The following is a 57,671-nucleotide window of genomic DNA, read 5'->3' on the forward strand; positions in this document are numbered from 1 at the left end:
CTGATCGGCTTTCTGCTCGGCGTGCTGATGCAGGGGACGTTTTCCGGCGTGGCCGCGACCATCGCCGAGACCTATCCGAACTCCATCCGCGCGACCGGCTATGGCGTCGCGTACAACGTGGGACGCGTGATCGGCTCGGTGTTCCCGTTCGCGGCGGGCTGGCTCGCGAACGGCCATTTCACGCTGACGCTCGCGATTCCGCTCGTGGCTGGCGTCGGCTATTGCTTCGTGGTGCTCGCCGCGCTGATGTTGCCGGAGACCAATGGCATCGCGCTCGACGCCGTCGAAGCCGATGCAGCCGCGACCGACGCGCCCGCGCATTCCGCCGCTGCTGGTCAAGCAATCACCCCGACGGGCACTTCGCGTTGATCCAATATCAACGAAGCGGAGCAATAAACCTCGAAATTTTTATTGTCCATTTGTTTTCGTCATTGCAGTATACAGAATACAAAAATGAACGGTGCGATAGGAGAGGGTCATGAGAGCACCGTCCCCGGAGCGGCAGGTCTTTCAATGAAAAAATCAAGGAACCCCTGGATGAACAAGACTTTCTGGAGCGCGGCAGGCCTTGCATGCCTTTCGGTCACGGCGCACGCGCAAAGCAGTGTCACGCTGTACGGCCTGATCGACGCAGCGGTGATCTACACGAGCAATCAGGACGGTGGCCGCTCGTATGCGATGGCGAGCGGCTCGACGCGCGGCAGCCGGGTCGGCTTTCTGGGCTCGGAAGATTTGGGCGGCGGCTCGCGCGCGATTTTCCGGCTTGAAAACGGCTTCGACGTGACGGACGGCTCGCTCGGTCAGGGTGGCCTGATGTTCGGCCGCCAAGCCTACGTGGGCCTCGAAAACGACCGCTGGGGCCGCATCACGCTCGGCCGCCAGTACGAGTCGATGGTCGATTACGTCGCGCCACTCACCGCGGCGGACTGGTCGGTCTACATGGAGCACCCCGGCGACATGGACTTGACCAACCGCGGCGTGCGCGTGAACAACGCGGTGCGCTATGCCAACAGCTTCGGCGGCTTCACCGGCAGCGCGATGTACAGCTTCGGCGGCCAGGCGGGCAGCTTCGGCAGCCGGAGCATGTGGAGCCTGGGCGGCAGCTACGAGAACGGACCGCTCTATGCCGGCTTCGGCATGACCTACGCGCGCCAGCCGGGCGAACTGTCGCCGGGTACGTTCTGGAAGGACACCAATTCGGCGGTAGGCGAATATGCGCTCGCCGCGCATTCGTTCCTCACGGTGGGCGGCGGCGCGTCGTACAAGATCGGCAAGGCCAAGATCAGCGCCGACGTCACGCATGTCGAGTACAAGCAGGGCTTCGAAGGGCAAGACGTCAATTTCATGAACTATGAAATCAACGGCATGTTTTACTTCACGCCGGCACTGTCGGCGGGTCTGGGCGTCACGTACACGGAAGGTTCCGTCGACGCGAACGACGCCGACCCGCGCTACATCCAGTACAACGCGGTGTTGAATTACTCGCTGTCCAAGCGCACGCAGCTTTACGCGTTCGCGACGCTGCAACGCGCGCTCGGCGATGCGCAGGTTGCGCAGGTCTCGCAGTTCATCTCGGCGTCGAGCAGCAACATGCAGTCGGCGGCGGGCATCGGTTTGCGTCATTCGTTCTAGCCGCACACCAGGATCTTTGCGGAGTTGGCTTTTCCGTTATTAATGTATACAGTGTACTGAATTGACCTCCGTCACGGTTGGCGGGCAATTCACCCCAAGAAGGAGTCGGACATGGCAGAACTGATGGACCGCGAAACTTTCCGCGCGGCACTTGAAGAAGCGATCAAGGGAAAGAGCGCGAACAAGGCGCCGTTCAGCATCGCGTGGGCGAGCGGCAAGCTGACGCGCGCGCATCTCGCGCGCTGGGCCGAGAACCACTACCACTACGTCGGGCCGTTCGCCGACTACCTCGGCTATCTGTACGCGCGCACGCCGGATCACATGACCGAGGCGAAAGACTTCCTGCTCGCGAACATGTACGAAGAGGAAATCGGCGGCGACCGTCACACGGACCTGCTGATCCGCTTCGCCGAAGCGTGCGGCACGACGCGTGAACGCGTGGTCGATCCCGACAACATGTCGCCGACCACGCGCGGTCTGCAAGGCTGGTGCTATTCGGTGGCGATGCGCGAAGACCCGGTAGTGGCGGTCGCGGCGCTGGTGGTCGGGCTGGAGTCGCAGGTGCCGTCCATTTACCGCAAGCAGACGCCGACGCTGCGCGATCTCTATAAGTTCACGGATGAGGAAGTCGAGTTCTTCGACCTGCACATCGTGTCCGACGAGATCCACGGCGAGCGCGGCTATCAGATCGTGCTCGAACACGCGAACACGCCGGAGCTGCAACAGCGTTGCCTGAAGATCTGCGAAGTGGGCGCGCAGATGCGTCTGCTGTACACCACGGCGCTCTATTACGACTACGTCGAAAAAGAGATCCCGCTGCCCGAACTGGGCCTCGCGGCCTAAAGCAAGCCGCGCCTTTCCAGGGCCGATGCGCGGCCGGCGCGCGTTCTTTTTATTCCGTCGCGCGTCGGCCCGTCACGGGCAAACCAGATCACTTTTGCAGGGCCGTTGCAGACATGACAAACGTACCGACGTTTCAGAACTACATCGACGGCGAATGGTGTGCGAGCCTCACCGGCGCCACCTTCGACAACCTCAACCCGGCCGATACGCGCGACGTGGTCGGCCGCTTTCAGGCTTCGTCGCAAGACGATGCGCACGCGGCTGTGCGCGCCGCAGCCGTAGCGTTCGGTGCGTGGAAGCGCCAGACGCCAGGCACGCGCGCGAAGATCCTGCTCGACGCCGCGGCGTATCTGGAGCAGAACGCCGCGCGTTTCGGCGAAGAACTGACGCGCGAGGAGGGCAAGCAGAAAGCGCTCGCGAAGGACGAGTTCATGCGCGCGGCGCAGACGCTGCGCTACTACGCGATCGAAGCGCAGTCGTATGGTGGCGAAACATTCCCGAGCGACGACGCCGCGTCGACGGTCTACACCGTGCGCGAGCCGCTCGGTGTGGTGACCGTGATTTCGCCGTGGAACTTCCCGGTGTCGATCCCCGCGCGCAAGATCGCGCCCGCGCTGATCTGTGGCAACACGGTGGTGTTCAAGCCCGCATCGGATGCGCCGTTGAGCGGCTTGCGCCTTGCCGAAGCGTTCGTCGAAGCGGGCATTCCAAAGGGCGTGCTCAATTTCGTCACGGGCAGCGCGAGCGCGGTCGGGCCCGTGCTGGTCGGCGCGCGTGAAGTGCGGGCCGTTTCGTTCACCGGTTCCACCTCGGCGGGCGAACAGATTCACCGCGCCGCGTCGCTCTCGACGCGCACACAGATGGAGTTGGGCGGCAAGAACCCGCTGATCGTGCTCGATGCGGGCGACATCGATCTCGCCGTCGATCTCACGATCAAAGGCGGCTTCTCGCTAACAGGCCAGGCATGCACCGGCACGAGCCGCGTGCTGGTGGCACGTGAGATTCGCGCAGCGTTCGTCGAGCGGCTGGCTGCAAAGACCGCCGCGTTGAAGGTCGGCAGCGGCATGCAGCCGGACATCGACATCGGCCCGCTTGCGACTGCGGGGCAATTGCGCACGGTGCTCGACTACATCGAAACCGGCAAGCGTGAAGGGACGCTCGTGTGCGGGGGCGAGCAACTGAGCGACGGCGATTTCGCGCACGGCTATTTCGTGACGCCGACGATCTTCACCGACGTGCCGCGCGATGCGCGCATCGCACGTGAAGAAATCTTCGGGCCGGTGATCGCGGTGATCGACGTAGACGATTACGACGACGCCATCGCGGTTGCGAACGACAGCGAATACGGCCTCGCCGCCGCGCTCGTCACACGCGACGCGAAGCTGATGCACCGCTTCGCCAACGACATCGAAGCGGGCACCGTAAAGATCAACCGCACGACGACGGGCAATCTCGTCAACGCGCCGTTCGGCGGACTCAAGCGTTCCAGCACCGCCACCTTCCGCGAATCGGGCCGCGACGGGCTCGAATTTTATCTGCAGACCAAGACCGTTTATCGCGGCATCTAACCGGCAAATTATTTGACCATGAAATCATTCTTCAAACTCGAACTGGCGGAAGCGCGCCTGATGGTCGCGGCGGCGGTCGCGCGTTCGCAGGCGATCGGCGTGTGCGAATCCATCTGCGTGTGCGACGAAGGTGGCTTTCCGCTCGCGCTCGATCGCATGGACGGCGGCCGCGTGACGGGTCCGCAGATCGCGTGGAACAAGGCCTTCACCGCGGCGGGCCACAAGCGCTCGACGCATCTGTTCACGACGCCGCCCAACGGTCCCGCGCTGCCGGGCAACGAAGCATTCGGCATTCAATGGAGCTTCGAGGGACGCTTCGCGGCGTTCGTCGGGGGCTTTCCGATCGTGGTCGATCAGCAAGTTGTCGGCGGCATCGGATTATCAGGCGGCAACGGCGAGCAGGACACCCAGGCGGGTCTCGCGGGTCTCGCCGCACTGCGCGACGCGTTGCGCGAGAGCGGGCACGAAGTGCTCGTGCAAGCCGACATCAAGCTGTGAGTGCGAGGGCCATCGTGAGCTATCGGATCACCTGGATCGAGGCGCAGCGCAGTTTCGACGCGACGAGCGACGAAACCGTGCTCGAAGCGGCGCAGCGCGCGGGCGTGACGCTGCCGTCCGAATGCGCGTTCGGCGGTTGCGGCACGTGTCGCGTGAAGCTGGTGGCGGGCAGCGTGAATTACGTGGAGCCGCCGCTCGCGCTGTCGCCCGAAGAAGCCGCCGAGGGCTATGCGCTGATGTGCCAGGCGCATGCGCTCGCGGACCTCGAAATCAGCACCGAACGCGTGCTTGCCGCGCCGGTGCCGCCGCAGCGGCATCGGACGACGGTGCGCAAGGTGGAGGCGCTGAGCGGCGACGTCACGCGTCTCGTGCTCGCGCTCGATCACGCGTCGCCGCTCACGTTCAGGCCCGGTCAGTATCTGAACGTGCTGCTCGGCGAAGCGGGGGCACGTAGCTTCTCGATGGCCTCGCGTCCGGATGATGGGCATATCGAATTGCACATCCGGCGTATCGACGGCGGCTACTTCACGCAGGACCTGCTGGCCGCAATGCGTGCCGGCGACACGCTTGACATCGATGCGCCGCTCGGCGGCTTCGGCTATCACGAGGAGGATTACCGGCCGATCGTGATGGTCGCGACGGGCACCGGCATCGCGCCGTTGCGCAGCATGCTCGCGACGCTGCTCGACAGCGGAGAGTCGCCGCCGATCGACCTCTACTGGGGCGCGCGCACGCAGCACGATCTGTATCTGCACGACGAACTCGCGCACTTGGCCGCAACGCACGAAGACTTCCGCTACGTGCCGGTGCTTTCACGCGCGCACGGCGACTGGTCCGGCGCACGTGGCTACGTGCAGCACGTGGTGCTCGCGGATCACCCCGATCTGTCCGGGCACTCGCTGTATCTGTGCGGATCGCCCGCAATGATCGCGGATGCGCGCAGCGCGTTCGTCGCTCATGGCGCGAGCGTGCGCTACCTGTATGCAGACAGCTTCACGTTCCAGCACCCGCAATGCGTTGACGCAACGGACTGAAACCGCAAAAAGGGCGCGCGAGCAAGGGTCGGATGCGGACTGCGCCCGATTCCGATGCATCACCGACAAAAACTCGCACGGTTTTTTTTGCCGCGAGTCGCAGCAAATAGTATTAACACAACACAACGCTCTATCGTCCCCGACCTCCTATCGAGCTGAGGCTTCCCATGCACTCAATCGCTGTTCTAACGCCAGCACACTTCTGTTATCTGGCTGGCGTTGTCGCGATCATCGCGACGATGATCTTCCGTGCAAATGTGGTCGTGCCCGCGATTCTCGCGACTTTCGCGGTGGCATTCGCGTGGTCCGGCAAGCTGCTGGTCGGCTTCCAGGCCATCTTCATGGGCAGCCTGACGGCCGCGCATGAGCTGTTCAATATCTTCCTCGTGATCGCGCTGATGACGGCGCTGCTCAACGGCCTGCGCGAACTCGGCGCGGACGTGCGCATGGTGCGGCCGTTCAAACGCATCATGTTCAACGGGCACGCGGCGTTTTTCATTCTCGCGCTGATTACGTATCTGATTTCGCTGTTTTTCTGGCCGACGCCTGCGGTGCCGCTCGTCGGTGCGATCCTGATTCCGGCTGCTGTCTATGCGGGCTTGCCGCCGCTCGGCGCCGCGGCCGCAATCGCAATCGCGGGGCAGGGGATGGCGCTGTCGTCGGACTATGTGATCAAGGTCGCGCCGGGCATCAGCGCGCGGGCCGCTGGCGCGGACATGCTCACGGTCGCGAATACCGCGTTCGGGTTGTCGTTGATCGTCGGCTTCGTTGCGCTCGGGATGACGTGGTTCTCCGTCGTGCGTGGTCGTGTGAAGGCGCCGTCGGCGGCGAATCTCAGCGTGTGGGAAACGCAGGGCCTGGTCACCGCCGACGGCGAACCGGAGCATCAAGGCAGCTTCGCGAAGGTCGAACTTGCGCGCGGCACGAGCGGCAATCTCGCGGCTGAACATGAAGGAGCTTCTTCGTCGCACATGGAAGGCGAGGGCGCGCTCGCGGCGATGTCGATTGCGCCGATGCCGCAAGGCGGCGCGGCATTGCAGATGACGCAGATGTCGCCGATCGCCGCCGACGTGCTGCTCGATCGCCGCGAACTGTGGTCGAAGGTATTCGCGCTCGCCACGCCGCTCGCGTTCCTCGCGGTGGTGGTCGTGATGATGCGGCCGGACATGATCGGCTCGGGCGCGATTCGCGGCGGCGACGCGGCCGCGCTGATCGGCGGGATGGCGGCCGTGCTGATGATGCTCGCGACGCTTTCGCACGGACGCAAAGGCTTTCTGGACCGCACGGCCGAGCACATCATCGACGGCTTCGTGTTCGCGTTCAAGGCGATGGGCGCGGTGCTGCCGATCGCGGGCTTCTTCTTCGTCGGCGATGCGAGCACGGCAGGACCGATCCTCGGCGCGGCGGCGGGCGCACATGTGCCGTCGTTCCTGTTCGAACTCGTGCAGGCGTGCAGCCAGGTTATTCCGCAGAACCCGCTGTTCGTGTCGTTCGGCGTTCTGCTGATGGGGATGATTACCGGCATCGACGGTTCGGGCTTCGCGGGTTTGCCGCTGACGGGTTCGCTCTCCGGTGCGCTTGCGCCGATGGTCCACCTGCCCGCTGCAACGCTCGCCGCGGTCGGCCAGATGGGCGCAGTGTGGACGGGCGGCGGCACGCTGGTCGCGTGGTCGTCGCTGATCGCGGTCACGGGCTTCGCGCGCGTGCCGGTGCTCGACGCGGTGCGGGCGCTGTTTCTGCCCGTCGTGTGCGGTCTCGTGATCGCCACGCTCGCGGCCGTGATGTTCGCTTGAGGAAGGCTGCCAATGTCATTCCTCGGGTTTTCGCAGGACTTCGCGGCGGGCTTCGCGCACTACGCGCCCGCCGTGTTGCAGATCGTTTTCATCAACCTTCTTCTTGGCGGCGACAACGCGATTGCGATCGCGCTCGCGTGCCGGTCGCTGCCGCCGCAGCAACGGCGCGCGGGTGTCTGGATCGGCACGAGCCTCGGCATCGTGCTGCGCTTCGCGATGGTCTACGCGATCGGCTATCTGCTCGCGATTCCATACATGCATGTGGTCGCGGGTCTGTTGCTCGCGTGGATCGGCATGCAGTTGCTGCGTGACGATGGCGCGTCCCACGCCGAATCCGACGAAGCGCCTGCTGCGAAGGCGCTCTGGCGCGTTGTCGCGCTGATCCTGTTCGCCGACTTCGCGATGAGCCTCGATAACGGGCTTGCGACAGCAGCGGTGGCTGAGACGTTGCCGGCCGAATCGCGTGTCGCGGTCGTGCTGGCGGGGCTTGCGGTGGGCGCGCCGGCTATCGCGTTGGGCAGTGCCGTGATGCTTCGCATGATCGAACGGTTTCCGCTGGTGATCTGGCTGGGTTCGGCGCTGCTTGGATGGATCGCCGCCGATATGCTGCTCGCCGATCCGCATGTGGCTCAAGTGTTGCGCGACGTCGCGGACGCAATTGGCGACGGTGCGGGCAACGAGTGGCTTGTCCGCGTGCTGGTGTGCGTTGCGATGGCCGCGCTCGTGCTGTTCGTGCCGTTCATGCAGCGGGTCGGATTGAGGCGCTGGCGAGCGGGGTGATGTTGCAGGAGACGCTGAAGATGCAACGAAGCTGATCAACATGGCACATGGCCCGGCTCACAAGCCGAGCCATTTCACGCAGACCTTAGCAGTTGCGCTCGACAAACCGCCGATACGCAAGCGCCGCGAGCGCAACATCCTGCAACCCGATCCCCACCGCCTTGTACACGATGATCTCGTCGTCACGCTGACGGGCGAGCGTATCGTCTTCGAGCACCTCACCCAACTCAACCACCTTCGACCAGTCCACCACGCCGGGCGCGGCCAGCACGAGATCGCCCGCTTCGTCGCGCGACTGATCGCGCAATTCCACGACGATTCGGCTCGCGCGGGACAAAGCAGTGTCGTTCACCTCGCGCGCGTGCGGCAGGCTGGAGCCGATCGCCGCGACGAGCGCGCCCGGCATCACTGCGTTGCCGTCGAAGAGCGGTGTGGTCGCGCGCGTTGCCGTGACGACCACGTCGGCGCCGTCGACGGCCCGCGCGGTGTCCATTGCGCTCGCCGTCACGCCGCGCGCGCGGTGTGCTTCGTTGAGCGCGTGCGCAAGCTCGGCGTCGCCTTCCACGCCGACGATCCGAAGCGTCTTCAACTCCGTGAACATCGCCAGCGCGTGCGCATGCGCGCGGCCTTGCACGCCCGTGCCGAAGATCGCGGCGGTGTGCGCGCCGCTGCGCGCGAGACGCCGCACCGCGAGCACGGTGGTCGCGGCGGTGCGCAGGCGGGTGATCGCGTTCGCGTCGAGCGTGGCGAGGCATTGGCCGTCGGATGCGCGGAACAGGATGATCGCGAAATTGAACTGGCCGCGAATTGTCGTGTAGACCTTTGCGCCGGCGACATCGGCGTCGGGCAGCACCGCGCCGAGTGTGGAGAGCTTGGTCCCGCCCGCTTCGGTTCGCACGCGCCGCTGGACGGCGGCGGCCCCGCGCGCGTGTTGGCGAAATGCGCTTTCCAGTGCGGGGATTGCGTGTCCGAAGTCGATCAGTTCGTCTATTTGCGCGTCGGTCAAGTGAATCATGGGTTGGTGTCCTTGGTTGAGTGGTCGTAACGTCGTATACGGTATACCTAAATTGAAATGACGACCAGCGAGGAGATTCGCTAGTGCCATGAACCAGAGCGTCTTGGCCCCGCCGTCTTTTCCACAAGGCTAATGTGTTTGATAACGGTATACAATGTTCCAAAACGCGGTACACTGATTCCATCGCTTTCGCACTCAAGCGAAGGGCCCCGTAATTCTCGTCGCAGGAGGATGCATGCCAGTCGTCGTGTTCCGCAGGAACGCAGAGGCGTATGAGGCAGAGGTGAAGGAAAACACCAATCTCGTCGTTCGCGCGGGCATCAAGCAGTTTCCGTTTCCGCATTTGCGCTACGAGTGCGGGATGGGCAAATGCGCGCGCTGCGCGTGCCGCGTGCTGGCGGGCGGCGAGTATTTGCCGCCGCCTAACTGGAAGGAGAAAAAGCAACTGGGCGCACGGCTCGACGAGGGCTACCGGCTCGCATGCCAGTTGTGGATCGAGCACGACATCGAACTCGAGCAGGACGACCTGCCCGTCGAGCCGTGAACGCCAACATGAATGCGGAGCGCGCGGGCGGGCGTCCGCAACGGGGACATCGCATGTACATCGTACTCACGAGCCGGCCGGGCCAATACCGCAGCGAGCCGACGCCGGGCATCACGCCTGTCGAAACGCATGACTACTTTTACGGCGCGCGGCATGTCGCCGAATTCGTCGTCGCGCAACTTGAGGGCGACTCGCGCGTGCGCATCGTCGAAGAAACGGGGCCGCAGACGGTCAACCTCGTGCCGACGAAATTCTTCGAGAAGTTCGCGACGCTGCGTGACGCTCTGCAATCAATCGAAGACCTGACCGGCCACGGCCACGAAGAGGCGCGCGTGAGCCGGCGCAATAACTGAGACTGAGGATTCTGGAATCGCAATGGTGCAGATCACTTTCCTGAGCAATGGCGGCAAGACCGTCGAAGCGCCCGCCAATAGCAACCTGTTGCGCGTGTCGCTGCGCGAGCAGGGCGGCATTCCGTTCAAATGCGGCGGCGGGCTGTGCGGCACCTGCAAGTGCAAGGTCGAAGCAGGCCGCGAACATACCGACGACGTCAAGCAGAAGGAGCGTCGTCACCTGAGCCCCGAGGAACTGGCGAGCGGCTACCGGATGGCTTGCCAGACTTTCGTCAATGGCAATGTGAGCGTGTCATGGTGAGCCGCGCGGACGACTCCGCGTTCGCGCCGTTCGGCCCGCTCGCTCCGGAGCAGCGTGAGCACATGCTCGCGCTGGGGCCGCGCTGGAATGACGATATCATCGCGAACCGCAAGGCGGTGATCGACTGCTACACGCCGCTCGTGATGGCCGCGCCGATGGACAAAAGGCGCGTCGAACGTGAGCTTGCGTATGGCGCGCATCCGCGTCAGGTGCTCGACGTGTTCGAGCCGCTCGACACACGTGCCGATACCCCGCGCGAAGCCGTGCTGTTCGTGCACGGCGGCGCATTCGTGCGCGGCAGCAAAAGCGTGAACGGCGCGATCTACGACAACGTGTGTCACTGGTTTGCGCGTCAGGGCTTCGTCGCGGTGAACGTCGAATACCGTCTCGCGGACGAAGCGCCGTGGCCGGGCGGCGCGCAGGACGTCGCCAGCGCGCTCGGCTGGCTGCGCGAACATGCTGCGCGCTGGCGCGTCGACCCCGCGCGCATCTTCGTGATCGGGCATTCGGCGGGCGGCGCGCACGCGGCGAGCTGCCTGTTCGATCCGACGCTCGCGGACGCTGTGAGACCGCGCGATGTGGCCGGTCTCGTGCTGATCAGCGCGCGTCTTTTTGCCGACGTCGATCCGCGCAATCCGAACGCGGGCCCGGTGCGCGCCTATTTCGGCGCGGACGAATCGCGCTACGCCGAGCGCTCGCCGCTCACACACGCGGCTCGCTGCGATGTACCGGTGATGATCGCGGTGGCCGAACACGAAAACCGCTTTCTCGACGACTACGGCGCCGCCTTCTTTATCGACCTGCTGCGCCATCGCGGCGTGCCGCCGCGTTTCGTGCAGATGCGCGGCCACAATCACACGTCGATCGTCGCGCATTTCAATTCCGGCGAGGAGTATCTGGGACGCGAAATTCTCGCGGTCATCGCGTCGGCGCCGCGTTGACCGCGCACGTTGCATGACGGCGCGCAGCACATTCGCGTTTCGTATCATGTCTACAGTCTACGAAAACCCTGGCGCTGCTAGAATTGCGCCAACAGTTGGAGCAACGGTCAGACGTGGAGAGTCAACATGGTGCGGGGAGCCATCAGCGCAAACGGGCGTGAGCCGATCATGCACAAGCAGCTTTCGGAGCTGGTGATCGCCCGCTTGCGCGAGTCGATCACAACGGGTGAGTACGCGCCCGGCGACAGGCTGGTCGAAGGCCGGATCGCGGAGGAGCTGGAAGTGTCGCGCGTGCCGGTGCGCGAAGCGCTGCGCGCGCTCGCGGCGGAGGGGCTCGTCGAGGTGCGCCCGCGGCATGGCGCGGTGGTCGCGTCGCTTGATCCTTCGGCGGCGCGCGAGATGGTGCAGATCCGCGCGACCCTCGAAGGACTCAACGCGCGCCTCGCCGCCGAGCATTGCACGCCGGAACTCGTCGCGCAGATCGAGGCGGTGCTGCAGGAGGGCAACGCGAAGGTGGCGGCCGGCGAGGCCGCGGGCCTGCTCGAACTGAACGCGCGCTTTCACGACCTGCTGTACGCGGCCGGCGCCAATTCGATGCTGTCGGACCTGATGCGCTCGCTGCGCGACCGTACGCGCATACTGTTCCTGAACGCGAACGACGAAGAGGTGCGCGTTACCTGGCACGAACACGCGGCGATCCTGCGCGCGGTGCAATCTGGCGATGCGGCGCTCGCGGCCTTGCTCGCCGAGCGCCATGTGACGCGCGCGGCGCAGCATTATCTCGAGCGTTTTGCGCGCTGACGGATTGCAGAATCCCGTGTATCCAATGGCATCATTTCTGTTGCTCGACCCGTCTGGCCGCGGCGTGTTGCTGCGCGCATCTGACATCGCAACTGCCGATCTGTCAAAGACAGAGATAGCGTTCCTGGGCGCACGTCAGACGGGACCGGTGAAGTCGACGCTGGCAACGAGGTGATGGGGTTCACACGAGGACCGTTTGCTGCAGGAGCGAAGTGCCTGATCGTGACCTCGTGGCTGGTCGACGACAGGAAACCATGCAGTTTTCGAATGCGTTCTTTCAACGCCTGGCGAGAACCAACGATATTGGAGACGTCTATTCAGTCGCCGCAGCCGAACTGCGAAGTCACTACCGCCATCCTTATTACTGGGGGCAGGATACGTGCTGATGTCGCGTAGCTAGTGCACTGAGAACCGTCGCCACCGGCCGGCGTCTCCGCGCAGTCTATCGCTAGGGCTGCTTGTCGGCGTGCCCGCTCAATTATCGTTTCGAGTGATCTTCGGTGACACGTTCTGGCCCTGCCGCCTTTCGACTTCGGACCGTAATTGATCAAGGCAGGGGCGGCCCGCCGGTCGCACCGGCCAATGACTTGTTCCCGACTGACAGTATCGAATGACCGTTACCATCCAGAAGCCAGCCCTTCTGGCTTCGACGGCCCCACCGGCAGCAATGAGTCGGGAGTGTGAGTTCGCTGATGCAGGAAGCTGCCGTCCGGCTGCTCGATGCCGCCACCGTCAGCAGTCCGCCACACTGCTGACGTAGAACCCAGGCCACCCCAATGTCCGCAAAGGCCGATTGGACTAAACCGCTCGCGCGGTAGGGGGCTGCGGCCCGACTCTGGCGGCGAATGGGAGGCCAGTGGCGCCGGTGGTTATGTTGGTGGTTGAGGCAATCCGCCTCGCCCTCCAGCAGGAGCCCCATCATGACCTCCTCCGATCCGCGCGTCAGCCCGATGCGCCGCCATATGCTTGAGGACTTGCGCATGCGCAAGTTCGCACCCAGGACCCAGGCCGCCTATCTGCGTGCCGTACGTCAGTTCGCCCGATACCTCGGGCGTTCACCCGATACCGCCACCGTCGAGAACCTCCGGGACTACCAGCTGCATCTGGTCGATCACGGCGTGTCTCCGATATCGCTGAACGCCGCGATCAGCGGGCTGAAGTTCTTCTTCGAAGTCACGCTCGGCAAGCCTGAGCTCATGGCGCGCATGCAGCCGGTACGCGTGCCCCGCACGCTCCCGGTTGTGCTCAGCCCCGAGGAGGTGCGGCGGCTCATCGCGGCAGCTGGAAACCTCAAGCATCAGACCGCGCTGTCGGTCGCCTATGGTGCCGGGCTGCGTGCGAGCGAAGTGGTGGCGCTGAAGGTCGGCGACATCGACAGCCAGCGCATGACCCTGCGCATCGAGCAGGGCAAGGGCCGCCGCGACCGCTACGCGATGCTTTCGCCGGTCCTGCTCGAACGTCTGCGCGTCTGGTGGCGCGTGGCCCGTGCCCAGGGCTGCATGCTCGATGGCGGGTGGCTCTTTCCGGGCCTTGATCCGATCGACCCGCTCAGCACGCGGCAACTGACCCGCGCCATCCATGCGGCCGCCGAGGCCGCAAACATCAACAAGCGCGTCTCCATGCATACGCTGAGGCATTCGTTTGCCACGCACCTGCTGGAACAGAAGGAAGATATCCGCGTGATCCAGGTGCTCCTTGGACACAGGCAGATCGAGACCACCACGCTCTATACCCAGGTCGCCACTGATCTCCTGCGCAAGGTGATCAGTCCACTGGACCGCCTGCCCGCCGGCTAGCCCGGCCGCACGCGGAGCCCTCCGTGCTGGAGGTCGCGGATATCTTCCGCGCCTGCGGGCCAGCGTGGCGCCGTACAGTAGCGCTGAGCCTGGGGCAGCTGAAGGTCATGTCGGCCATCGAACAGTGCCGCAGCGCGGCGCTGGGGGGACATGTGCTGCGCTGTTCCGGCTGCGCAAAGGTTGAGATCGCCTATAACTCGTGTCGTAATAGACATTGCACAAAGTGCCAGGCGAGCGCCGCACACCGGTGGCTCGAGGCACGTCAGGCCGACCTGCTGCCTGTGGAGTATTACCACGTCGTCTTCACGCTACCTGCCGCGATCAGTGCGATCGCCTGGTACAACAAGGCGGTGCTCTATGGGCTGCTGTTCGATATCGCCGCCGAGACGCTGCGTACCATCGCGGCAGACCCCAGGCACCTCGGCGCGCAGATCGGCACCACGCTCGTGCTGCACACGTGGGGCTCGGCGCTTACGCATCACCCGCACGTGCATGGCATCGTCCCCGGCGGCGGCCTGTCGCCCGACGGGCAGCGGTGGATCGCCTGCCAGCCCGGCTTCTTCCTGCCGGTGCGCGTCCTGTCACGCCTGTTCCGGCGCCGCTTCCTGGAGGCACTCGAAGCGGCGCACCGGCAGGGCCAACTGCAGTTCTTCGGCGAATATGCCAGCCTCACCGATCCGGCCGTCTTCACCGCATGGCTCGCGCCGCTGCGTGCCTGCGAATGGGTCGTCTATGCCAAGCGTCCCTTTGCGGGACCCGAAGCGGTACTCGCGTATCTCTCACGCTATACGCACCGGGTGGCGATTTCCAACCAGCGTCTGCTCGCCTTCGACGAGCGCGGCGTCACGTTCCGCTGGAAAGACTATCGCGCGAAGGGGCGCACCCGCTACAAGACCATGACCCTCGAGGCCGGCGAGTTCATGCGCCGCTTCATGCTGCATGTCCTGCCTGGCGGCTTCCATCGCATCCGTCACTACGGACTGCTTGCCAACCCGGTGCGCCGCGCCAGACTCGCGAAGGTGCGCGAACTGCTGCACGTTGCCACCGGCGTCGCCACGTCTCCGCGCGAAGCCGTCAGGGAAACACGGCCCGCCTTCATCTGCCGCCACTGCGGCGCGCCGATGATGGTCATCGATATCCTCGCGCGCACCGCACCGATCCGCGCGCCCCCCACGCGCCGGGGCCCGACATGAATACAACGGTTTCCGGACGTGCTACCCGACCGTCGGCTTCGCGGCAACGCGGCCCACGAGCGGACGTTTGCGCCTGTCGCTTCACGCAGTCGCTCCCACGTCCACTTCGCCCTTCCGACTGCGCCACTGCGCCGCTTCGTCAACGCGTCAGTCCCGATCCGCCACCCCGCCTGACTGCGCATCCCGCAACACTGCCTGGCATCCCAGCTCATCAATCGCCATAGCCTCAAAGCTTCCCACCGCATCGCGGCATCCCGCGGTTTCCTCCCTTCAGGTTTATTCAACGCCTGCCCACACGTCCCGTCGTGCACCTCCAGGCCTGTGGACACGGGCAGGCATCGAACAAACCTTAAGATCAATTGTCCTTGATCGGCGTTACCGAGCGTCTGCTCGACTTTGATACCCGCCTGCGCCTCAGCAGGAACCGGCAGGGTGGACCGCACCGCCGAGGCAGCGTACTTGACCGAACTAATCGCTATCGCCCGGGCACTGGCTGCAGGTTGCGTCCTCGCAGAACGCAGCGAGATCAACGCGAACGCCCTGCACACGAAAGATTCTCCGCACGGAGGTTCGTCGCTACCGCGTACCTACGCGGGCGGCGACGCCGACCGGTCACGCTGCGCTGCAATCCGCGAGTCGGATCGCATGACCTTGCGGCTCGTCAGGTCTCGACGTGTTTCAACGTCTCCGGTATCGGGCGTTGGTCGGGCAATTTCGGTCAATCATGTTTGAGCGCCGAAGCCCTGCGCAACTATCGGCTCTGTCGCGATAAGGATGGCAGGATGAGAAAGTACCGATATGATAAGGATGACTTAGATGACCAGCGAATAGAATTGCTCTGCAGCAGTCAACTGGATCCCAGCGGGTTTCATCTGCCCCTTCCTGATCATATGCATCACTTCGGTGCCCGACAGGATGATCCGGGCGCAACGAAAATCCTTGAAGCCCATCATCGGTTTGACAATCCGTTTGATGGAGCGATGGTCCTGTTCGACAACGTTGTTCAGGTATTTGACCTGGCGGATCTTGATGGGCATTTTTCCCGTTCGGCGTTGATGGCTTGCAGGCCGGCCAGACTGGCGCCGCTTTTATCCATTGTGATGGTCTCCGGCTCGCCGTTGTGCTCGATGGCTTTCTCGAAATAGCGACGGGCGGCAGCCTTGTCACGATTGGCTCGAAGCAGGAAATCCACCGTCTTTCCGACCCTGTCGACAGCGCGATAAAGGTATTTCCACTGGCCACGCACCTTGAGTGGAGTAAGAAACAGGGCGTAGTCGAACTATTTCCCTGTTTCTCCTCCCCGAACCGGACTTGCACCTCTCAGCGCATCCGGCTCTCCATTGAGGTGTCGCTCATAGCAAAGGCAACATCAGCGTAGCGCGACTCGATGGTGCGGCGTGTCTCATCGCGCAATATGTACGGATTTTCAATGGGGGTTCGCCAAGTGAATCGCCCCTTGCGGCTGGTGACGAGGCGCCGAAGCGCCACTTCACCGTACCGACCCCGACTATCCAGGCCTTGCAGCACCCATGTCGTGGCCCTCCCCGGTTCAGGGGCCCGGATATGATCGCGCATTAGCGACCGGAAGCCACGCCGGTACTTGTGCGCAAGCCAATATCCTAGCTTCCAGAAGACGGTTCGGTCCAACCTGCTAAACAGGGTCGCCGTGTAGTCGGTGTACTGGTAGAAGGTTGCCCATCCCATCAGTTGCCGATTCAGGCTTTCCACCATATCCATCCGGTTCATGCTGTAATTGCTTGACAGCTGTTTGACCAGCCGCTCGGCAAAGCCCCGATACTTCTCCCACGGAATTGTCGTCACCGGTCGCATGCTGCCGCGTGGTCCGCGCTTGCGAATGATTCGATGGCCGAGGAAGACGAAACCGTCATTCACATGCGTGATATGGGTCTTCTCCATATTCAGCGTGAGCTTCAGCTTGCCTTCCAGGAACTCCCGACACGCTTCGCGTATTGCTTCGGCGTGCGCGCGGGTTCCTTTTACGACCACCACAAAGTCATCCGCATAACGACAGTAGGATACTGCTGGTTTCCACTGTCGATTTTCCCGCACAGCAATGGGCCGCTGTTTGAGAACAGCGAAGTTCCACGCCCACCGGTCCTTGCGTACCTTCTTGTTCAGGAAGTTCGTTTCCATCCACGCATCAAACTCATGCAACATGATGTTGGACAGCAGAGGCGAGATAACTCCGCCTTGAGGAACACCTTCACTAGCAGCACGGAATAGACCATGATCAACGCAGCCCGCCTTGATGAACTTCCAGAGCAGGGCAAGAAAGCGCTGATCGGCGATGCGCTTGCGGATCCCCTTCAGTAGCAGGCGGTGATGAACGGTGTCGAAGTAGCTGGCGAGGTCGCCCTCGATGACCCAACGTCCCGCAGCACTCTGCTCATCTCCAGCCGTTAACTGAAGTCTCACCATGCGCACAGCGTGGTGTACGCTGCGGGCCGGTCTGAAGCCATGTGAAGCCGGGTGGAAATCACTCTCCCAGATCGGCTCCATCGCCATCAGCATGGCCCGTTGAACAATTCGATCCCGCAGACTCGGGATGCCGAGTGGCCTGAGCTTGCCGTTCGCTTTCGGGATGTACACGCGGCGCGCCGGTAGCGGACTATACGAGCCCGCCAACAGTTCGTCGCGTATCGTCGCCAGTTCATGCTGGAGATTCTCCTCCATCATGCGCTTGCTGACACCGTCCACACCCGGCGTGCGAGCTCCGCTGGAGGCCAGCGTAATGCGAGCCGCTTCGCTCAGCCAAATCCTGTCGGCAATCAGTCTCAGAAGTCGATCGAACTTGCGTTCTTTGTCCTCCGTCGACCATGTCGCCAGTTTGCTTTGCATTTCACTGATTATCAAAGGTCTTCACCTCACTATGGTCAGTTAATCAACCCAGCAAACCACTTCAACTGCCTCCCTTCGCCATGTAACCGGCTTTCCCGGCCTCGGACTACTACAGAGGCTCCGCCAGCCTGCATATCATCGGGGGCACACTCCCTTGTCATTTATGCAAGCCTTCCCCAGTTCACATGCTGGACTCAACGCATGGGCGAGGTTGCCTATCGCAGTCTTTATCCTTGCTTGCCGCAAGTCGTCGCAGACACCACGGTCTAGCTGCGCGCTCTCCGTGGTTCCAGTTGGCCGGCATACATCTCCAGCCAGCGTTCGCGGCATCAGTCCATACGTGTGACCGGCGCCGATCCGCGTCCTGCCTCTTAAGCGGTGTAGGCAGGGGTGACGATTCAACCCTCAGATGCGTTTCAATAGGTTCGTGTCCCTCAACCGTCCCATGCTCAGCCTAGAAGCTCATCTTGGCGTAACCGCTTCGCCGCAAGCTCCGTTTCCCACGGACTTCGTCACCTTGCTAGTGTCAGCAAGTCACCGCCGCTTCGGCTCACTTTCTCTCGCAGCAGAGAAAGGGCATGTCCCGGTACTGCGACTTCAACTCCACCGGGTCCTGCATTCCAAACATGCTCAAGCAACTTCACCCCCATGTGGGCGGGCTACGTTGGCTGGGCGTACCGTACGTCTCGTCCATGCGCCAGCTCTTGCCAACCGGGCGCTTTCGACGGCGAAACGCAGGCTCAGCGGATAAGCCACGTACCAACGCACGCACGTCAGCATCACATCAAGCGGGTAATGGAGGCGTTTGAGCACTCGGGCCACCGCCAGATTCAACGTCGTCATCAAGCTTTCCGTCATCTATATAGTTCCGCACATAGCGGACCGGCCTATTGCGACAAAACCTTATATCCGCCACCTGAGGCTACGCCGTGCGGCCAATGAGTTGATTCGGTATCCACACTTGGCGGTCACAGCGATTGCCTATGGACTCGGCTTCAAAAGCGCGTCTGATTTCACGCGCGCCTTCGGACGGGCCTACGGCATGGCGCCGCAGGATTTTCGGGCTTTGGCCGGCAAGGTGGTTCAGACACGGCGATAGGTGTCCGTGCGTGCCCGTCGGTTCAAGTTTCGAAGCGCTGCTCCTTGAACAGTATCAGCGCACAAAAGCTCACCGAACATGCTGGCATCACATACCAAGCTGCAGACATCGGATCGCCGGTCCATCTGATCAATCCCGTAACGATGAACTGAGCGGTACCGCCGAATAAGGCGACGTGCAAGGCATGCGAGACGGCCATGCCGCTGGCGCGCACCCGCGCAGGAAGCGCTTCAAGCACAAGCAGGGCGACGGCGCCGGCGCCGAGCGCCACCATTGTGCTAATGAGCGCGACGCCAAACAAGACAGGCAGCGCGCTGGTCGCACGGGTAATCATCAGAAAGACCGGATAGACCAGAGACGCCGTGCATCCGGAGGCAATAAGGGCCAGTGGCTTGCGGCGAGGCAGACGGTCGATGAGACGGCCGGACAGCGGCGGAATGACGACAAGCAGCAGCGCAGACAACGCGGAGGACAAATATCCGATGACGGCGGGCAGGTGCATCACGCGAGTCGCATAGCTCGGCATGTAGTAGACGATCGCGTAGACCGGTATGGTTTGCCCCATCATCATCAGCATCGCCAGCAGGATCGTCGTCCCATGTTCGCGACGCAGTTCTGCGAGCGGTGTGCGGGCATGTCTGGCGGTGTTGGTGGGAATCGCATCATCGCGAAGGCGGTAGCGGACGTAGAGAACAACTGGCGCAATCAGCAGACCGATCAGGAACGGGATCCGCCAGCCCCACGAAGCAAGAGCAGCCCGTGACATGGTGCTGGTGAGTAGCACGCCCAAGCTCGCGCCCAACAACGCGGCCGCCCCCTGGCTAACGAGTTGCCAGCTGACCAGATAGCCGCGACGCGACGCAGGCCCTGCCTCCATCACAAAGGTCGCGGCAACACCGATGTCGCCGCCGACGGCAAAACCCTGCAACGACCGACCGGCGATGACAGCGAGCGGCGCAATCACGCCTATGCTGGCAAACGACGGACAGAAGGCAAGCGCCGCCGTACCTAGAGCCATCATCCAGCTGGTCCTTGTCATCGCTGCGCGGCGGCCCACGCGGTCCGCGTAAGCGCCGATGATCATCGCGCCAACAGGTCGCATGAAAAAGCCGACGCCGAATGTGCCGACTGCCCACAGTAACGAAGTCATCGGATCTTTCGCTGGGAAGACATGGTCTCCGATCGTCACCGCGAAGAATCCGAAAACGGTGAAATCGAACATTTCGAGGCCAGTCACAAGCGATGCTGCGACAACAGCTCTGAAAAGCTCTGCGGGATTTTCTTGATTGCCGGGCGGTTGATCGCCTGTGGCGACGCGAAGCGTGAACATTCTGTTGTAGGGTCGTCTATAACGGCGTGCGTTTATCGTTGAAAACGCATTCGGACTGCGCGACGCGTTGCACGATACCACGTGCGCTCGTTCGCTGATCGATTGCGCACAAATCGATGAGCAAAAAACTGCTCCCGCGGTATGTGGCTCCGTCCTTCGTCTGGCAGGGAATGACAGGTCAGTGGCGCCGGCGGTCACGGCTACAACGTTCAGAATGCCATTGATGCCACGTCGCATCTAATCGGGCACACGAGGTCACGAATCTTGGCAATGATTGTAACCAGTTGACGAACATGACCGGGCAGGCGCGAGCCGCTATCGTGGGATACGATGGGGCAGGTATTGATCAAACACCGGCCGACCCCGCCGTACTTCCGGGCTCCGGCGCGGACAAACACGCCGACATTAAATCATAACGACCGCTGTCCCCCAGAGCGACGGAGATCCCGCCACGCCGATCACTTCGCTGATGAGCGTCATCTAGGTGCGCAAGCCGACGTCGTTGATGTGACGCGACTGACCTGTGTGCGAGCCGCCGTACAGCGCGACACCCGGGCGCACCCAGTCACGAGAGCCTGGGATGCCATAGGACGGCCGCTGAATTCGCGAGACTTCGTTGACCCGGTATCCCGTCAGTCACAGAAACGGAGCGATTCATCTGCCATGCCACGTCGCCATCGCCAGCATTCGCGATGTGGCTCGTCAAGGCGACTGACTGCGGCGGCATCAATCTCTGAACGATCGGACGTGGCAGGAGAGGCGTTGAGGACTTGTTCGAAAAAGGAAAGAATGCCCGCTGTTAAAGACCAATATTGTGGCCAATAGGCAGCGGTTTCACTATCATATCTATCTGCGCCCGTTTTTTTTGAATGTATTCTTGTTGATTTTCTAGGTTGAATTCTTGGCCGTTTGTCTGCCTCGCCAGCAGGCGAACACGCGAATTACGTGAGTGGCCCGAGTAGCCTGATTGAGCGCCGGCGCGCGGTCGCGGCGGATTACGAGGTCATGTTTACCCGAATGTTTTAACCGGTTCTGGGGATGAATCCAATCCTTCTTATGTCGTGTTCGGTCAAGAATGTGATCGCATCCGCCGGGCGGGTCCGCCGCCTGCTTTGAGCGACTAAACTGGCTTCGGTCTTTCGAGGGGCGCTTCTCTCGAGCGAACCCCACCCCTCGATCTTTCAGCCCGCCGCCCCCACGGGCGGCAGGTTCTTTTTCGTGGACTTCTTCACTGCGAGGCGGTATGGATGACGTTGAGAACAACTCGCGCGGAAAATCGCATGACACTCTCGGGGAAAACATACAACTGCCGAAAATAGATAATTTCATCAAAGACCGGCAGCACGGCGTCACCTACAACATCTGCGCCTATCGCAGACTTTCAGGTCAGGAGATGACGCGCGCGATGCAAGTCTTCATTCAGCAACAGGGTGAGCGTCAACCGAAGCCAGGATCAGTCGTCAAGATCTTTTCGCTGGTCGGGCTGGATGACCGATAGTGGTGGTGATGCATCAGACGCCAATTGACGGACGTCGGGCACGGCTGCGTTAACGCGCCGGACAGCACGCTGCGCCGTGACTTCGAAGCAGGTTTGGGCGGGAAGATACGCCGCGTCGTCGACGCAGTCTAATCCAACATATACAGCAGATCGGCGATGTTCGTGTTAGGCAATCGCTTCGCAACCATGTTCCAGAAGATCACGTCGTGCATCGCGCTGGCGTCTTCTGCCGTCTTCCACGCCCGCGCGCCGACGATCGAATCGGCCGTTTCGTGAGCTGCGGAAACAATTTTTTGAATGTCTTGTTTGTGCATGGACCCCGTTAACGGTCGTGCGCAAAGCTTTTTTAGCCCCTTGCCCAACCGTTTGCTAAATATTTTTATCCACCTCGCCTCCGCCTGCAACAATGCCTGTGCGGTGACCGAGTTGAACGGAGCGCGTTACATGATACCAGGGCTCTTCGTGCGCAAGGGAGGCAGGAAACCTTGGGCGGCCTCAAATCTGAAGTGCACACCGTCTCGTATAAGGTGTTGCGATCCACGAAAGAACTCAGTACCAGCAACCTCAACCGGAAGAGCGCCTCATCATTGCGAGCCTGCATCTGCAGGGTTCGGGTATCCGGGCCATGGCCCGGATACTCGGGCGCTCGCCGGCCACCGTTAGCCGTGAACTGACGCGAAACAGCTCTCCCGCAGGTTACGCATCGGTGCCGGCTGAAGCGCTTGGCGCCGCACGCCGCAGCGCGGGTCGCCGCCCCACAAAGCTTTGCCTCAGAGCGTCTGCTGGCGTATCGTTCTTACCCTGCTCGAGTGGAAATGGTCACCCCAGCAGATATCGGGCACACTCAGGCGTGTGGTGCGATGTGATGTCGCGTAAGGGATTGTTTCGTCTGGCGTTGTTGGCCAGAGAGGAAACCGGCTGTTCCGTCAGCCGTAACCTACCGGTGCATGCGGGATTGGTAACGATCCGGTGTGAAGCCACTGGGACAACGTAACCCGCTCATTGAGCGACGGCAATCTCGCGAGAGAATGTTGTTGTCTGCCAGCGCCGCGGCGGATGGGGTGCAAGGTTGGGCAGTATGGTTAGCGAATGCGAACTGCTGATAAACGTCGTGATGAGTAACAAGCCAAAGGCGCTGTCAGGCTTGAGCCAAAAGGCATACAGTCGGCTGTCCCTCTCATACGTCGGGACACACGGACTAACGACTGTCGGCGAAAAGGTGGAACCTAACCTGCTCTTGTCCTTTATGCGGAACACAGTAAGCCCGATTGTCCGCCAGCGTCGCAGTCCATCGCGGTGTTCGGCAGGCAACCCGTAAGGGAAGCTGTTGGTCGAGCGGGTAAGAGAACGCGGAGAAAGCGAACGGCGGCCTGTAATGGGTCGCATAGGGGTTCGAGCTTTGCCCCGACCTGAAAGGGTGCAGACTTCCGCGTGGTGCAGTTGTCGCAGACCAGCGTTTTAGATTCAACGAGGGGCAGCTTGTGAGTGACCGGTGGGGCTACGGTTCAGCGCCTCTCGCCGCACCAATGGGGCGAATCAACGACGTGACGTTTGCGAAGGTCGTATGAAGGCTGGTATGACCGGCGTCAGTATGACGTTTAATGCTGTGCTCGAGCTGTATGCTGGGAAACTCGCACGTACAGTTCCTCGGGGGCCGCGTTTCCGAGAGGAGACGTGGCTACCCAATTATCCGACTGACCCGACCCAGCAGATTTCGCACGAAACCATCTACACGGCCATTTACGCCCAGCCGCGCGGCGAACTGCGCCGACAACTCATGGCCTGCCTGCGCCATGGTCACGGCACGCGCAAGCCGCGTACGCGGGGCAAAGACGGGCGCCGAAATTACGGGCGACATTGACGGTTCACAAGGATTCGATCACGGTTGCCTATGCGCTGGGCACAGGCGAGGTCGAACTGCTCGGCAAGATTGGCACGACGAAGACGGATACTGATCGGCTGTGTACGCGCCTGCAACCGAAGGCGCGGCACATCCGCATCGTCTACGAGGCGGGCCCGTGCGGCTATGGACTTTACCGTCAGCTAGTGCAGAAGGGATTCGACTGCTTGGTGTGCGCGCCGTCGCTGATTCCGAAAAAGCCGGGCGAGCGCGTCAAGACTGACCGGCGTGAGGCGATCAAGCTGGTGCGGTCGCTGCGCGCCGGCGACCTGTCAGCGGTGTACCTGCCAAGCGTGGAAGACGAAGCATTCCGTGATCTGGCTCGCGCGTGGGTAAGCGGCAAGGACGATCTTAAGTGTGCGCGGCAACAGCTGAAGGCCTTTCTGCTCCTGCATGGCGTGCGCTATGCCGGCCGCGCCGACTGGGGACCTGCGGATCGTCGCTGGCTCAGCGCCTACGCTTTCGACAGCGTCTGGCAGCAACTTGCGTTCGAGGAGTATCGGCGCACGATCGAGGATCGCCTGGCGCAATGCGACCGGCTGGAGGCCGCGTTGCGCAAGGCCGTCCTCCACTGGTGATTTTATCCTGCCGTGCTGGGCCTGCAGACGATGCGCGGCGTGCGGTTCACCACGGCAGTGGGCATGCTCGCCGAGCTCGGGGATCTGTCACGCTTAGCCCACCCGCGCCAGGTGATGGCCTGGCTGGGGGTGACGCCATCCGAACACTCGTCAGCGACAAGCGCCGTCAGGGCAGCATCTCACCGAGAATGGCAACAGCTATGCAAGAAAGTTGCTGTTGGAAGCGGCCTGGCGCTACCAGCATCCGGCCCGCGTGAGTCCCGAAATCCAGCGCCGCCACGAAGGCATCCCCAAGCGCATCGTTGACCGCGCCTGGGACGCGCAGATGCGCCTGTGCCGGCGCTACCGGAAGCTCCTCGCGCGCGGCAAGCAGAAGAATATTGCGGTGGTCGCGGTCCCTCGCGAACTCGCCGGTTTCATCTGGGACATCAGCCAGCTCGCCATGTCGCTCTCCGTACGGCCCGGGGTGTGCATGGCGTGACCCAACCCTTAAGCAACACGTAGATGAACCTCACCACCCGAGCAAGAGTTTCCTGAAAGCGGCGTAGCCCGGCGCCCGAGCAACCCGCGAGACGGTTAGGCAACGGATTTGATTCGACTTGCGGCACTAGATAGCGGCAGGCTCGCTGGGCGGACTTCTGTAATGCGGTACCCAACCCGCGGATATCAGATGATCCACCGTCGAGATTTACTGCTACGTCGCCCTCAGGAAATTCAGATGCAGCTCAAAACCGAAAACCGATCCCCTCTTGACAAGCGGAGTCATATCAACCGTTGGAACGGCACAATACGATCGTGCCACCCTCATCCATCGCAGCGGTCGTCAGCACGGCGTCGAAATCGGGCCGACTCTGTCCAGGCCCGCTCGCGAGCGGGCCTGGACAGCGCATCACTGCGCCAGCGTTGCAGCGTCCCCACTTCCCCGCCAACCTCACGTGCAAAGTTTCTAGCGCCGCGCGCTCCGGTGGCGGCGATCGCGCAACCGCTCTGTCCTTGAATCCTTGTCCGTACTTTGCCAATTCGTTCTCTCATCATCGCCCCCGGTTCATCGATTTCTATGGGCGCGACAAGTATTCTGACGCGGGGAAGGGCAACACCTCGCTTAGAAGCTCTTTGACCCTTAAGTTTCGAGCACTGAAGCGTGTATGGGCCAGCCCTCGCATATAAATGAATAATTATTCCCCGCTATACATTCCATCTCATTTTGGTCGCGATTCTCATTTCCAAATATTATGGGATTCGCGGGCGCTATAATCAGAAGTCCAGCACCGCTATTCGCCGGCCCCCACTCAGTGCCCTAACGGCCAATGTGATGGCTAATTCGGCCATGTAATACTGACAAAAGAGTCAGACCTATAGCATGGACGAATAAGAAAAAATCAGAGTCTTGGGAACAAGACTTTGCAGACCACACATTTCTGGGGAAAAGTAAATGGACTTGGTAGATACTCTACCGCGTGGCTCGCGGCAGAGTGCCGTGCCGATGCAAACGACCGCGCTGACTCGCGTCGACATCGCACTGTTCAATGGGTTTGCACTGCCTACGGTCGCAGCAATCATCGAGATCTTCCAGAAGGCAAATTCGCTCACCGCCGCGCAGCGATCGGGTCGCGCCCGCTACGGCGTCTCGCTGCTTTCCGCCGCGGGCGGGCGCATCGCCAGTTCGTCATCGGTATTTGTCTGGACCGACGACGTCCAGTCGCACCGAGGCACGAACGAGACGCACCTGTTGTTCATTGCCGGCGGCGAGGGCGTACAGCAAGCATGCCGCGACGAGCGATTGAGCAACTGGCTGCGCCGCCGGCATCCGGTCAGCGAGATCGTGCATCCAATCGCGGAGGGCCAACTGCTGCTGCAAGCTGCCGGGTTGCCCAGTCGCTACTGCCCGCTTTTCTATGGCGGTAGCGAAGTGCAAGGCCTGCCTCCGGCGAGGTCGCTGGCAGAATCGCCTGGTGCCGTATCCACGGCGTTACGCATTGTCGAAGAGGATCTCGGCGCCGATCTGGCACAGCAGGTCGCCGAATCGATCGCCCCGCAACCCACGATACCTTTCCGCTCGGCAGCCACGTTTGGCCTGGCGTCACAGGCCAGTGGCAAGATCTTGGCGTCGGCACGCTGGTTGGACGCGAACGTCGATCGTCCGATCTCAATCGACGATGCGGCGCAAGTCGCGGCGATGAGCGAGCGCAACTTCCTGCGCCGGTTCAAAAGCGAGATCGGCATGACGCCATCCGATTATCTGCTTCGCGCACGTTTGAACATGAGTTGCCGGATGCTCGTCGAATCGAGCCTGCCAGTCGACAAGGTCGCGCGCCGCTGCGGTATAGGAAGCGGCGGGCAGTTGTCGAAGCTGTTCAGAAAATATCTGGCGACGACGCCGACGGACTATCGGACGCGCAACCAGGTGGCACCGTAGAAGGCTTTCGGCAAAGGTGCCTGATCAGCGGCAGAAGCTGGATCCGGGGAGCACGGCCGCCATACCTGGCAGCGACATCGAACAGGCGGCGCCGGACGTGCTCAACATCGATGCGGGTGGCGGCGAAGCCGCGCCAATTCCCGGCACCATAAGGCAGGAGCGCAGCGCTGCGCGCTTTATCCATTCCAGGCTGACTCATCAACGCACGAGCCTGCATCGACGTCGCGCTGCCGAGCGCACCTACGCCGCCCGCAACGGCCAGCTGACTGGACAGCATCATCCGTGAAGGCGTGATCTGCGCTGTCGGCGACAGTGGGTCGACGGTCGACATGAGCTCACGCAAACGCCGGTCCGGATCGCTCGGCGCAATGAGCGCCATGTACGGATCGTTCGATTCCCGCCGACAATGCTTTCGTTGCGTCGTTTGCAGAAGCGACGACGTCAATGCCGATCGCCGTGGAACGAAGGCAAACTGTCTCCGTCCTACCAGGAAATGCGTCAACGGATCGTTGAAGTCCATCGGATCGCAAAAATGTCTATATTTTCCAATCGTTAGCACCGAAGGGAATGTGTCACTAACGACAGGCTTTGCGATGCCTCCGTGGGCCGAGTGGTGTCCGTGTGCCCGCACATATGGCGATCGATCAACCGAGACGGGAGACGCAAAGCCTGCGGGCGTCACGCTCACTCAAGGCAACACTCAACATAGCGGCGTGTGAAAGCGCTGCGATGCGTTGGTTTCATTGGTACAGCGTTGCTCGGGGTCCATGTCCCACCATGACTCGCGCGGCAATATCCACAAAGAAAACGCGCCTCCGGCAGTTGAGCCTTCACGAGATAAGCTGCCTCGCGACCGCAGCGCCGACATGCTGATGCCAGCGTGAAATGATAGGCGGGACACAGACGCAAGCTCTCCAGTTGATGCACACCGCTGTGATAGCCATGTGCGAGATAGCAGTGACAGTAGCGAAACGTATCGCTATAACGTCGCCGGTTTTGTTGCAATAGGCCGGTCCCCTATGATGTACGGAATAATATAGACGACGGAAAAGCCATCAACGCCGAACGGGAAATGCCCATCAAGATCCGCCAGGTCAAATACCTGAACAACGTTGTCGAACAGGACCATCGCTCCATCAAACGGATTGTCAAAGCGATGATGGGCTTCAAGGATTTTCGTTGCGCCCGGATCATCCTGTCGGGCACCGAAGTGATGCATACGATCAGGACGGGGCAGATGAAACCCGCTGGGATCCAGTTGACTGCTGCAGAGCAATTCTATTCGCTGGTCATCTAAGTCATCCTTATCATATCGGTACTTTCTCATCCTGCCATCCTTATCGCGACAAAGCCCGTTTTACCGAGCGTCTGCTCGACTGATACCCGCCTGCGCCTCAGCAGGAACCGGCAGGGTGGAACGCACCACCTAGGCAGCGTATTTGACCGAAGTATTCGTTATCGCGCAGGCACGGACTGCCGGTTGCGTCCTCGCAGAGCGCAGCGAGACCAACGCGAACGCCCTGGACACGAAAGATTCTCCGCACGGAGGTTCGTCGCTAACGCTTACCTACGCGGGCGGCGATGCCGACCGGTCACGCTACGCTGCAATCTGCGAGTCGGATCGCAGACCTTGCGGTTCGTCAAGTCTCGACGTGTTTTAACGTCCCCGGTATCGGGCGGGTCGGGCAATTGCGGTCAATCATGTTTGAGTGCCGAAACCCTGCGCAACTATCGATTGGCCTCTTCAGTGCGCGTCGATGAACGTTATGACGTCGGCCAGAACCGGCGAGACCGTATTCTGCGCCGCCGAAAACGACTCGACGATCGTATCGTGACCGTAACCCTGATATTTTTTCAGTTCGACGACGTCGTGATGCGCGCGCAGCGCGCCTGCGAAGCGATCACTGTTATGGGGATCGACATCGGTATCCGCCGTGCCGGTGGCGAGCAGCATCGGCGGCTCGTTTCCGGTGACGAATGCGATCGGCAGCGCGCGCTGGCGTAAGGCTGCCGGAAAGATCTCGTCCATGTGAGGGTCGCTCGTCGGGATCGCGGCGTACGGACCCGCGAGTCCGATCATCCCGGACAGCGATGAATTCGACATGCCCTGCGCGGCCAGATAGCGCGGATCGGTCGCAAGCATCGCGGCGATATGCGCGCCGGAGGAATGTCCCATCACGAAAATGCGTCCGGAATCGCCCCCAAACTCGCGCACGTGGTCGTGCGTCCAGCGCACGGCGGCAGCAGGATCGTCGAGAAAGTGGGGGAAGACGGTCTCCGGATAGCTGCGGTAGTCCGCTGCGATCGTAACGATGCCTCGCGCGGCAAGCGCTTGCGCCACTCCGCGTGAATCCGAGCGGTCGCCACTCTGCCAGGCTCCGCCGTAGAAATAGACGACCACGGGGTGGTGGATGCGGCTGCCGGGCTCGGGCATATATACGTCGAGCCGCTGGCGGGGTGCATTGCCATAGGCGATACCGCCCGGCTCGTCATGTTTGCGCGCCCGACACGCGATCACGCCGGCCGCGCATGCGGTCAGTGACAGTGAAATGAAGCTTCGTCGCGCCATTACATGCATGTTGCAATCTGCGGTCGTTATCGAAAATCAAGGCTGCGGCGCGCTCGTCGCAGCGACAGTCCTGCGGTTGCGGATCAACGCGGCATAGGTCTTCGCGCGTGCCCGTGAGTGACGCATCGTCGAGCGGATGGAGCACGGCGTACGATCTGACCTCAGGACCCGCGCCTGAGCGACGCCAATCGGCAAACGACGCGCCCTGTTCATTATTATCGCGCCAGGCACGTAAGACACGCGATTCGACAGGTGAGGGCAAGCCGTGGGCCGACCCGATCAGGACGCGGTCGATCTGCTTACCCGTTATTGAACAACACCTGCAACTTGCAGTACGTGCGGAAGACATCGTTCGCAACAGTGAGGTCCAGTGGACCAATAGGTCAAGGGCGGCCTCTCTTTATCCGGAATCGAACGCGCGCGTCTGTGGAGAAATCCACGGGCCTGACAACCGATTGCCTCCAGAAGGCGCTTGCTCTCCCGTAAAGGCTCACTTTGCGGTCCAACTTGAATGAACGGAATGCAACTAGTCAGTATGACTCCGCGAGGTAGAGGCTGGCCCGCCGGGAGGACTCAAACGCGGGTTAGTATTTCTGCCAGAGCCGCACGGTGTGGGCAGGGCCACACCCGGCGATATCCATCACGGAGGCCAGCGTGGAAAACGATAGCACACTGTACGTAGGGCTCGACGTTCACAAGGATTCGATCACGGTTGCCTATGCGCTGGGCACAGGCGAGGTCGAACTGCTCGGCAAGATTGGCACGACGAAGACGGATATTGATCGCCTCTGTAAGCGCCTGCAATCGAAGGCGCGGTACATCCGTATCGTCTACGAGGCGGGCCCGTGCGGCTATGGACTTTACCGTCAGCTCCTGGCGAAGGGAATCGACTGCATGGTGTGCGCGCCGTCTCTGATTCCGAAAAAGCCGGGCGATCGGGTCAAGACTGACCGGCGTGATGCGATCAAGCTGGTGCGGTCGCTGCGCGCCGGCGACCTGTCAGCGGTGTACGTGCCAAGCGTGGAAGACGAAGCATTCCGCGATCTGGCTCGTGCGTGGGTCAGCGCCAAGGACGATCTGAAGCGTGCCCGGCAACGGCTGAAGGCCTTTCTGCTCCTGCATGGCGTGCGCTATGCCGGCCGCGCCAACTGGGGAGCTGCGCATCGGCGCTGGCTGAGCGCCTATGCTTTCGACAGCGTCTGGCAGCAACTGGCGTTCGAGGAGTATCGGCGCACGATCGAGGATCGCCTGGCGCAATGCGACCGACTGGAGGCCGCGTTGCGCGAGGCCGTCGTCAACTGGCGATTCTATCCTGCCGTGCTGGGCCTGCAGACGATGCGCGGCGTGCAGTTCACCACGGCAGTGGGCATGCTCGCCGAGCTCGGGGATCTGTCACGCTTTGCCCACCCGCGGCAGCTGATGGCCTGGCTGGGGGTGACGCCGTCCGAACACTCGTCGGGCGACAAGCGCCGTCAGGGCAGCATCACCAAGAACGGCAACAGCTATGCAAGAAAGCTGCTGGTGGAAGCGGCCTGGAGCTACCAGCACCCGGCCCGCGTGAGTCCCGAAATCCAGCGCCGCCACGAAGGCATCCCCAAGTCCATCGTTGACCGCGCCTGGGACGCGCAGATGCGCCTGTGCCGGCGCTACCGGAAGCTCGTCGCGCGCGGCAAGCAGAAGAATATTGCGGTGGTCGCGGTCGCTCGCGAACTCGCCGGTTTCATCTGGGACATCAGCCAGCTCGCCATGTCGCTCTCCGTACGGCCCGAGGTACACATGGCGTGACCTAACCCTTAAGCAACACGTAAATCAACCTCACCACCCGAGCAAGAGTTTTCTGAAGGCGGCGTAGCCCGGCACCCGAGCAACCCGCGAGACGGTTAGGCAACGGATTTGATTCGACTTGCGGCACTAGATAGCGGCAGGCTCGCTGGGCGGACTTCTGTAATGCGGTAACCAACCCGCGGATATCAGATCCTATGAAGCGCGTTCCTCGCCACGCTGAGGTCTAAAATTGGCGTGCCGAGGTTTGCTCAAAGGAGAACGTCATGTGTTCCGATCAGACGTACACGAGTGGTGACGGAATGGTTTTGGCAGTGTCGCTGGAACTGGCTGCGGCCAAGTGGAAAGTTGCGTTGCACGACGGCCGGCGCGAGAAACCCGCCGTGCACACCGTTGCACAGCCGCAGGCTGCGGCGCGTCTGCAGGCGGTGCTGGACCTGATCGAGGCACATAAGGAAAGGGGGTCGTTGCCGACAGATGTACGGATTGCCGTGAGCTATGAGGCTGGACAGGACGCATTCTGGATCTGGCGCGCGTTACGGGCGCGACACCTCGACTGCTACGTTATTGATCCGGCCAGCATTCCGGTCGAACGCCACCAGCGGCGGGCCAAGACTGATCGGCTCGATGTCATCAAGCTCGTCATCAACCTGCGCGCGTGGCTGCGCGGCGAGCGTGATCGCATGCATGTGATTCGCGTACCGTCAGCGGAGGACGAAGCATCGCGCCATCTGATGCGAGAGCGCGGACAACTACAGAAGGAAATCCTGCAGCACCAGGATCGCATGCGCAAGCTGCTGGCCACCCTCGGCTGCTGGGATCCGGTCGATCACCGGGCTTTCGCGGACCGGCTCGAGCGCGACGAAGTGCGATGCCACGACGGTGCACCGTTACCGCGCGAGCTGTATGAGCGGTTACGGCGTGAGTGCGACCGGCTGGCCCTCGTCGAACAGCAACTTGCGGTGCTGGAAAGCACGCGAAAGACGAACGTGCCAGCAGTCGCGCGCCAGCGTTGCGATGCGCTGGCGCGCCTCAAGGGTATCGGCGAAGTGGGCGCCTCGCGTCTTGCGCTCGAGCTCTTCTGGCGGGACTTCAACAATCGCCGCGAAGTCGGCTCGTGCGTCGGGCTGGTGCCTCAGCCCTACGACAGCGGCGAAAGCCAGGTCGATCAAGGGATCAGCAAACAGGCAAACCGGCGGGTGCGCGCGCTGCTGATCGAGATTGCATGGACCTGGCTGCGCTACCAGCCCGGCAGCGCACTAACAAAATGGTTTGACCAACGCACGCTGGGTACAGGGCCGAACCGACGCGCACGACGTATCGCTATCGTCGCGGTGGCGAGACGTCTTGCCATTGCGCTGTGGCGCTATCTCAAAGACGGAGTCATTCCCGAAGGCGCTCACCTTAAGCGTGCTTAATTCCTCGAAGGTTTCGCAGAAAGGAGGTTAAGGATTGGCTAGGCAGTTACGTAGCAAACACGGTTGGAGTGAACATGCCCGTGATCACGCTGGGTTGCTGAAGCAACCGAATATTTTCAGATGGGGCATGCTCCCGGAAAAGGGTTCCGGCGTAACGCGCATGCAGGATAAGGCTGGCGACACGCCAGCGGATAGAAGGTGGTGAGATGCTGGTTCTTCTCACGAGCGCCACGGCGACTTCCGGCCAGATCGATCGGAGACACTTTATGAAAATTTGGGAAAAAGCGATCTTGACAGAACCCTCGCTCATAGAAGCATGATCCACCGTCGAGATTTACTGCTACGTCGCCCTCAGGAAATTCAGATGGCAGATCAAAACCCAAAACCGATCCCCTCTTGACAAGCGGAGTCATATCAACCGTCTGTCGCCGTGGCGTGCCCGCCACACCGCAGACACGGTCTTCCATGAGGCTCGCACTGGGCTACACGGCAGGTCGCCTGTGCGATCACGTGGGAGGCGCTCGAAGCTCAATTCTGGTTCCCGCCGGTGCTGACCAGGTCCCCATGCTCGAGGCTTTTGCTGACGGACGGCGCCGTTTTATCGCGGTCGCCGAAGGAAAAGTCCGTTCGCGTTCGGGCCAAGTGGTCAGACTCACGGCCAACGATTTCCCGATCAAACCTTGCGTTGCCGCCGGGCGGGGGAGGGAATAGTGGCGCCGGTCGACCTCTCGCCGTCACCGTCCGGGTCGCGTCGAGCGTTACCAGTCAATCCGGTGTTTCTCATCGGTCTCGCGATGCTGGAGATGGTCGCGGAGGTGCAGATACTGACTGGTTGTCGTCAGTGACGCATGCCCGAGATTACCGCGCACGAGTCGCAGATCGAGGGGCTGATCCGCCATACGTGACCCGGCACTATGACGTAGCCAGTGTGCCGATGCCTGCTCAAGGTGGTCAGCGCGCTGCGCATGGTCGTCGCCACGCGAACGCAACGAGTCTGCGGCGGCGCTGAAGACGTCCTTCACGATCTGGTGCAACGCGGCGCGCGTGAGTGGTTTGAGTGACTGGCCGACCGGCAGCACGAGCGGGGTGTCTAGTATAAGCCGGAACGACGTTGGCAAACGCTCCTGCAACATCCTCAACGCTTGACGCAAATCGACTCGCGAAATTCAGTCTTGAATCGGGCGATATAGACAGAGTGCTTTTCGCGTAAGGTCGAGATTTGCTGCGCGTTGAATCCCATGAAAGAGAACATTCCGTGGTGGCGCGCGATAAAGGCACATCGATTGAAATTCAGCCGGTCGCGAAGCAGCGCAGCCAGCTCTCTCCGGTTGCCGACGATGCGTTGGCGCATTTGGTCCAGTTCGCTCGACCATGACAACTTCCTCGCAAAGCCCCAGGCTGCAAACGTGCTCCACTAGACGGTATTTCGGCGGCTCATTGCGAGAAATGCCGCATGCGAATCAAACGGCAGGACTGCCCAGCGAATCGCGCTTGGTCGCTGCCCACTTCGTCGCGACTTTGTGGGTGTGATCGGCAAGTCGCGCCGGGTGCGCTGCGGGCCGAGGTCGAAGGCGAAAGCCATTGCGAGTATGGCCGCAAGGCGAGCGCCCGCACTCGCTGTCTCGCACCGAAGTCATCGGGGCGGCTGTTGAACATGTCGCGAGTTATCCAGCTATAATTCGTCCGTTCACCCAACGCTCCTTGTAACCTCGAATCTGTGTCTTCCAGACGAAACAAAACCCGCAGTGCCCGCGGCCATAGACCGTTGACCAAGGCGCTTTTGTTGCCAATGGATCGCGCTTCGGCGAGCGAGCAGTCGCTTGCCATTCATCTTGCTCTCGTTGCGTGTCGGAGCGGTCACGGAAATGGACACCTGATCAATGAATTGATGCGCGCGGTGTATCTGAGCTGGTTCCTGCAGCGTGCTGGATTTGGAAGTCGCCCCGTGGAGCAGTTCAGGATCGCCGAGTACGCCGTTGAAGCGACTTTGGCGCGCGCTCACGAGTGTGGCGAGTGGCGTTTGCCGGGCGACACGATTGATGACTTCGAAGCGCTTGTTGCCCTTTATGATTCGCAACTGGCCGGTGTACCGCTGCACGAGGTACTTGCGGCAGAGCGGAAGCTGAGAGCATTCCTCGCGGGGAACGCCAGTTCGCCAATCTCCATGAAAGCCTGATCTGACATAGACGCCGGGGGTCGTTGGGCATTTTTCAAGGCGGCCTGTGGCTCAATGCGACCGCCGGGCTGCGCTCCCTGACTCCGACTTCAATGGTTAAGCTCCCTGGAATCGCTTTCTGGGAGGAAACTGCGCTTCCCAGTTCACCCTATGCTAGTTCACGATTTCACGATGATGTCTGTCCTTGTCCATATACAGGGTCCCTCTCAATTATGGGAGACTTTCCTGCGGCCCTGACCGGTTTTACCGGTAAGCCGGAATATGGTTACATCAGCCTCCAGCGCCCAGTGCGTTTCGACGACTCAGGTGACATTGCACTGCCTGCCAGGTGGTTGGCGCCTTACATTCCACGCCAAACCGCACGCCGATTGCGCAGGCTGTGAGCCGCACATTACCTGGCCAGACGAAAATGTCGAGCTGCCGCAGCCCGTCGTTTTTTGAACCCACTGCGACCGCATTTTTCATTTGCGCCGCAGCCGGCGAATTGCTGTTCAAAGTGCCGAAATCCTCCAAATGGCGACGCACCCGGCAAATGAGAGGGTCGTGCCTCGCAGTCGACTATCTTTCTTCTGTTTTGAGCAGCGGGTTCGGGCAGAAAAGAGCCCGTGCGTTGCCAGGCTGACTCCATATCAGGAGGGGACACGGAAGAGGTGGAATTCAAGTTTTAAAGCCATGCCCGGCAGCGTAATTAATTGCGGCGAGCTTTATACGCTGTAGCTGTCGTTGTTTGTCGCGCCGATCAATGCAAACTGCCCGAAGCCGTCGTCATCGGTTAGCGAAACGCCTGACGCACGTCTGCGGTCAAACGCGGCGGAGAAAGTATCTTCAGCGCTACGCAACTGTGCGAAGGCGGCGACATCGCCGCACGCACCGGCCAGCAGCCCGCTCAGGATCATCGCTTGGCATAGTCTCGACTGCGTTTAGGTTGCCTTGCCGCGCTGCATGGCATCGAGCGCGACATGAACTGGCACGCAAAGACGGTTCACATCGGTACGCCGCATCTGTAACAGAATGTCTCGCTCTGGCGTGCACGTGCGGACTCGGGGCGGCCTTGTAATCGGGATTATCCTGACCACAGGAAAGGTGAGGGTTTGCGGGAGTGGGAAGGCCTGTGCATAAAGGTGCAGGCGCGAATGTTTCAAGCGCACGTAGCGTTGGCCAAGTTGTACGCATTGGTCCGAACTAACCGAAAAAACGAAAAAACGGCGCAACGGGCTATATGTTTGACAGTATTGCGCAAACGGGATCTGGGGGTCTGCCGAGGAGTGCGGAATTTAACTTCGAGAGTTCAAAATGATGTCGATTGCTATTATCCGCAACGCCAACTTATGCGCGATAGACCATCCGCTGGGAGACAAATGGGTGCGTTCCAAGAAGAACCTGCCGTGAGCGGATATGCCCGACGTCAAGCGGTGGCGGGGGATTGCCTCAAAGAAGTGCTCCTCGAAAGGCCCAAGGCGAGCCTATGCGATTGGAATATGCGACCGACGCAAGCGGCGCAGGTCAAAATGTCGACTGAGCAGGACATGAAGACATGGTCATCCTGGCGATTCTGCTGCGATAAGCGATGTCGAATCGGCCGAATATAGGTCTGAACGATTTGAGGTCGTTAATGCGCGTGGAAGGAGTTAGACAAGCTGTTTGCATGCCGCCGCCCCGGCCGCAGAGTGATTCTCTGAGTTCGTACATGTGCGCGTGTAGTCCGCTATCCGCGGAGTGAAGTGAAGCGCTATTCTGTTGATTAATATAGATTTATCAATAGATGCGCACGCCGGTCAACTCATATTCGGATAACCTTTGCCGTATTCTCAATGTGCTTTTCGCGCGGCGTCGCCCTGAGCTGACGCCTGCGGCCTCAATGTCGCGCTTGTTAAACATGTCGGCGTCCCGGTATCGAATGGCAATCCCGTGAGACAATCCGCGGCCCAGACGGGCAGGTCAGCCGGAGTTCTTTATCGTTACTGTGCGAACACCGTATTGATCCTTCCACTACCCTGTGCACCTCCCGCTTTGCCGCGTGCCGAATGTGCCCGCATTGCCTCCAATAACTGTGAATGATGAAGCTTGTATGTGGTCCCGTGACGAAAGTATTCATATTTTCAGAAAATCTGCGACCACCACTGGTTCGTCCAACGAGTGAGCATCGCCGCTTACCGCGCCTGCTTTGCGGTACGACAAGTGTCATCGCCTTTTGCCTGGGCGGGCAGTCATGGGCGTCGGGAGCAGAGGCCGCCACCGCTCCGCCGTCACCCGAGGCCCACGTTGACCACAAGAATGGGCCTGCCACGGACCAACTTCCGCCGGTCGTCGTGACGGCAGAAAAGAAGCCCGAATTGGAGCAGAAGACGCCGGTGGCCATGAGCGTATATGGCGGAGTCAGGCTCGAGGGTCTCGGCGTGAGCGACCTCAAGTCCCTGAGTACAATTGCGCCGGACGTGAACTTCGCACAGGTGCAGACGGTGGTGCCGGTCATCACGATCCGTGGCATTTCGAGCCGCGACGTGACCGAGGTCGGCGATCCCGCGGTGGTGGTAGTGACCGACGGTAGTTCAGTCAACCGTCCGTACGCGCTAAGCGGAACACTCTACGACCTCGAAGGCATCGAGGTGTTGCGCGGACCGCAGAACACGCTTTATGGGCGCAACGCCAACGGCGGGCTTATTAACATCGTCACGGCTAAGCCTGCGAAGGACGTGGAAGGTAGCGCGTCGGTCGACCTCGGCAATTACAACGCCCGCAATCTCGCGGCAATGTTGAATGTTCCTGTGAACGATGCCGTGCAGTTTCGAATCGCAGCGGTTTCGCGTCGACACGACGGGTATCTAAACAACGCGCCGCAGTCCGATGGCGACGACGAAAACACGCGTTCTGGCCGCCTCTCCGTTGCCGTGGAACCGTCCCGGGATTTCCACGTGCTGTTCACCGTGCAGCAGACCACGACGAGGGGCGTGGGTCCGGTGTCGCTCGACATCCCGTACGTCTATAACGCCGATGGGAGCGTGTCGCACGAGAAACCACAGTTTCCTGATGATCCGCGCACGTTCACATACGCTACGCCGCAGTCGTTAAATATCTCGGACACGCTCGCACGGTGGAGCTTCACCTACGACCTTCCCGCAGTTGAGCTAAGTTACACAGGAGGGTACGACAGCCTGGCGTACCACCACGATGGTGATAGCAGCGCGAGCCCTGGTACACCGGTGTCTTATCAGCAGAACGAATATCCGAAAACGCAGAATCACGAATTGCGGGTGGCATCCCGCGGCGACACGCGCTGGTCGTGGCAGGCAGGCGCGTCGTACTTCGAGGAGTCGTCGACCCTCTACAGCGCGAACGTGGCACCATTCGCGGGCGGCATGTATCTGCCAACACTGGCATTCGCCTACGACCTGCATACAGCGTCAACAGCCGCGTTCGGACAGACATCGTTTGAGCTCACGGATAAGGTCAAGCTGACGGCCGGCCTTCGAATGACCCGGGACGAAAAGAGCCGCGTTGGCGAGTATTTTTTTGCGGATTCAAACGCGCAGCCGCTGACCTACACCCATGTGCCGCAGGACAACTCCGGTTCGTGGTCGAAGCCGACGGTGCATCTTGCGGCACAATGGTCGCCGAGTGCCGTGGCGATGACCTATATGCGATTCGACACCGGCTACAAGGCGGGCGGGTTTTCATCGGCGGGACCGTACGCACCCGAAACGGTCAAGGGCGTTGAGCTGGGCGCAAAGACGCGCTGGCTCAGCGGGCGGCTGCAAATCAATGCAAGCGCGTTCGATTACGACTACACCGGCCAACAGATCTCGCAGTTGGTGCCGTTTGCGAACGGGCAAGTCGGCACGAAGATCGTCAATGCCGGACGCACGCAAATTTATGGCGCGGATACCGACGTGCTGGCGTTGATTGAGCCGATCGGCAAGATCAATCTTTCCGTGGCCTGGCTGCACGCGCGCTTCACGGATTTTCTTGTGGAAGGTGATGGAGGGCAGAATGTGCAGCTCGCTGGCAACGCACCACCGCAAAGTCCAACATGGTCAGTCGGTCTCGGTATCGAGCACGCTTGGCCAGTGCCGTCCGGCCGCCTGATCGGACGGGTGGATGCAAAATTTCAGAGCAGCCAGCATTTCACGGTATTCAACTACGGCGACGACTACGAGAAACCCCGATTGACCGCAGACCTTTCGGCGACCTATATCCCGAATGGCGAGGACTTCGAAGTGCTTGCCTACGTGCGCAATGTCACAAACACACTTACGTACATGGCGGCCGAAGAATACTCATTCGACGACTCCTATCGATATGCGTTTGCTGCGCCGCGAACCTTCGGCGTGAAGGTGACCTACTACTGGTGAGCGGACATTGCCGGCGACTGCGGTCACCTCCTACCCATATTCGATTTATTGCAAGCGTGGTTTGTCACATTGAATCGGCGAATGTACGAAGACGCCGTGTCAGTTTGCTGGTCCTGAATCAAAATGCATATCCTTTCTGGTAACGCGTCGCGAACACTCGAGGCGACAGTGTCATGTGCGGTTACCCGCCGATGGGACGGCCCGAGTCGTGCGTACCGGGACAGGCGGCCCGTAGGCGCGTGCCTGCAAATTCCGATAGTCGGTGGGTGTTGTCGCCAGATACTTCCTGAACAGTTTGGCCAGCCGGCCGCCGCCGCTGATACCGCAGCGTCGCGCGATCTTATCGATCGGCAGACTCGAGTCGAGGAGCATCCTGCAGCTCATATTCAGACGCGCGCGAAGGAGATAGTCGGAGGGTGTCATGCCGATTTCACTCTTGAAGCGGCGCAGGAAGTTGCGCTCGCTCATCGCCGCGACCTGCGCCGCATCATCAATTGAAACGGGAAGATCGACGTTCGCTTCCAGCCAGCGAGCAGATGCCATGATCTTCTCACTGATCTGTGTCGCCACGCTGGGCGTGCTAGGCGAAGTGAACGGCGAGTGATGCTGGGGCACGATCGACGCCGCAACCTCCCGCGCCAGATCGGACCCGAGATTCTCTTCCACGATGCGCAGCGCCGTCGATATGGCGCCCGGCGCTTCTGTCAGCGACTGCGCCGGATGCGGGCTGTATGGCTCGTGACCGCCGTACTGTATCGGACAGTAGCGACTCGGAAGCCCGGCCGCCTCCAGAATCAGCCGGCCTTCCGCAATGGGATGCACGATCTCGCTGAATGGATGCCTGCGGCGTAGCCAGTTGCTTAGGCGTTCGTCGCGGGATGCCTGCTGTACTTCAGCCCCACCGGCAATGAACAACAGGTGCGTGTCGTTCGTACCGCGGTGCGACTGGACATCGTCGGTCCAGACAAATACTGATGATGAACTGGCGATGCGCCCACCCGCGGCCGAAAGCAGCGAGACGTCGTAGCGTGCACGACCCGGCCGCTGCGCGGCAACAAGCGAGTTTGCCTTCTGGAAGATCTCGATGACTGCTGCGACCTCTGGCAATGCAAATCCATTGAACAGCGCGATGTCGACGCGAGTCATCGCTCTTCCTTGCGTCGGCGCGGTAGTTTGCCGCGAGTATCGCGGCAGTGTGCGTGCCAGCTCCATTTATCTTTCCCCAGAATGTTTTGGTCCGCAAAGCCTGTTTAGAGGCTCTATCGTTTTGTTATGGATGTGCGTTACGCAAATGACGGTGGCGTCACTATCACGCGGTCGAATACGCTAACGCCTGGAAGGGCGATTTCGAGCTCGATGGACGTTGCTAGCGATCTATGAGTAATCGTTCGGCTGTAGGCGTAGTTGGCCGGATTAACGGCTGAGTCGACGTCCCGATTTTTGCATGCGCAGCCGTTGCAAACGGCGTTTGAATTCATGCAACTACGCTTCATGAAGGAATGGAACAGAGACGTTCCTGGAAACTTTTCCAGTCGATAGCAAGCAGGGGAATAGTTCTGTCGCCTCGCGCGCGATACGAGAAAAATCGCATCCAGCCGTCAAGGAAAATACCCTGCCCCGGTCGAAGTAAGCATGGCGGCCTCGCAACGTGAGGCTGGCTTATGCCTGCAATCTGTTCGACGACGTCATCAAGCAATTCGCTATTCCGGACGGTATGCGAGTTTGCACTGTCTGTCTGCGCTGCGAGATACCACTCAACGGCATCTTCTACGAGGCATGTGGACAATTCCACATACGACGCGCCAACGTCATCGAGCACTGTCGCGGCAGTCGGGTCCCGCACTGCGTCTCCCGTCGTGCGTTTGAGCGCAGCCATTCTTGCGTGTCGCGGAAGTTTTCCGAATGATGTTTCGCTGCGCCGCAAGGAGTCTTGAAATGTTGGAGAAGACGCTAGCCACCGACCTGCGACCCGACTGCCAATACGCGGTGCCGCGACAAATATGCCGGTCGGCGCGGTGCTTTCCATCTGTGTAAGCTCTCTCAGGTTTGTGTTATAAAAAGTATAACGATGTCGCTGTGAGCTTGCAAGATATGCGTGCTTGCGGGTGGGTTTTTTGTTGCGGCAATATTCGAGTTATTGGATGCATGCGCAATGCAACGACTACGGGCTGCACCCCTGCCTCGAGTAGCTGCTATATGATGGCGGTGCGCGCGGAGTATTCGCTATTGCAACCCCCTGGAAGCATGCGGCACCATCGATTCAACAAAGTGAGCGGCGCCGACAATTGCATTACCGGGTCGGAGCAATCAGACGGGTTTCGCAACCGGCCTGCGCGATATTTTTTGATAGCTGTCTGCACCAACGAGCGTCCGTAGTTAGACCTGGCGTGGTATCAGGGCTTGCCCGTGTGCAATTTACCGAGGACTTCTAGAGGAGACAGGACGCTAAGCGTTCTTTGCGGCCTTCACGAGACACTCTGACAGCTTGTCAAAATGGCGCAGAGCGGCTTGCGTAAGTTCGATCTGTTTGCGCCGTGCGTCCTCGGTGTCAGACAGCATGATCCAGCCCTTGTCGCGCATGGATGTAATACGGGCATGCAAAGTGGCCGGCGAGCCGAGTTCGCTCACCCCCATCAGGTCTCTGACGGATAGCCGGTCCTTGGTTTGGGCAGCGCGGGCAACGAATTCCAGAATCCGCTCTTCGAGCGGGTCGAGCAAGGGCAGCGAAGGCAGGCCGCGAAGCGCTTCGGCAAGTTGCAGAAACCGGAGGTAGAGGTCGGCAGGGCGCGTCATGGATTACGCTCAAATACAGGGTCGGTCGCACGCTGACCGGTGGATGGGCTATGATGCTGCACAGTCGATCCGGGCGATCTCTATTCTACCTCGATGTCTAGCTTACGTTTGCATTTCTGGTCGGTGGTCGGCACCGCGGTTGTCTTCATGCTGTCGCTATGGATCAATCAGGAAATCTTCACGCACACTGAGTTCGTGCGTGGTGTGAACTGGATTTACTTGCCATCCGGTGTCCGGCTTCTGAGCACATTGCTGTTAGGCGGCGACGGCGCAATCGGCCTGCTCATCGCGAGTTGGCTGGTTGACTTCTTTTACTTCTTTCCGCAAGACCCCGTTCGCTCATTTGCGGGCGGGATCATTGCGACGGTGGCGCCGTATGCGGTCTACCGGCTTGCGCTGGAGCGCTACAAACTACGTGCGTCGCTGACGAATCTCACGCCCAAGCGGCTTCTTGTTCTTGCCTTCGCATATTCAGTAGTGAATCCGCTTCTGCATCACATCTGGTTTGCTCTGCAGGGCGACACGGAGAACATCGCCGAGCGTCTTTTTGCCATGTTCGTAGGCGATTTCGCGGGCGCGCTAATCATGCTCTACACGATGAAAGGCATGCTAGCGGTATTGCCAACGACACGACAAGCCGACTCGATAGTCGACCACGGAGACGAGGTGCCCCCGGGCGAGCGGCGCAAACAGATCTGACTGATTCGCGCAGGGGCATGCAGAACCAAAGCTGTCCGTTGTCACTCTTGACGGGTCGGATTGCAGTCACGAATCGGCTGGCTTTTCCATTCGTTCGCGGGTGGTGCATTTACAGTATTTTTTAGCCTGCGTCTTCATCATCACGTACGTGACGCGCGTGTCGGTTATCGGCAACGGGGTAGCCTGTCGATGCCTCCTGCCGGTACGACCCGTTGGAACCGGCCCCTTACTACTTGCGACGGTTTTGCCAGGCAAGTCACTATAAAAATCATAACAAATTGAACAGACGATTGCAAATCTGCCTTGAAGGGCTGTGACGCAAAAAGTGACGTCTGCGTGTCAGCCTGATTGACGGTCTGGTATGGCAAGGGCCGATTAGTTGCTGCCATCGAATCTATTCGTCCGGGATGATCGGCAGTCCCGGCGCGGATGGACAAGCTGAACTGCAATGCTCCGCCAGATATTGATTGTAGCGAGGTGTCAACACAGGCCTCGCATCACGGCAGAGTACAACCACGAATGCCCGCCCGAACCTGAATCGTTGCTTGAGCTTGACAGACAAAGGCAAAGTGTTCTCGTCGAAACCTATGTCCGATTGCCCAGCGCCGGAATTGACGTCAGGCAACTCGTGCGCGACGACGTCAGTTGCGGGCGCTTCTCAACGCACGAGCAGGACGATGACCTCGCGATTGAAGTGCGTCGCCATTGAACAGCCGGTCAACATTTCGCAGCGTACTGTGCAGGCGTACGCTCGTCAAAAATCGAGCGTAGCCCGCGGCCCCGTTCGATTTACTCCGGAGTGGGAACGAGCTTGCAAGCCTCATCGCGCACCATCTTTTCTACGTCCCGGTTCCACCGGCTCCCCCCGTTCCGCCTGTTCCGCCGGTCGGGGTAGATGAGCCACCGGTGCCTGAAATCGGTGCCGCAGCGCCCGCAGCGAGCGCCGCGCTGGCAAGCGCTGCGGTGGGTTGGCCGTTACTCGTAATTGCACCGGCGGTCAGCAGGGCGTCGAGATCCGCGTCTGCCCCTGGTTGGCCCGGGGTGAACGATATAGTCAAGAACGAATTTGTTGATAACGTTACGCCATACATGCTCTTGATCAGTCGCGCCACCGCGTTTTCTGCATTTGCTATCACCGTGCTATTCGTCAGCGCGCTCTGGTAGGTCGAATTGGTCGTGATGCCGGCAATCAGACCGTTGAGCGTCGTGCCGAGCTGTCCAGCCAGATAGCTCAAGAGTAGCTGGGTAAGCGACGTAATGTTGTATGTCCCCGCACCGGCGGCAAATGAATTGAGGACGATTGAACCACTTGTGACCGTAAGCAGGCATGGGCCGTCGAAGTGAAACGTACTCGAATATGCTCCGTTCGAATCTGAAGTCGCGTTGCTGGAGCCATTCTTGCAGCTCATCTGGATGGCCCCGTTGGCCACCGGAGCGCCGACTGCTACCGTTCCTTTGATAGTCGAACGTGGCGAATCGCCACCTCCTCCGCATGCGACGAGCGTGCTGCTCGCGAGCACAATCGATCCATACTGCAGCGCCCGCCACGCGCGGGTATCAACTAGTTTCATGGTACTTCTCCGAGAGAAAGTTACTCATAATTTCGCAGGCGGATAAGCCTGCACTGTCGCTACCTCTTGCTAACTGCTTTCACGGTCAAGCCACAACGCCATTTTTGTAGCTGTCGAGGAACCGGTCGGCTTGCCATGTCAATCCGGCTTCGGCGGCCCATTGTCCGGTCGCGCATAGCGGATATACGCGTCACGCATGCGATACATCTGCGTCGAAAAATATGCCGCGCTAAAACGTCCTTGGTTCAGCAGATATTGGCCCGTGCTATACGGGAAGTTGAGGTTCTCTGCTACACCGGGCGACAGGTAGTTGGTCGAGCCAACGCGTGTACGGAAATCCAGCGCAAACGCCTGGGCCCCGTCTACTTGAGTAATACCCGGTTTCATACCTTGACGCGGCGTGAGAGGGAAGCTGATGCTTGCACCGAGGAAGCTTCCCCGGCCGCTGTGTTCGCCATGAACACTGACAGACACATCGTCGAACCAGCGGGTCAGCGTGATAAGGGGACCCTTGTCACCCCCCACATAACGCGCCACCCCAGCTTCAACCCATAGATTCCACGAAGGTTGAACCCATCGGTAGGTGATCATTGCGTTTTCCTGATGCGACAGCGTATCTTCACCGGGCTCCTGATGCAGATAGGCGAGACGTACTCGCACGACATCCGGCCGGCCAGGGACGAAGGCAGTTGTTTCGTTCTCGATGCCAATGTAGTGGTAATTGAACTTACCTACGGCGGCCACATTCAGGACTCCCGGCATGACCCAGAAACTTTGAGCCAACGCCGTAGTGGTCAGGCCGCCGCGCAGGCGGTATTGGCTGAACACCCGGTGATTGTCCATATTCGCCGTGTTGTACAAGGGGGCGATGTAGCTTGCGTACAGTTCAGCGCCACGCCACAGCGGAACGAATGCTTGAATATTCGCCCCGAAAGAAATATCGAAGTTTCCGTACTCGGTGCCATACAGATAACTCGTCACGGGCGAGATCTGAATGCGCGTGAGTCCATGACGCCGATCATCACCATGCCATGCAATCGAGTCCGGGTCATAAGTCGGCTGCGTTCGCATCGTCATCGATGCACTTGCCGCGGAAGGTGCCCCGCCGGCGAGGAAATGTGCATAGGCTTTACGATCGACGGCGATGTCGGCGAGCGGTTCGTTGGCCTTCTTGACTACTGCGCGTATTCGCTCGATGTCACGCGGTGCATTGATACTCGCCACTCCCAGCACGATGCCAAGCGCGTCAGCCTCGTTCTGGTTGTACCGGTGGTTCTCATATTCGACGATGAGATCCCGGCCGCTGATTCCCACGCGCACGCGTTCGAGACCTGCGGCAAACAATTCCGTGGCAATCGAATCGAGCGCGGACGTGTCCAGCGACTCGGAAATGGCCGGCGCGTGCTCAGTAGACACCGCAGAGGTTGTATTGGCTACGACGACCGACGCATAGGATCGCAGCGGCGGCACAAATGGAACCGCCTCTCCGGCAACGCGATCCGGCTGCTCCACAGCTCGTGGCTCGAGAAGCGGCTGCATGCTACGCGGCACGATAGCTTCGCTTGCGTCCGCATCGGTTGGTCCCTGCTGCATCTGAGCGTTGGTGCCATCGCACAGACCGTCTGTGCAGCGCCGTGAATTGAACCGCTCGCCGAACGGGATCTGGATGCCCACCGAGATCGATGTCCGCGGCGATACGCCGTCTGTCGACCTGACCGCACGCATTATCGTAGCGATTACGTTGGCGTCGGCTAGCCACGTAATGCGGGGCGACTGATAACGTACGCCTATGTAGGGCGTCTTCGAGTCATGTTCAGCCAGCAGCGATAGTCCCGTCTGCCAGAGCGACAACTGGGCACCTCCGAATAGGCCATCAAGCCGATCGCCTTGTCCATAGCCGATTGTCAGGTTGAGCGGCCCAATGGGCTGTGATACCGCGCCGTACTTTGAGCGAAAAAAATGTGTTTGACCACCGATGTCGGTCATGCCGAACGCGATGGCCGGCTGATATTTGAAGAACTGCGGGACTGCCAATTTGACATCGGCCATCAAATGACGAAAGATAAAATGATCCTGTCCGGCGTATCTAGTCGGCACATCCGCGGGATAGTTCGCCAAACCGCCGGCCACCTCAACGTACGGCAAGAGCCCGACGGCACCCCAGTAGATCTGAGAGCCTGTTGCTTGCGTACCGTAGCGGGGGTCGATGTAGTTGTTGTACTGTCCCTCGCCGACGCCCTCCGGCAATGGGAACGCATAGGGGATCACCAGACCGCCTGCCTGGCCGAGGGAGCTCAGGGCTGGGTCGACAGCGTGCGCCGACGCAGAAAATGCCAGTACAGCGCCGAGCGCCAGCGCTTGCGGCGCGGATTGAGGTCGATATATGCGCAATCTGCAGAGTCCCTTTCATGTTGAAGCCATTGACGGACGTAGCAACAAAGCTGGGATCACACGACAGAACGGATCCACCCATTGCGTTTTCCACGCGATTAACTTCTTTCGACTAAGAGAATTTCGTCAGTAGGCACGAAGGTGCGCAATATGGCCGCGCGTGGCTCTCACACTGCAAACAGACCAATGTCGGACTGCGTAAAAATTTCGGTACCCGCGCGAGATACCAACGGCATCCGCATAAACGGTGTCGGGTCGACCCTGCTGAAAAAGTAGAACGTCGTCGTGAGCGTCAAGCGTATCTAACGAGCGCGAGCCCCGGCAACGCAGAGTCGATCGACACGTCGCTTCTTGTGAATTTGCAACCGACCTGCTCGGCACGTGCGAGCAGCCAATCGATTTGTAGGCCGCCTCGACGCTGCAGACTTGTCAAACGCACGAGCGCAACCTGGCGCTTTTCTGTAGCAAAAATCTCAACAGTCGCCCACCACTCGTCTCCGCCTCCTGATCTATGGCTCCCCTCAGATCTCTAACGTTGAAATGTCTGTGCCCTCACTGAAGAGATCTAGCCACCGGGGTCGATCCTATAGAACAATTTGAATTTCCGACACCGCGTGTCGGAATGAGACCCAATGTTGGCGAATGCAGCCATATACGAGAGCGACACGTCCCCGAATCGTCCGTGCAGACAATTGGTGTGGTGCCAATTGGTAGATTCGTTCATGGTCCTGGTGCGCGTTCTACTAAGCGATCCTGCGTCACCGTCAGGTGAGAATGCGACCTTTCTGTGGCGTGGCCGGTGACCGCCGCCGGCGACACTATCAGGCACTCTGCAGCGACAAGAGACGCCCGATACCCTCTCGGCTAATGCATTGCCAAACGGTTCAACGTTGCAGATGGCCGAGGAAAGAACGTGCCCACTCACCGGACGAGGGGGGCTTTATTCCGAGGATGACTGGGCCGCGCTTCGCGAGTCAACCAGAACATCGTTTGGATGACGGGTATATGCAAAGGTCAGGCTGGCGCCTGATGAGAGAGGACGGCAGAACTACTTGTTCTGGCCAAAGCGAAAACGCCGACTTTAAAGGTGTAACATCCTGAGCCGTGCGTGACGTGCGCCTCTCGAACCCAACGGCAGTGAGCACCGTGATGCGCAATTGTGAGTGCACCGCTCGAGACTAAACCGAAAATTTCGCGCAATGCGCCTTCATGTCGAATTCAAGTCGAGTGCACCGCAGACACTCAGGACGAACCACTCTGAGGGGTCGTTTTGCGCATCCGGTAGTCGCTCGGTGTCGTCGCCAGATACTTTCTGAACAGCTTGGCCAATTGGGCGCCGCTGCCGATACCGCAGCGCCGGGCTATCTTGTCGACAGGCAAACGCGATTCGAGCAGCATCCGGCAACTCAAGTTCAAACGTGCCCGAAGCAGATAGTCGGAAGGCGTCGTACCGATCTCGCTCTTGAAGCGCCGCAGGAAGTTGCGTTCGCTCATTACTGCGACCTGAGCTGCGTCGTCAATTGAGATGGGGCGTTCAACGTTAGCCTCCAGCCAGCGCGCGGAGGCCATAATTTTTTCACTGACTTGCGACTTCGCGTTGCGGGCGATTGACGAGTTAAAGGAAGTCCTGTGCCCCGGCGCGACGGATTCGGCAACCAGCCGCGCCAGTTCTGGTCCTAAGTCCTCTTCAACGACACGTAGTGCTGTCGCCACGGCGGCCGGCGCTTCACCCAGCTTGCTTGTCTGATAAAGACCGTGCGCTTCGGTGCCGCCATACAGAAGAGGGCAATACCGGCTGGGAAGTCCGGCCACCTCCAGAAGCAGCCGTCCCTCCGCGATCGGATGAACGATCTCGCTGAACGGGTGCCTCCAGCGCAACCAGTTGCCAAGGCGTTCGTCGCGGCACGCGAACTGCACGCCCGCACCGCCCGCAATGAAGAGCAGATGCGTGCCATTTGTGCCGCGGTGCGAGTCAACGCTATCTGTCCAGACGAACACCGACGACGAACTCGCAATGCGACCACCTGACGCCGACAGCAATGAAACGTCGTAGCGTGTGCGGGCCGATCGCTGCGCTGCAACGAGTGCGTTTGCCTTCTGGAAGATCTCGATAATCGCTGCAACCTTTGGCAGAGCAAAACCATTGAACAACGCTATGTCGACGCTAGTGATGTCGTTTACCTGCGTCATCACCGTACTTTGCCGCGAGCAGCGGGGCAGAGTATGCACTGATTCCATTTTTCCCTCGGAATGTTTGACCTGAAAAGGCCTTCTCTCGAAACTTTCTTTATTTTGATAACACATGTTACACAAATGATTCTGACGTCATTATTGCATGGTGATCGAACTGAGCATTGGAATTTTAAGAAACTGAGCGACTCACCCGACATGAACATGGTGCGTATTCATGTCGGGTGAGTCGCGGTATGGTGCGGAACGATATAGAATATTAGCGAGGCATAATTTTGGGCAAATGAGACGGAGTGTATAGGGCCTCTTTTGAATTAGCTTATATGCTGAATGATATAAAGAAAATCATCGGACCGTTGATGCCGGTACTTTGCCGCTAGTGCTTTCCGCCTTATTACGAGAGGTGGAACGGAGGCTTGATCGTTCCACGTGGAGGGTGGCTGACATGTCTCAGACCTAGATACGCTGGCCGTTTGCTGTTAGCGCGATCATGCAGAAACAAGACATTCAGACAATTGATGACAGCTCCTGCGAAACCGCGGACTCAGTCATCGGTGCGCGCTAGCCGAATATGGCCGAAGACGCGGTGCACGACTTGATCTTCTCGGACATGCTCGGTGAGCAATTCCAGCATCTGTACCGCCGACGTGCCTCGATCCAGGGATGCGGTGCATAAGGCCGCAGGTTTGGCAGGGCAGTTTCGGGCAAACCATGCCGTAGCCGCTGCCCGCTTCCTCGATGCGGGCGGCGACTACGGCATGGGATCTGCAGATCATAAGCGCGTATTCGACCAACCGATAATGCGCCCATCTTTGATGCGCCAGCCGTCGTTATCTGGCTCGGCTCTTGTGTAAGTCGGAAAATTCGATAGATTGCGCCCGCATTCAAACTGTATGTTCGGCAAGAGGCAGGAGGGGTACCATAAGAGGCTCCGGTCGCAGTTGTGCGACTTGTCCCAAAAAATATAAGAGCTGTCCAAGTTCGACCGTGGTTGCCCGTGGGAATTCAGGTGACTCAGCTCGAAGAATATCTCCTTTCCGCTCGCGAAGAGCAATGGGAAACTCCTCGAGCTAATTCAGATAAGCAAGATTAAAAGACGGCGACAGAACGAAATGCTGCGTGAGTTTCGGGCGGAACTCGGTACTGTCGCTGAGAATCCGTATCGGCCGCGTTCTTGAGATGATCCAATCATCGGCTACGAGCGAAGAGCAAGAAATGAAGTTCAATGAGCGATCCGACGATCAGAGGGAGTTTGACTTCTGGTCTATCGAACGCTTAACCAAGACCGCCGATTGAGGCGGTTCTTTTACACTCCTCGCTACCCGATCAGATGGCCTTAGGGCAGCTTTTGTTTGAGCAGTAGAAGCGGCGGTAGCCCCGCGTGCGCCATGAAAACGCGCTGCAAGGATGGTTTAGTGGAAGCGTCTGCAGATGGCAGGTGAATATTGGTCGATAAGGGACTGTAAAGGTGCGTTATGTCCATATGCTATCCCCGACACCGCAGAAGTGACACGGCCGCGACAACAGTTCCTCGTAGTTGAACGTGCGATTTGTCCAGCGAGCGCACGAGGAACAAAGCGACAGCCGAGCCAATTGCCCAACCTGCGATGACCTCTGACACCGTGTGGGCTTCCTCGAATACACGAGCTGCGCCAATGATGGCGCCCCCTGCGAGGCCTAGGGTTATGCCGGCCGACGAACGTCCAGCACTACGCAGAACCAGTGCGATGCAAGTCGTCCACACGGCCGACGAGAGCATCGTGTGTCCGCTGACTACGCGGAAACCGATTTCACTGATCTCTATGCCGCATCCGGCGTAAAGGATCTTCGTTGCTCCGACGACCGCCATGCCCACTGACAGAGAAATCAGCCAGTATGCAGCCGCCCGCCGATCAGACCCAGCAATCCATATCGCGCAGCCCATTGCCAGCGGGAGAGTTACTGCGGCGTCGCCAAAGTTGCTGATTGCATTCCACATTGTGCTCAAATCCCGGTGGGCGCGAGGTGAATGGTTAGGCAGAGGGTGCCATATTCGCGATAGGCGCCCTAGTCAAGCACCGAAGTCGTCGAATAGCAACGCGGTAGGATTGTCCGGCGTGGGCACCTAGTGGGTCTGAAGCCGGGCCGCGCAGATGAGATAAATTTTGGTTACGGCTGGAGACCGGAAGTCGGGATACACGTCAACAAACATGCTCGCTACGGCCTTCGCGTCAAATGTCATCTCCGATACCCGTGCTACATGTTCCGCCAATTGCTGCGCCCGCCTGGCTAGCGTCAAACGCTGCGGCCAGTTAATGTCGCCGCTGTTGGATCGCGTCCAGCAACGCCTAGCTTCGAGCAGGTGTTCAACCCTGAGCCATCTACCGGTGGCATGATGCTTTTTCAATTGTGACACGACGAGATAGGTCAACAGTTCCGCGGACCCAAGCTGGCCAAAATCGAGTGGCTGTGTCATCGGGGATAGGGTTCGCAGACGGATTTCGACACGCAATGCTTAGTAGGCGAGCTGTTGCTTGACAGAAGCGCAAAAGAATGAGTGCCCCTGTCGCGCAGGCGGTCGCATCAAGCTAACGCCACGCGAGATCGAAGATCTCAAGGCAGAGCATTTAGCCTCCAATCTGATTGTCTCCGTCGAAATGTTAGCGGATTCCGTCGAGTGCGACTTGGTGGCGGTGAACTGCGCGTTCTATGACCACGCACAAATTGTAAACGAGTTGCGCGCCGTCCGGCGGCCTCCAATACGAAAACTCTTCGGGTTGTTTGTTGGGAATCTCTATCGAAGCGCTTGAGTTCAGAGTGTTCGGTGTCTTCCCCGCTCCCGACGGACTTTCCTTCACTCCGATACTTCAATATTGGCGCTTTGCGTGGCTATCGGCGGCCCGTTTCATTGCCGGATTCGGTCAAATTCGTGGCCTTGTCCGCCACTTTTCATCGCGCCTAATACATTTCGAACTATGATACGCGCCGATCGCCTCGGGGGATTCCCTGGCAATCTTAAGCGATTGTATGAGACAGACTAAACGTGATAGTCAATGAACCCCTCTTGTCGTACTCAAAGAGCCGTGACTTCACCTTTAGAACGCTATCGAACCCCGGTTCATCGACCGCCATGATAACGTTGTCTCCGACAAGGGGAAGCAGATGTATCATCCGCAACCCGGTAGTACGGTATGTGCCAAAGCCGCCAGTGTACTCGTACACATACGTCACTTTCTCGTCCATACGTGCCCCATTCGTTTATATAAACAATTTTTCTACTGAGTAGTCTCGCACAACTACGGCCGCGCTTTCACTTTAAACGGAGAGTGACAGCGATCCTATCGTCGCGACCTGACGAGACATGGGGAAAGAATGAAATGCCTCATCTGCAGGAAGTCAGATGGGAACGATCGTACTGAGCAGCGAAATCGATCTGCGTGCCGGACTTCATACGTCGGCGCGAAAAGCGAAAGATACGACGGGGTGGTTCACAAATTTGATCACTGCCGGCAGTAAATAAATTCTCATGGCAACCTCCTGTTGCGCGTAACTTATATATTGGAAGCTCGAAAGAAGAGTTTTGATGTACCCGTACGCAATATGAACTTATACATCGTTGACGTTATGGTAGCGAACCGAATCTGGCGGTTCAAGAAAAAATGCCTGCCGTCCGAGGGGGCGGCAGGCGAAATCGAGGGGCGGGGTTGCCTCAGAGAGGCGCCTCCTCGAAAGACCGAAGCGGAGTTTAATCGTTCGAAGTAGACAGCGGACATTCGTGGCGGATTGAGTCAAAATGTTGACTGAACGTGACGTGGAAAGGTGTCGTCCGGACAAGAACCACTAAGACGTTCAAATGTGACACTGATCTCGTAGCCGCGGGCTACTCGCCGCTGTCGGTGATGCAGATAGTCGGCATTTCGTTCTGTGGAATCATGCAACGGCGGCGCGAATAGATAACGATGAAGAAATCGAATTCGAGCAATCACTGTCATTGTCTTATCAGTTGGTCTGCACAACATTGATGCACCATTTTTCAACTACGACATTGTGGTGCTCGATGGAAATGTCCCGATGTCCGACGAGATAAGCTTAGCGACGTGCTTTGGATACGCCTTTCACATCGCTCGCTGCAAGCCAGCATGTCCGTGAGAGTGTTCGTTACGCTGAATGACCACCCTCAACCGATGCGAGCATGGCGCTGAATCGCCGGTTCTTTTGGGGCGGACGTGACGTGCATGTTTGCGACCTTTCTCCTATCGATGAGTTCAGCGCCAGACGGATCCGAGCACTCTCTACTCTTTTGCACTACGTCGCGTGAACCACGAGTGCATGTTCGACGCCGGCGTAATTTCTGCCCGGGAAGCGGCATCCGTGACACGCTGCGTGAGTTACGGCGATTCCTGCCATTTCAGCTTAGACCGGGTCAACGAGCTTCAATGCGAAATTGGTGAAGATTGGCACGACAGGAAAGAAGAGAGGCCGTTGCAAGCTTGCTGCGAGCCGGCGCCCGGTGGCGAAGTTCAAATGCCACTCCAACTTTGGAAGTCGCGGTTCGACGCCGACGAAGGGATTCTGTACGCTGGGCGCGTCCGCGAGAAGGCGCGGGTGGTGCGCACCGAGCGGCGCCAATATGCATGCACCGGCGTTAGGTATCCGCGGGCGGTCGATGGCAGCGCGATGGCGAACTACTACTACTACTGCGTGGGCGACGACTTCGGCCCATTCTGCCTGAAGTCCCCGTTCCCGCTAAAACCGAAGAATTTCCCGCCGCAGCGCGCCGCGCCGTACATGTCGCCTAAAGGGTTGATCATACCCGCCAACATATTGATCGATTCGGCCAGAAAAATGCGTCGCAGTCCATCCTTATGTACGATCAGTCCAGACCCCAAATTTGACTCAAAGCAAGTCTGAGCGGGCAACCAATTTCCGGGGAAAATCCGATGGAGCATTCTTCAGTCGCCAGCCGCAAAAGCGCAATGGGACCTCACATCATGGCAGAGACCTGCAGCGCGAAGAAGCGTATAGGCATCGTTTTATTCAGTGGCTTTGCCCTTCCAGACGCCGCATCGATCGCGGAGGTATTCCAGTCGGCGAATGGACTCACTGCGGTCGAGCCGTGCGGCACGACAAGTTACGACGTCATTTTGTTATCGGCAGGGGGGGGCAGCATCGCGAGTTCTTCATCGGTCCTCGTCTGGACCGAGGGTATCGAAGCACAGCGCGACTCGGGGCGCTTTCACGCTTTATTTGTTGCCGGTGGCGGAGGGGTGAGTGATGCTCTGCGCGATGAACACTTGATTGCGTGGCTTCGTCGGGCACATTGGCGCGGCGATCTCGTATTCCCAATCGGCGAAGGGCGGGCGCTTGTCGAAGCTGCCTGCTTCGGGAAGGCAGCCGATGATGGTATTAAGCGCTTCGACGACCGCACGTGGGAAACCGTGCGGACTGGTTCAGGTAACGACTCTTCGAGCGCTTCCGCTAGTCTGTTTCGAACGGCCATCGCGGTGATTGAGGATGATTTTGGGGTTGAAATTGCTCGCCAGATCGCTGACCGGGTCGCTCCCTCTACAGGTTCCCCGTTTAGGGGGATTGTGCGCAAGAATACTTCGGCTGGCGTGAGCGAGAAAATCAAGGCGTCGGCAAAATGGCTGGAAACGAACGGGCACCGTCCTATATCGATCGAGGAGGCAGCGCAGATTGTTGGTATGAGCGATCGAAATTTCCTCCGGCGTTTCAAGATTGAGATGGGCGTGACACCGTCTGAGTACCTGCTGTACGTACGGCTTGATATGAGCTGTCGCCTCCTTGTCGAAACGGACCTTCCAGTCGACAAGGTGGCGCGTCATTGCGGTATTGGAAGTGGCGGTCGGCTAGCGAAACTCTTTCGCAAGCATCTGACGACAACGCCCACTGAGTATCGTATGAGCAAGCAGATTTAAACAGGAAAGGCGGTTCTCCGGCCGTTTCAAAGACATGCCATGACATTGCGATTGGGAAACGTAGCTAGCTTTGCGGTCTCTACATGTCCATTGACAGAAGAATTATAAATTCGGACAACTGATGTAAAAGTGTCGTGACCATAGGTGTTGAGGTCTCGATCATTCCCGATCTGCTGAATTGTAGATCAGACGATCTGTCTATCATGGTTCATCGGCGATTTTTCGGTGTCAGCTCGCAGAGAGATTGGTGGATAAGGAGATGTTCAGGTTACTCATCCGGACCAGTTAATTACCTGAGAAAGGACAATGGATGGAAGTTGCGGTAACGGCTCGGCACCGAAGCGAAGATCGCGGGCGAGGGAAGCTGAGCTAACGAAAATGTAGTGATTAGGGCTGGCTCAGCCAAAATTGAAACGCTTATGCGTTTGGGGCGACGTTAACAACTAAGGCATTATGCTCTCGCGCCAGTGTTTTGCCTGCTGTGAGCGACATCCGCTGAATCTAGGTGGTCGCCACCGACCAACCGGTCTCAAGTCTGACGCGTTGAACCTCTCCCACAGGCTTAACGGGTTCCGTCGCTGCGCCTAGCATTGCGTGCTAATCACTAGTGCAGGGGGGACCTAATCGCGACATGACCGTATTTAATGACTTTCGGAGTTCCTCATGCTAAAAGTTACAAAGGCAGTATTTCCAGTAGCGGGTCTCGGTACTCGATTTCTCCCCGCCACGAAGGCTAGCCCGAAGGAGATGCTACCGATTGTCGATAAACCGCTGATTCAATACGCCGTCGAGGAAGCCATGGCCTCCGGTATCACTGAAATGATTTTCGTCACGGGCCGCAGCAAGCGGGCCATCGAAGATCATTTCGATAAGTCGTACGAAGTCGAAGCGGAATTGGAAGCGCGTGGCAAGGACAAGCTGCTCGAACTGGTGCGCAGCATCAAGCCGAGCCATGTCGACTGTTTTTACGTACGCCAGTCGGAGGCGCTCGGCCTCGGGCACGCAGTACTGTGCGCGGAGAAGCTGGTAGGTGATAATCCGTTCGCCGTGATTCTCGCAGACGACCTTCTGTATGGCAGTCCCCCCGTCATGACGCAAATGATCGAGGTGTTCGATCACTACCATAGCTCGGTGATCGGCGTTGAGGAGATCCCGGTGCAGGATACCAAATCGTACGGAATCGTCGACGGCAAGGAATGGGAGGAGTCGATCATCAAGATGTCAGGTATTGTTGAAAAGCCTGAGCCGAGCGCGGCGCCTTCAAATCTCGGTGTTGTGGGTCGATATGTGCTGAAGCCTCGCATTTTCAAACATCTGCGCGCAATAAAGCCGGGTACCGGTGGGGAACTCCAGTTGACGGATGCAATCGAGTCACTGCTTGCCGATGAACAAGTGCTAGCATACAAGTATCGCGGTACGCGTTTTGACTGCGGCAGTAAAATCGGATATTTGAAGGCGACAGTGGAATTTGCGCTGCGGCATCCTGAGGTACGTGTCGAGTTTCGTGCGTACCTTGAAGAGCATTTGTCTCTGCTGCCGATCTGAAATCGTCCCGGGCTCTGACTCAATTCTCATATGCTTGATAAGCTTCGGCATGTGGGAACTGAGTCAGAATGTGGGATTTTCATTTATTCGGCAGGTTTTTTTGGCGTCTAGACTGTTAGCCAGCATGTCCGGCAATAGTCATTTCCCAACTTGCAAGGAAATGCGCTTGATTCCCGCGTCGCGTCTGATCGGGCAGAAACATACTTACCGGGCATGCAGGGACCTTTGAAGACCAAGATTCTCGGCCGACACGACGTTGTGGTATGGGCGATGGCGGTCAGCTTTCGATGTATTCACCGGTATATTGACGTCACGCTAATAGGTAGCAAGCGCTCTTTCAACACGGCTAAGGAGATCCTGCTGGTTCGTGATGGCGGCGGTTGGGGGAGCTTCATCGGTTAGCGGAGGAGGGTCATCGTCGCGCGAATGGAGCCCCTTTTCAGTACACCTCGGCCATGCTAAAGCGCGTACCCACAGAGTCGCGCTCGGACGTGATGGGCACATCTCTCAGGTGCCATTCGATGGCGATATCGGGGTCATCCCACTGCAGCGTGCGTTCGTACTCCGGCAGACGTTTTTCGGTCGTCTTGCACAACACTTCCGCCACGTCGGAGAGTACGAGGAACCCGTTCGCGAAGCCCGGCGGAATCCAGAGCTGACGACAGTTCGCCGCAGACAGCCGCGCGCTAACATAGCGCCCGAAGGTGGGCGACCAACGTCGCAGATCGACCGCCACGTTCATCAGTTCGCCGTTTATAACCCGAACCAGCTTTCCTTGCGGACTCTGAATTTGATAGTGGAGGCCACACAAGACGTTTTGGGCCGACACAGAGTGACGCTCCTGGACAAAACGATAACCACGCGCCACGTGTTGGTCGAAGTCCTCTTGATCGAAGCTGTCAAACGAAACGCCGCGCATGTCGGAAACAATACGTGGCTCGATTAGTTTGACATCGCGAATCGCCGTGTGTTTAACCTGATTTGCCATGTGTGACGAGTGGAAAGAGGGACCGAGGACCCTCAACATAATGTGCTGCGAGTGGTAATTCTCGACCTATGGGGCAGCGCCGCGTCAGGAGCGATCACTTTCTGGCGGGAGCGGCTGCAGGGGGAGCTTTTCGGTGCGCTGTTATGGATCGCTGCGATACTAATGGAAGCCGGTCGTGGCTACCTTCGGAAAAACCGCGCAAAAATACCCTAGCGGGCTGCGGAAATACACCCCAGCAGAAGCAACTTCCATCTTGCTGAGCGGTTGCCGCCGAAGATTTCGGGATGGCGAAATTTTAACGCCAATTCAACTCCTTTTTCGACGGCTTGAGGTGGATTTTCCGACCGATTACCGCGATTTCTGCTACTGCGGGCGGACCCGCCCCAAAGAGAGCATGCGCACGAGGTTGTATGCGGGCATGTTCAACACGAACATATGGTCAATTTTTTCCAACCCGCGAGCCATCACCTGGCGTATACGGCCCACGGTCTTTGCCCACCCGAAGCCTTG

40 protein-coding genes and 9 pseudogenes (2 of these 49 cut by a window edge) are annotated in these 57,671 nt (G+C 59.6%); 30 read left to right on the plus strand and 19 right to left on the minus strand.

The window, feature by feature from the left end:
• From B0G80_RS44675 to B0G80_RS44710, 8 genes are all read left to right on the plus strand, one after another.
• Positions 1–369, plus strand: partial view of an MFS transporter gene (locus B0G80_RS44675; RefSeq protein ID WP_116124105.1) — the 3' portion only. It extends 954 nt beyond the left edge of the window; only the last 369 of its 1,323 coding nucleotides appear in the window; its start codon lies off the left edge, out of view; it ends in the stop codon at positions 367–369.
• 168 nt (positions 370–537) lie between these two features.
• Positions 538–1,632: a porin gene (locus B0G80_RS44680; protein ID WP_116124106.1), complete on the plus strand. Its 1,095-nt coding sequence runs from the start codon at positions 538–540 to the stop codon at positions 1,630–1,632.
• A 111-nt stretch (positions 1,633–1,743) separates the two neighbouring features.
• Entirely contained in the window at positions 1,744–2,475 is a 732-nt protein-coding gene (locus B0G80_RS44685; RefSeq protein ID WP_116124107.1) for a TenA family transcriptional regulator, read from the plus strand.
• Between the two features lie 113 nt (positions 2,476–2,588).
• A complete protein-coding gene (locus tag B0G80_RS44690; RefSeq protein WP_116124108.1) occupies positions 2,589–4,043 on the plus strand; it encodes an aldehyde dehydrogenase family protein in 1,455 nt (484 codons plus the stop codon).
• Positions 4,044–4,061: 18 nt separating this feature from the next.
• Positions 4,062–4,541 carry a heme-binding protein gene (locus B0G80_RS44695; protein ID WP_116124109.1) on the plus strand — a complete coding sequence of 160 codons (480 nt, stop codon included), beginning with the start codon at positions 4,062–4,064 and terminating at the stop codon, positions 4,539–4,541.
• Positions 4,542–4,555: 14 nt separating this feature from the next.
• Positions 4,556–5,575 carry a 2Fe-2S iron-sulfur cluster-binding protein gene (locus B0G80_RS44700; RefSeq protein WP_116124172.1) on the plus strand — a complete coding sequence of 340 codons (1,020 nt, stop codon included), beginning with the start codon at positions 4,556–4,558 and terminating at the stop codon, positions 5,573–5,575.
• A 167-nt stretch (positions 5,576–5,742) separates the two neighbouring features.
• Positions 5,743–7,368 (plus strand): hypothetical protein, encoded by a 1,626-nt coding sequence (locus B0G80_RS44705; protein ID WP_116124110.1) that lies wholly within the window; start codon positions 5,743–5,745, stop codon positions 7,366–7,368.
• 12 nt (positions 7,369–7,380) lie between these two features.
• Entirely contained in the window at positions 7,381–8,148 is a 768-nt protein-coding gene (locus B0G80_RS44710) for a YjbE family putative metal transport protein (RefSeq protein ID WP_116124111.1), read from the plus strand.
• An 85-nt stretch (positions 8,149–8,233) separates the two neighbouring features.
• On the opposite strand, the gene B0G80_RS44715 is transcribed toward B0G80_RS44710, so the two are convergent.
• Positions 8,234–9,163, minus strand: a complete 930-nt coding sequence (locus B0G80_RS44715) for an ornithine cyclodeaminase family protein (protein ID WP_116124112.1) — start codon at positions 9,161–9,163, stop codon at positions 8,234–8,236.
• Positions 9,164–9,398: 235 nt separating this feature from the next.
• On the opposite strand from B0G80_RS44715, the gene B0G80_RS44720 reads away from it, so the two are divergent.
• From B0G80_RS44720 to B0G80_RS44755, 8 genes and pseudogenes are all read left to right on the plus strand, one after another.
• Entirely contained in the window at positions 9,399–9,707 is a 309-nt protein-coding gene (locus tag B0G80_RS44720) for a 2Fe-2S iron-sulfur cluster-binding protein (RefSeq protein ID WP_116124113.1), read from the plus strand.
• A gap of 53 nt (positions 9,708–9,760) precedes the next feature.
• The gene (locus B0G80_RS44725; protein WP_116124173.1) at positions 9,761–10,060 is read left to right on the plus strand and encodes a hypothetical protein; all 300 of its coding nucleotides are present in this window, start codon (positions 9,761–9,763) and stop codon (positions 10,058–10,060) included.
• A 22-nt stretch (positions 10,061–10,082) separates the two neighbouring features.
• Entirely contained in the window at positions 10,083–10,361 is a 279-nt protein-coding gene (locus tag B0G80_RS44730; protein WP_116124114.1) for a 2Fe-2S iron-sulfur cluster-binding protein, read from the plus strand.
• On the plus strand, positions 10,355–11,302 hold the full coding sequence (locus tag B0G80_RS44735; protein ID WP_116124115.1) for an alpha/beta hydrolase: 948 nt from the start codon (positions 10,355–10,357) through the stop codon (positions 11,300–11,302). The genes B0G80_RS44730 and B0G80_RS44735 overlap by 7 nt, the downstream gene beginning before the upstream one ends.
• Positions 11,303–11,428: 126 nt before the next feature.
• A complete protein-coding gene (locus B0G80_RS44740) occupies positions 11,429–12,103 on the plus strand; it encodes a GntR family transcriptional regulator (protein ID WP_116124116.1) in 675 nt (224 codons plus the stop codon).
• A 153-nt stretch (positions 12,104–12,256) separates the two neighbouring features.
• Positions 12,257–12,499, plus strand: a pseudogene (locus tag B0G80_RS48420) (hypothetical protein); the annotation flags it as partial.
• 524 nt (positions 12,500–13,023) lie between these two features.
• Positions 13,024–13,899 (plus strand): site-specific integrase, encoded by an 876-nt coding sequence (locus B0G80_RS44750; protein ID WP_116120094.1) that lies wholly within the window; start codon positions 13,024–13,026, stop codon positions 13,897–13,899.
• Positions 13,900–13,922: 23 nt separating this feature from the next.
• Entirely contained in the window at positions 13,923–15,092 is a 1,170-nt protein-coding gene (locus B0G80_RS44755) for an IS91 family transposase (RefSeq protein ID WP_116120096.1), read from the plus strand.
• An 812-nt stretch (positions 15,093–15,904) separates the two neighbouring features.
• On the opposite strand, the pseudogene B0G80_RS44765 reads toward B0G80_RS44755, so the two are convergent.
• The 3 genes and pseudogenes from B0G80_RS44765 to B0G80_RS44775 all read right to left on the minus strand — a co-directional run.
• Positions 15,905–16,350: pseudogene (locus B0G80_RS44765) on the minus strand (IS6 family transposase); the annotation flags it as partial.
• Positions 16,351–16,412: 62 nt separating this feature from the next.
• On the minus strand, positions 16,413–17,966 hold the full coding sequence (ltrA, locus tag B0G80_RS44770; RefSeq protein ID WP_258879292.1) for a group II intron reverse transcriptase/maturase: 1,554 nt from the start codon (positions 17,964–17,966) through the stop codon (positions 16,413–16,415).
• 664 nt (positions 17,967–18,630) lie between these two features.
• A pseudogene (locus B0G80_RS44775) lies at positions 18,631–18,794 on the minus strand (IS6 family transposase); the annotation flags it as partial.
• On the opposite strand from B0G80_RS44775, the gene B0G80_RS44780 reads away from it, so the two are divergent.
• Entirely contained in the window at positions 18,757–19,050 is a 294-nt protein-coding gene (locus tag B0G80_RS44780; RefSeq protein ID WP_116124119.1) for a helix-turn-helix domain-containing protein, read from the plus strand. The pseudogene B0G80_RS44775 and the gene B0G80_RS44780 overlap by 38 nt on opposite strands.
• A 22-nt stretch (positions 19,051–19,072) precedes the next feature.
• On the opposite strand, the gene B0G80_RS44785 is transcribed toward B0G80_RS44780, so the two are convergent.
• Positions 19,073–20,380 carry an MFS transporter gene (locus tag B0G80_RS44785; RefSeq protein WP_116124120.1) on the minus strand — a complete coding sequence of 436 codons (1,308 nt, stop codon included), beginning with the start codon at positions 20,378–20,380 and terminating at the stop codon, positions 19,073–19,075.
• 1,243 nt (positions 20,381–21,623) lie between these two features.
• Here B0G80_RS44785 and B0G80_RS44790 point away from each other — a divergent pair.
• Entirely contained in the window at positions 21,624–21,878 is a 255-nt protein-coding gene (locus tag B0G80_RS44790) for a hypothetical protein (RefSeq protein ID WP_258879293.1), read from the plus strand.
• A gap of 128 nt (positions 21,879–22,006) precedes the next feature.
• Here B0G80_RS44790 and B0G80_RS44795 read toward each other — a convergent pair whose 3' ends face one another.
• On the minus strand, positions 22,007–22,285 hold the full coding sequence (locus B0G80_RS44795) for a hypothetical protein (RefSeq protein WP_258879294.1): 279 nt from the start codon (positions 22,283–22,285) through the stop codon (positions 22,007–22,009).
• A gap of 209 nt (positions 22,286–22,494) precedes the next feature.
• On the opposite strand from B0G80_RS44795, the gene B0G80_RS44800 reads away from it, so the two are divergent.
• Positions 22,495–22,872, plus strand: a complete 378-nt coding sequence (locus tag B0G80_RS44800; protein ID WP_258879304.1) for a helix-turn-helix domain-containing protein — start codon at positions 22,495–22,497, stop codon at positions 22,870–22,872.
• Positions 22,873–23,735: 863 nt separating this feature from the next.
• Positions 23,736–24,837: pseudogene (locus B0G80_RS44815) on the plus strand (IS110 family transposase).
• 289 nt (positions 24,838–25,126) lie between these two features.
• Here the strand turns inward: B0G80_RS44815 and B0G80_RS47730 are convergent.
• A pseudogene (locus B0G80_RS47730) lies at positions 25,127–25,375 on the minus strand (IS3 family transposase); the annotation flags it as partial.
• 413 nt (positions 25,376–25,788) lie between these two features.
• Here B0G80_RS47730 and B0G80_RS44820 point away from each other — a divergent pair.
• Positions 25,789–26,772, plus strand: coding sequence for a GlxA family transcriptional regulator (locus tag B0G80_RS44820; RefSeq protein WP_116124122.1), 984 nt, complete (start codon positions 25,789–25,791; stop codon positions 26,770–26,772).
• On the opposite strand, the gene B0G80_RS45600 is transcribed toward B0G80_RS44820, so the two are convergent.
• Positions 26,711–27,292, minus strand: coding sequence for a hypothetical protein (locus B0G80_RS45600; RefSeq protein ID WP_147310016.1), 582 nt, complete (start codon positions 27,290–27,292; stop codon positions 26,711–26,713). The genes B0G80_RS44820 and B0G80_RS45600 overlap by 62 nt on opposite strands.
• Positions 27,293–27,820: 528 nt before the next feature.
• On the opposite strand from B0G80_RS45600, the pseudogene B0G80_RS44830 reads away from it, so the two are divergent.
• A pseudogene (locus B0G80_RS44830) lies at positions 27,821–28,069 on the plus strand (DDE-type integrase/transposase/recombinase); the annotation flags it as partial.
• 447 nt (positions 28,070–28,516) lie between these two features.
• Here the strand turns inward: B0G80_RS44830 and B0G80_RS44840 are convergent.
• The gene (locus B0G80_RS44840) at positions 28,517–29,341 is read right to left on the minus strand and encodes an alpha/beta hydrolase (RefSeq protein WP_116124124.1); all 825 of its coding nucleotides are present in this window, start codon (positions 29,339–29,341) and stop codon (positions 28,517–28,519) included.
• A gap of 654 nt (positions 29,342–29,995) precedes the next feature.
• On the opposite strand from B0G80_RS44840, the gene B0G80_RS44845 reads away from it, so the two are divergent.
• Entirely contained in the window at positions 29,996–31,126 is a 1,131-nt protein-coding gene (locus tag B0G80_RS44845; RefSeq protein ID WP_116124125.1) for an IS110 family transposase, read from the plus strand.
• Between the two features lie 263 nt (positions 31,127–31,389).
• A complete protein-coding gene (locus B0G80_RS44850; RefSeq protein WP_116124126.1) occupies positions 31,390–32,541 on the plus strand; it encodes an IS110 family transposase in 1,152 nt (383 codons plus the stop codon).
• A 758-nt stretch (positions 32,542–33,299) separates the two neighbouring features.
• Here the strand turns inward: B0G80_RS44850 and B0G80_RS44855 are convergent.
• Both B0G80_RS44855 and B0G80_RS44860 read right to left on the minus strand, forming a co-directional pair.
• Positions 33,300–33,632: pseudogene (locus B0G80_RS44855) on the minus strand (tyrosine-type recombinase/integrase); the annotation flags it as partial.
• 44 nt (positions 33,633–33,676) lie between these two features.
• Positions 33,677–33,919 (minus strand): aminotransferase class I/II-fold pyridoxal phosphate-dependent enzyme, encoded by a 243-nt coding sequence (locus B0G80_RS44860; protein WP_258879295.1) that lies wholly within the window; start codon positions 33,917–33,919, stop codon positions 33,677–33,679.
• A gap of 387 nt (positions 33,920–34,306) precedes the next feature.
• Here B0G80_RS44860 and B0G80_RS44865 point away from each other — a divergent pair, with 387 nt between their 5' ends.
• Together B0G80_RS44865 and B0G80_RS44875 are read left to right on the plus strand one after the other, a co-directional pair.
• A complete protein-coding gene (locus B0G80_RS44865) occupies positions 34,307–34,717 on the plus strand; it encodes a hypothetical protein (RefSeq protein ID WP_258879296.1) in 411 nt (136 codons plus the stop codon).
• Between the two features lie 2,309 nt (positions 34,718–37,026).
• The gene (locus B0G80_RS44875; RefSeq protein WP_181920241.1) at positions 37,027–39,066 is read left to right on the plus strand and encodes a TonB-dependent receptor; all 2,040 of its coding nucleotides are present in this window, start codon (positions 37,027–37,029) and stop codon (positions 39,064–39,066) included.
• Positions 39,067–39,237: 171 nt separating this feature from the next.
• Here the strand turns inward: B0G80_RS44875 and B0G80_RS44880 are convergent, their stop codons facing one another.
• Both B0G80_RS44880 and B0G80_RS44885 read right to left on the minus strand, forming a co-directional pair.
• The gene (locus tag B0G80_RS44880) at positions 39,238–40,278 is read right to left on the minus strand and encodes a GlxA family transcriptional regulator (RefSeq protein ID WP_116124131.1); all 1,041 of its coding nucleotides are present in this window, start codon (positions 40,276–40,278) and stop codon (positions 39,238–39,240) included.
• Between the two features lie 1,233 nt (positions 40,279–41,511).
• A complete protein-coding gene (locus B0G80_RS44885) occupies positions 41,512–41,859 on the minus strand; it encodes a MarR family transcriptional regulator (protein WP_106286102.1) in 348 nt (115 codons plus the stop codon).
• 93 nt (positions 41,860–41,952) lie between these two features.
• Here B0G80_RS44885 and B0G80_RS44890 point away from each other — a divergent pair, with 93 nt between their 5' ends.
• Positions 41,953–42,558, plus strand: a complete 606-nt coding sequence (locus tag B0G80_RS44890; RefSeq protein WP_258879297.1) for a hypothetical protein — start codon at positions 41,953–41,955, stop codon at positions 42,556–42,558.
• 839 nt (positions 42,559–43,397) lie between these two features.
• On the opposite strand, the gene B0G80_RS44900 is transcribed toward B0G80_RS44890, so the two are convergent.
• The 4 genes and pseudogenes from B0G80_RS44900 to B0G80_RS44920 all read right to left on the minus strand — a co-directional run bounded on the left by B0G80_RS44900 (position 43,398) and on the right by B0G80_RS44920 (position 50,688).
• Positions 43,398–44,129, minus strand: coding sequence for a carboxypeptidase regulatory-like domain-containing protein (locus B0G80_RS44900; protein ID WP_116124133.1), 732 nt, complete (start codon positions 44,127–44,129; stop codon positions 43,398–43,400).
• Between the two features lie 138 nt (positions 44,130–44,267).
• Complete coding sequence (locus B0G80_RS44905) at positions 44,268–46,520, minus strand: YjbH domain-containing protein (RefSeq protein ID WP_116124134.1); 2,253 nt, start codon at positions 46,518–46,520, stop codon at positions 44,268–44,270.
• 1,242 nt (positions 46,521–47,762) lie between these two features.
• Positions 47,763–48,758, minus strand: coding sequence for a GlxA family transcriptional regulator (locus B0G80_RS44910; protein ID WP_116124135.1), 996 nt, complete (start codon positions 48,756–48,758; stop codon positions 47,763–47,765).
• 1,364 nt (positions 48,759–50,122) lie between these two features.
• Positions 50,123–50,688: pseudogene (locus B0G80_RS44920) on the minus strand (phosphatase PAP2 family protein).
• 2,330 nt (positions 50,689–53,018) lie between these two features.
• On the opposite strand from B0G80_RS44920, the gene B0G80_RS46330 reads away from it, so the two are divergent.
• From B0G80_RS46330 to galU, 3 genes are all read left to right on the plus strand, one after another.
• On the plus strand, positions 53,019–53,600 hold the full coding sequence (locus B0G80_RS46330; protein WP_181920242.1) for a hypothetical protein: 582 nt from the start codon (positions 53,019–53,021) through the stop codon (positions 53,598–53,600).
• Positions 53,601–53,629: 29 nt separating this feature from the next.
• Complete coding sequence (locus B0G80_RS44940) at positions 53,630–54,628, plus strand: GlxA family transcriptional regulator (RefSeq protein WP_116124138.1); 999 nt, start codon at positions 53,630–53,632, stop codon at positions 54,626–54,628.
• Between the two features lie 663 nt (positions 54,629–55,291).
• Positions 55,292–56,173 (plus strand): UTP--glucose-1-phosphate uridylyltransferase GalU, encoded by an 882-nt coding sequence (gene galU, locus B0G80_RS44945; RefSeq protein WP_106286094.1) that lies wholly within the window; start codon positions 55,292–55,294, stop codon positions 56,171–56,173.
• 439 nt (positions 56,174–56,612) lie between these two features.
• Here the strand turns inward: galU and rfbC are convergent, their stop codons facing one another.
• Together rfbC and B0G80_RS44960 are read right to left on the minus strand one after the other, a co-directional pair.
• Entirely contained in the window at positions 56,613–57,161 is a 549-nt protein-coding gene (gene rfbC, locus B0G80_RS44955; RefSeq protein ID WP_116124140.1) for a dTDP-4-dehydrorhamnose 3,5-epimerase, read from the minus strand.
• A 363-nt stretch (positions 57,162–57,524) separates the two neighbouring features.
• Positions 57,525–57,671, minus strand: a pseudogene (locus tag B0G80_RS44960) (IS5 family transposase) (it continues 946 nt past the right edge of the window).

This window comes from Paraburkholderia sp. BL6669N2, assembly GCF_003387275.1.
In the GTDB taxonomy this organism is placed as follows: Bacteria; Pseudomonadota; Gammaproteobacteria; order Burkholderiales; family Burkholderiaceae; genus Paraburkholderia.

Bases quoted from the DNA above. Each gene is read 5' to 3' on its own strand.
- B0G80_RS44690 (WP_116124108.1), top strand. From the start codon at position 2,589: ATGACAAACGTACCGACGTTTCAGAACTACATCGACGGCGAATGGTGT.
- B0G80_RS44730 (WP_116124114.1), top strand. From the start codon at position 10,083: ATGGTGCAGATCACTTTCCTGAGCAATGGCGGCAAGACCGTCGAAGCG.
- B0G80_RS44705 (WP_116124110.1), top strand. From the start codon at position 5,743: ATGCACTCAATCGCTGTTCTAACGCCAGCACACTTCTGTTATCTGGCT.
- B0G80_RS44880 (WP_116124131.1), bottom strand. From the start codon at position 40,278: ATGGAGCTGGCACGCACACTGCCGCGATACTCGCGGCAAACTACCGCG.
- rfbC (WP_116124140.1), bottom strand. From the start codon at position 57,161: ATGGCAAATCAGGTTAAACACACGGCGATTCGCGATGTCAAACTAATC.
- B0G80_RS44890 (WP_258879297.1), top strand. From the start codon at position 41,953: ATGTCTAGCTTACGTTTGCATTTCTGGTCGGTGGTCGGCACCGCGGTT.
- B0G80_RS44785 (WP_116124120.1), bottom strand. From the start codon at position 20,380: ATGTTCACGCTTCGCGTCGCCACAGGCGATCAACCGCCCGGCAATCAA.
- B0G80_RS44740 (WP_116124116.1), top strand. From the start codon at position 11,429: ATGGTGCGGGGAGCCATCAGCGCAAACGGGCGTGAGCCGATCATGCAC.
- B0G80_RS44910 (WP_116124135.1), bottom strand. From the start codon at position 48,758: ATGGAATCAGTGCATACTCTGCCCCGCTGCTCGCGGCAAAGTACGGTG.
- B0G80_RS44850 (WP_116124126.1), top strand. From the start codon at position 31,390: ATGTGTTCCGATCAGACGTACACGAGTGGTGACGGAATGGTTTTGGCA.
- B0G80_RS44735 (WP_116124115.1), top strand. From the start codon at position 10,355: ATGGTGAGCCGCGCGGACGACTCCGCGTTCGCGCCGTTCGGCCCGCTC.
- B0G80_RS44720 (WP_116124113.1), top strand. From the start codon at position 9,399: ATGCCAGTCGTCGTGTTCCGCAGGAACGCAGAGGCGTATGAGGCAGAG.
- B0G80_RS46330 (WP_181920242.1), top strand. From the start codon at position 53,019: ATGTTCGACGCCGGCGTAATTTCTGCCCGGGAAGCGGCATCCGTGACA.
- B0G80_RS45600 (WP_147310016.1), bottom strand. From the start codon at position 27,292: ATGGACTTCAACGATCCGTTGACGCATTTCCTGGTAGGACGGAGACAG.
- B0G80_RS44885 (WP_106286102.1), bottom strand. From the start codon at position 41,859: ATGACGCGCCCTGCCGACCTCTACCTCCGGTTTCTGCAACTTGCCGAA.
- B0G80_RS44685 (WP_116124107.1), top strand. From the start codon at position 1,744: ATGGCAGAACTGATGGACCGCGAAACTTTCCGCGCGGCACTTGAAGAA.
- B0G80_RS44790 (WP_258879293.1), top strand. From the start codon at position 21,624: ATGGATGACGTTGAGAACAACTCGCGCGGAAAATCGCATGACACTCTC.
- B0G80_RS44820 (WP_116124122.1), top strand. From the start codon at position 25,789: ATGGACTTGGTAGATACTCTACCGCGTGGCTCGCGGCAGAGTGCCGTG.
- B0G80_RS44710 (WP_116124111.1), top strand. From the start codon at position 7,381: ATGTCATTCCTCGGGTTTTCGCAGGACTTCGCGGCGGGCTTCGCGCAC.
- B0G80_RS44680 (WP_116124106.1), top strand. From the start codon at position 538: ATGAACAAGACTTTCTGGAGCGCGGCAGGCCTTGCATGCCTTTCGGTC.
- B0G80_RS44725 (WP_116124173.1), top strand. From the start codon at position 9,761: ATGTACATCGTACTCACGAGCCGGCCGGGCCAATACCGCAGCGAGCCG.
- B0G80_RS44715 (WP_116124112.1), bottom strand. From the start codon at position 9,163: ATGATTCACTTGACCGACGCGCAAATAGACGAACTGATCGACTTCGGA.
- B0G80_RS44840 (WP_116124124.1), bottom strand. From the start codon at position 29,341: ATGGCGCGACGAAGCTTCATTTCACTGTCACTGACCGCATGCGCGGCC.
- B0G80_RS44750 (WP_116120094.1), top strand. From the start codon at position 13,024: ATGACCTCCTCCGATCCGCGCGTCAGCCCGATGCGCCGCCATATGCTT.
- B0G80_RS44940 (WP_116124138.1), top strand. From the start codon at position 53,630: ATGGAGCATTCTTCAGTCGCCAGCCGCAAAAGCGCAATGGGACCTCAC.
- B0G80_RS44900 (WP_116124133.1), bottom strand. From the start codon at position 44,129: ATGAAACTAGTTGATACCCGCGCGTGGCGGGCGCTGCAGTATGGATCG.
- galU (WP_106286094.1), top strand. From the start codon at position 55,292: ATGCTAAAAGTTACAAAGGCAGTATTTCCAGTAGCGGGTCTCGGTACT.
- B0G80_RS44695 (WP_116124109.1), top strand. From the start codon at position 4,062: ATGAAATCATTCTTCAAACTCGAACTGGCGGAAGCGCGCCTGATGGTC.